The following is a 52,588-nucleotide window of genomic DNA, read 5'->3' on the forward strand; positions in this document are numbered from 1 at the left end:
CCCCCCCCCCCCCCCCCCCCCCCCCCCCCCCCCCCCCCCCCCCCCCCCCCCCCCCCCCCCCCCGGCTACAGACGCGGCGTACGCGGTGAGCCCCCTCCGTCTCCTCGCAAGCGCTCGGAGCCACCTCCCCCATCGGGGGAGGATTTTTCAGGAAAGATCAGGCCGCGTTGGCGGCGCCGCCCTTGCCCTTCTGCTTTTCTTCGTGGGCGCGCATGCCCTCGGCGATCAGGGCGGCGGCTTCGCCGGCGTCGCCCCAGCCCTTCACGGTCACCGACTTGTTCTTCTCCAGATCCTTGTAGCGGGTGAAGAAGTGCTCGATCTGCTCGACCAGGATCATCGGCAGCTGACGATAGCTGGCGATGTCGGTGTAATAGGGGTTCAGCTTGTCGACGGGCACGGCCAGGATCTTGTCGTCGCCGCCGGCCTCGTCGACCATGCGCAGCACGCCGATCGGACGGCAGCGGATCACGCAGCCCGGCACCACCGGCGAGGGGTTCAGCACCATGACGTCGCAGGGGTCGCCGTCGTCGGCCAGGGTGTGCGGCACGAAGCCGTAGTTGCCCGGATAGTACATGGCGGTGTGCAGGAAGCGGTCGACGAACAGGGCGCCCGATTCCTTGTCCATTTCGTACTTCACCGGCAGGCCGCCCTGCGGGATTTCGATGATGACGTTCAGGTCCCAGGGCGGGTTCGGGCCGACGGGAATGGCGTCGATGTTCATGATGTGCTCGGATTGTGCATCTGCGAAGTGGCAGGCGTCATAGTCTCACAGGCCGTTTCGGGCAAGTCGGCATCCCTGACAGAACGTCCCTCATGCGGTACGGTTCGTCTCTGCACGAGAGCTGACGAGACCTGAATGACCACCCCCGACTGGGCTGCGCTTGCGCTCTTCATCCTGTGCTGGCTGGGCTATGACCCTCTGCTCAAACTTCTGGCCCGGCGCAGCGGCGCCCTGAACGAGGACATGCTGACCATCCGGCGGGCCTGGATGACGGCCATGACCCACCGGGACCTGCGGCTGCTGGACAGCCAGCTCCTCGGTCATTCGATCAACTCCGGCTCCTTCTTCGCGTCCTCGAACCTTCTGCTGATCGCGGCCGTGGGCGGGGTCCTGTTCGGAGGCGAGAACGCGCTGCGCGCCTTCGCCTCGGTCGGCGCCGAGGCCGTGCCGGTTCGGCTGCTGGAGGCCAAGCTGGCCCTGATCCTCGCCTGTCTGGCGCGCGGCCTGCTCGATTTCATCTGGTCCCTGCGTCAGATGAACTATGCCCTCGCCCTGATCGGCGCGGCGCCCGAGATCCATCAGCCCGGCGACAAGGTCGCCTTCGGCGAGGCCACGGCCCGGGTGCTCAATCCGGCCTTGGCCTCCTTCAGCCAGGGCGTGCGCGGCTATTACTTCGCCCTCGCCGCCGGGGCCTGGCTGTTCGGCCCGATCTGGCTGGCGGCGGCGGTGGTCTCGGCCTTCAGCCTCTTGGCCTGGCGTCAGGCGGCCTCTCCCGCGGCCCGGGCGATTCGTGAGGCGCGGCGCATGCTTGAGGCCGAGGAAGCGCGGGCGGGCGGCTTCCCCGGCGCCCTTTCCAGCCGCCCGGATGCAAACGATCCGCGTTGAACGGCACAGCTATTTTGCGTTGCAGCATCACGCGTTGCGTGATCTGGCCCGTTTCGGGGCCGATCCGTGCTTGGACACCGGTTACCTGACGTAAGGTGAGGCAAATTGCGGTAACAACCCGTGATCCGATGCGCCAATTGCATGGTTGACGCATTGTGCATCGCAACCTAGATTGACCTTCGACGCCTCCGGGCGTCTTGCCCTTCCTGGGCGTTTCCTCCCTATAGACTTTCATGGCCGCGCCGGTATGGCGCGGCCTTTTTTTCGTTTCGGGGTCCCGTCTGCGCACCGCCCAAGGGGCGACGGGGGCCGCGTTTTAACGTCTAATTGACCACGCCGCTTCATGGCGCATTGGACATCGGATGCGTAACCTGAGGTTCTGTTTTCAGGATCCTCTCGCGTGTTGACGCCGTCTCTCCTCACCCCCAACCGGCTCCTCGGAATTCTGCGTCCGGCCGCCGCTGTCTGCGGACTCGCTCTCGCGGTTCTGATGCTGGGGCCGTTCCACGGGGCGGAGCGGCTGTTCGGCCTGACGGACGCCCCGGCCCACGCCATCGCCTTCTTCTGGATCGCCACCGGCCTGTTCGCGATCGCGCCCGGTTGGCGGCGGGGCGACATCGCGCTGGTCGCCCTTCTGATCGCCGTCATGTCCGAGACGCTTCAGGCCCTGACCGGCCGCAGCCTGTCCCTGCTGGAACTGGCCTCGGACGCCGTCGGGATCGTCGTCGCCCTCATCCCCGGCTGGGTCGAGCGGCTGCGCCATCTGGCCCGCACCAATCCCGATGCGACCTTCGCCGAGATCCGCGCCGCCGACCGCCGCGGCCGGCCGGACGAGGACCTCGCGCTCGACGTCACCGCCCTGGTTCGCTCGCCCGCCACGCGCCATCGTCGGCGGCGCAAAGAGCGGCGATGACCCCGTCCAGCACGGCCTTGCAGCGCCCATAGCCGGGCCCCGGCTCCAGCGTCGTCTCGTCCAGATAGAGCGCGCGGTTCAGCTCGATCTGGATCGCCTGGAACCCGTCGTCCGGTCGCCCCCAAGTCTGGGTCGTATAGCCGCCGGCATAGGGCTGGTTCAGCCCCACCCGCCAGCCCGCTGCCTCGAACAGGGTCCGCAGTTTACGCGTCAGGGCGCTGGCGCAGGCCACGCCATGCCGGTCGCCCAGGATGACGTCGGGCCCCGCCGAGCCCCTTGCCCCGCCTCGCACTGCTCGCGACGGCATCGAATGCCAGTCGATCAGCACCGCCAGCCCGTGTCTGGCATGCGCCGCCCGCATCAGTTCGCCGAGCGCCGCGTGATAGGGCTCATGCGCCAGCGCCAGCCGCGCCTTCGCCTCCGCCGCCGTCAGCCGCCGGTCGTACAGGCTGACCCCGTCGCCGGCCTTGCGCGGGATCACCCCGAACCCCGCCGCCGTCTTGGCCGACACCTCCATCGCCGCCAGCCCGTCGATCAGGGCCGGATCAAGCTCCTCCGGATGCCGGTTGAGGTCCACATACGACCGGCTGAACCGCCCGGCGATCAGGGGCGCGCCCCGGCCGGGCCCCGAGGCGACCAGCCGGTCCACCCCCACGTCCTCGGCGCTGCGCAGCGAAGCCTCCGACAGCCCCGCCGCCGCCCCCATGTCCCCCGACAGGTCCGCGCCCGAATGGGGCGAGGCGAACACCAGCGGTCCCGCTTCCCCTTCGGGCAGGCTCAGGGTGAAGGGCGGGGCGTCCGGCGTCATCCGTCCGGCATAGCCGATTTCCACCCCTCGTCCACAGACCCGTCCCCCGGCATCGTTCGCCCCAACGGTGATTTTCATGGGCGGTTTACGCTTGGCGGCATAAGGTTCCCGCTCTGGAACGTGGGGAAGGCAACGATGGCGCGCATACTTCTGGCGGAAGACGACGCCTCCCTGCGCGGCTTCCTGACCCGGGCGCTGGAGCGCGCCGGCCACACGGTGGTCGATTGCGAGAACGGCGACGACGCCATCGACGCCCTCGAGCACGGCCCCTACGACCTGCTGCTGACCGACATCGTCATGCCCGGCGCCGACGGCATCGAAGTGGCCCGCGTCGCCGCCGCCCGCATGCCCGGCCTGCGCATCATGTTCATCACCGGCTTCGCCGCCGTCGCCCTCTCGGCCGCCCAGGCCAGCCCGCAGGCGAAGGTCCTGTCCAAGCCCGTCCACCTGCGCGATCTGGTGAACGAGGTCGACCGCATGGTGGCGGCTTAACCTCTCCACGCAGTGGGGAGGGGGACCGCCCGCGGCTTCGCGGGTGGTGGAGGGGTCAACCCCACGCCGGTCCTGCTGGCCACGCTTGCGGCGCTGAAAGTCCGCCCGGCCTATACCCGAAATCCAGCGACCGTATCCTCGGCCCCTCACCGCGCGCGCCGAGCAGCAGGGCCGTCACGCCCCAGACCAGGGCGTCCGCCCGGTCGAGGTCATACCGCCCCTCGTCCTCCGAGCCGAAGGCCATCAGCTCCTCCTCCAGGGCTGAGAACGCCCCCGCGTGCCGCACCCGCCCCTGTTCGTACAGCGCCGCCACCGGCTCGGCCCGCGCCCGCTTGCCCGAGGTCGCCCGCACCGGCCGGAAGCGCAGGCCGGACCCTCTCAGCCCCGCCGCCTCCAGCACCGCCCGCACCATCTCGCCGCCCTGATTGACCTCGGCGACGATCTCCGAGGCCCCGAACTCGGCCGCCGCCGCCAGAGCCCGCCGCGCCCAGCCCTCGGGCGACAGGCCCCTTGCCGACCGGTCCGCCAGCACCACGGCCCGCTCGCCTTGTCTGGCCACCACCACGATCCCGCAGGCGTTCCCCGACATCGTTGCCGTCGGATCGACGGCAACGACGATCTTTTCGTAGGGGCTACCGCCCTTCGGGCTACTTGAGCCCCGGGTGGTCGTCTCCTCCCTCGCCCCCGCCAGCATCTCCGCCGTAAAGAGCCCGCCCTCCGGCTCGACCACCAAGCCCTCCAACTCCTGCGCCGCCCGCCGCGTCCCGCCATAGAGCGCCTGCAGCCCCTCCAGAAACGCCGGCGCGAGGTTCTCCGCATTGTCCGCCGTCGGGGCGTGGCTCTCCTCGCACGACGCCTCCGCCCGCAGCGCCTTCAACGCCGCCGTCGGCCGGGGCGTCGTGGTGACGCATAAGCGAGGGGCGCGATCCTCCCCCCCTCGGGGGAGGTGGCGCGGCGCGCTTGCGCCGTGACGGAGGGGGCTCACCGCACACGCCGTCTTTGCTTCGAGCCCCCTCCACCCCTTTGGGGTCCCCCTCCCCCGCAGGGGGAGGATCAAGCGGCAACCGCAACCCCATCCGCACCATCGCCAGCACCTCGCCCCCGTCCCGCCAGGCGCAGAACTCATCCGCCCAGGCCGCCGCGAACTGCGGGCCTCTCAGCGAATCCGGGTCCTCGGCCGAGAACACGAACGCCTCCGCCCCGTTCGGAAACACCAGCCGCCGCCGCGACGCCTGATACCTCGGCCAGTCCCCCAGCGCCCGCCACCTCGGCAGGTTCAGGATCCCCGACGGTCCCCCGATCATCACCTCGCGCGCGTCATGCAGCGTCGCCCCGATCAGGGCCAGCCGCCCGCACCTGTCCGCCATGTCCGAGATCCAAGACGCCCCCGCCAGCGTCTTGCCCGCCCCGCGCCCGCCTAGAAACAACCACGTCGACCACGCCCCCTCCGGCGGCCGCTGCTGGGGCCGCAAAACCAGCGGCTCCGTCTCCTCCCCGCGCAGTGGGGAGGGGGACCGCATATCCTCCCCATCTCTGATGGGGAGGGGGACCCCGAAGGGGTGGAGGGGCCGGTCGCGCAGCGACCGGTGGGGGGTGGAGGGGCTCTGCACACCCGAGGCCCCCACCCCCATCACCCGCCCCGTCCGCAACGCCGACCGCGCCGCCTCATTGAGCCTCAGGTGATCCTCGATCCGCCCCTCCTGCGCGGCCCGGGCCGACTGCGCCAGCGCCCGCGCCGCCGACCCTTCCGGGTCCGCCGGGTCATAGTCGAACGCCAGGTCCTCGACCCGCCGCTCATGCGCCGCGATCGGCGGCGGGTTCTGCCAGCGATAGACGGCGTCCGGCCGGTCCATCTTGCGATAGCCCCGGTTCCGCGCCTGCCAGTACAGGGCCTCGACGCTGACCCCGTGCTCCCGCGCCAACGCCCGGGCCGTCTCACCGCGCACATAGCGCTCCAGCAAGGCGATCCAGATCGCATCCTCCAGCAGCGGCTTCCCCGGGCGTCGTTCGGTCATGCGCGCATTATGGGGGCGCCGGCGACCAAGGCGGGCTCAGCGGCGCGAGAAAAGCGCAAACCCAGGCGAGCCTTGGGATTGGGAGGCTCAGTTATGATGGCTGGCGGATGCGGGCGAGGGCATCGGCGACTTCGAAGGCTATCCGGCTCCGGAGTATTGGCTTTCGGGTGAGGGCCTTCCCGGTACTAGTCCGTTGTTTCTTGTGGATAGCCAAGGTGCAGGGCTTCTCGTAGAGATTGCGTTGCCTAATTCCAGAACTATGAGCGGAATTAACCAACATTATATCCCTCGCTTTCTCCAGCGCGGCTTCGGCGTTCGCCGCAGGGGAAAGCCCAAGGAGATTTGGGAATATCGGCCCGGGGCATCCGCTGAGCTGCGGGAGATCAAGCATGTGGGCGCGGAGGAACATTTCTACTCAACCCCAACTGATGAACAGATCGCCACGCTCGATGACAAGATCACGGCATTCGAAACCCCGCTAGCGCGCCAATTCAACGCGCTGCGCGTGCTGGGGATCGGCAGCGCGGTCGATCCGCAGATCGCGCGTGACGTCATTTTTCATCTCGTTCCAAGAACGAAGCACACTCGATCCACTTTTTCAGACGCCTTCGCTTCGATCATGCAGAGCGCCGTTACGCTGTTCAGCGACCCCGGCACGATTATGCGCTACGCCGGTCTCGATCAGTCGGCTCTCAACGATCAGTTCCGCACTGAGCTCATGGGACGCATGTTGGAGGACGTCCGTTTCAAAGAATTGGGACTGCCCGCGCCACTGTTTGAAAAGATCGTATTTCAGATGGCGAAGGAGGGCTTTGCTGCCGGCCAGTTTCCACAGCTGTATCCGTTTCTTGATGAACTGGCTCTCATGGCTGGCCAAGTCGACGGTCTTATGCGTGAGGGGCACAACAAGTTAGTCGGCGATATTATCGATACCGGCATTAAGCGCCCCGATATCGAAAGCTGGAATTGGGCGATTGAGGCCGCCCCGCCCGGTGGAACGATCCTGCCTGACTCTATCGCCATCGCCTACGACGCAGATGGATGTGCCCAGCCCATGCTTTTGGCTGGTAAAGGGCGCTCCCATGCGATTGTCATGCCCATTTCGTCGGACCGTCTTCTGATAGGACGAGGGGATGCCTCTTGGGTGGTTCCTATTGATCGGATTAATGCCGATCTGGCCGCCTGCGGGAGCCTGTTCCTAGCAGCGTGTGGCACCCGTTTCGACAATCTGACATCTGTAATTGGCACGCGCGTCAGTGCCGTGGTGACTGATCTAATCGAGACTGCGATCGCTCCGTTTTCGGCCAAGATTGCTGCCGATGACGCGGCGTCGGATCGACCGAGCGAACCAGTCTCATCGGCTGACAGCCTGCCACAAAATTTGCGCTATGTTGTCTCGTTCAAAGACTGCGCAGATCAGGAAACGGCCGAACGGATTGCGGCTCAGCTCAATTACCTGACCATGCAATTCAGTCGGATCATGCCTCTGGAGCGGCTGGACGGTGTGACCGTAGCCCACGACTATCCCAAGGCTCTCGCAGAGCTCGACCGTGGACGGCCTGATGCGCCGCCGGTTACGACGGTCTCTGCCGAGGTCGGTGTGGGCATCGCCAGGTGCGTGACGGTTGTGCGCGATGATGTCATCAAAACGCACCTCGTACTGGCCTCTAACCTTGCCTTTGGCTTGATCAGTGAGGATGGGGCGACCCAGCTTTGGGCTGTCCACGCCATTGCATATCAACTCGCACAGATCGCCTATCAGGACATCTTGGATAGTACGTTACCGGGAGTACTTCTTCAGCCTGTCGAAGGTTTTGGAGGGTCGTTGTTCTCGGCTGTGGATGGTGCCTTAGACGCCTACTTTGCCAGTCGAGAAGTAAACTTCATCGGTGACGTTGAGCAGACGGAAGCGGACTATGGCGTTCTTCTAACCGAAGCGATCGTGCGCATGGTCGAAAAATTCCCCGCCAAGCGTGTCGCCTATCGTTACCATGGTGACTTGGACAGTCTGTTGAGTGATGCGCTCGCCTATGCGTCCTATGTTCTCCAGTTCGCCGCGAAGCTTATCGGACACGCGGCGGGGCGCGACACACAGCCTTGGACTCAAGGGGATCTGGCGAAAGCGCTAGCTTCCGCCGGCCTTACACATTGGGTTGAAACATTCGCGATCGACCTCAATCGGTTTTACGGGCGTGTCGGGCAGTGGGAGTCGTTTGATGAGTTTCTCGCCTTCAACCGACATGCTGAGCGACTTCTGTGGCTGATGGGACTGTTCCCTTGGGACAATGGTGAAGAAACACGCATTGAGGTGCCTTTGGAAATAGATGGAGCGGCGCTTGTTCGTGATGTCCTTGACGGCACGGCGGAAGACGTTGCGATCGACGACGATCAAAGAGCCCTGTTGGAGGTTGCTATGCGTGAGGCTGAGATAAACCCACCACAGCCTTTCGGAGTTGGAAATCTTTGGGGAACTTCCCCCACGAGTGCGTCTGCTGAAAGCTCCAAAAGCGAAGTCTAGGCAGCGACACTGTCTGCCTGCTCGAAAGCTGCTTGAGGTGGGCCCCGAGCGCCCGCCCCAACCTCCGGTCATCCCCCAGCGGCGGGCCCGCCGCCTAGTGCGCCTCGTCCCAGTTCTTCGCGGCCCGCGCATCCACCACCAGCGGCACGCTCAGTTTCACGGCCGGTTCGTCCGCCGTCTCCATGACGCGCCGGATCACCACCATGGCCTGTTCGGCCAGACCTTCCGGGGCCTCGAAGACCAGTTCGTCGTGGACCTGAAGCAGCATCTTCACGTCGGATAGTCCCGCCTCGGCCAGGGCCGCGTGCATCCGCATCATGGCGCGGCGGATGATGTCGGCGGCGGCGCCCTGGATGGGAGCGTTGATGGCGGCGCGTTCGCCGAACTGGCGCTCGGCGCCGGACTTGGAGTGGATGGCCGGGATGTGGATCTTGCGGCCGAAGATGGTGGAGACGAAGCCGCGTTCGCGGACCTCGGCCTTCGTCCGGTCCATGTAGTCGCGGATGCCGGGGAAGCGCTCGAAATAGGTCTTGATATAGGCGCCGGCCTCGCCCTGATCGATGCCCAGCTGGGCGGCCAGGCCGAAGGCCGAGATGCCGTAGACGATGCCGAAATTGATCGCCTTGGCGCGGCGGCGGGTCTCGGCGGGCATGCCCTCGACGGGGACGCCGAACATCTCGGACGCCGTGGCCGCGTGGATGTCGAGGCCGGCCTTGAAGGCGCGTTTCAGCTCGGGGATGTCGCCGATATGGGCCAGCAGACGCAGCTCGATCTGGCTGTAGTCCGCTGAGATCAGGACATTGCCGGGGGCGGCGATGAAGGCCTGACGGATCTGGCGGCCGATCTCGTTGCGGACCGGGATGTTCTGCAGATTGGGGTCGGAGGAGGCGAGGCGGCCGGTGGTGGCGGCGGCCAGTTGATAACTGGTGTGGACGCGGTCGGTGGCCTCGTCCATGGCCGCGACCAGGGCGTCGGTATAGGTGCCCTTGAGCTTGGACAGCTGGCGCCAGTCGAGGATGGCGCGGGGCAGGGGGTGGGTCTCGGCCAGGGCCTCCAGCGTCGCGGCGCCGGTCTCCCACTGGCCCGAGGCGGTCTTCTTGCCGCCGGTCAGGTTCATCTCGCCGAACAGAAGCTCGCCGATCTGTTTGGGGCTGCCGATCGAGAAGGGGCGGCCGGCGATCTCGTGGGCCTCGCTTTCCAGCTCGGCCATGCGGATGCCGAACTCCGAGGACAGGCGACGCAGGCGTTCCGGATCGACGCGGATGCCTTCCAGCTCCATCTTCGACAGGGTGGTGGGCATGCCCCGCTCGAGGGTCTCATAGACGGTGGTCAGGCCTTCCTTCGCCAGACGCGGCTTGAGGATGCGCCACAGACGCAGGGTGACGTCGGCGTCCTCGGCGGCATAGGCGGTGGCCGGTTTCAGCTCGACATGTTTGAAGGATTTCTGGGCCTTGCCCGTGCCGGCGACCTGTTTGAACGGGATGGGGTCGTGGGCGAGATGCAGGCGGGCCAGCTCGTCCATGCCGTGGCCGTGCAGGCCGCCTTCGAGGACGTAGGAGATCAGCATGGTGTCGTCGGTGGGGCTGACGGCGACGCCGCGCCGGGCCATGACGGCGATGTCGTATTTGCCGTTCTGGGTCACCTTGAGGACGGCGGGGTTCTCCAGCAGGACCTTGAGGCGGGCGAGGACGGTGGGCTTGTCCAGCTGCTGCAGGGGCTCGCGCGTGTCGGGCGTATCGCCGAAGTCGAGCCCGCCGGCGCCGGCCATCGGCTCATGCTCGTGCGTCAGCGGCACATAGCAGGCGTCGTTCGGCCCGATGGCCAGGGAGACCCCGCACAGGCCGGCGTGGGTGGCGCTGAGCGAGTCCGTCTCGGTGTCGAAGCCGACGACGCCCGCCTCGGTCGCCCGGGCGATGAAGGCGTCCAGCGCCTCAAGGTCCTGAATACAGTGGTAGGCGTCGTGGTCGAAGACGTGGGCCTCGACGTCGGCGTTGATGGCTTTCGGGGCGTAGCGGGGGGTGATGACGGGGGCGCCGAGCTGGGGGATTTTGGGCGCGGCGCGGTTCTGGGGGGCGGTGAAGGCCTGGCCATCGTGGTCGGAGGTCTTGCCGTCGCCGACGCGGCGGGCCAGCGAGCGGAACTCCATCTGGTCGAGGAAGGCCGACAGGGTCGCGGGGTCGGGGTCGCGGACGGCGAAGGCCTCGATGGGCTCGGGCGCCGGGGCGTCGCAGGTCAGGCGGACCAGCTCGCGGGAGAGGAGGATCTGGTCCTTGAAGTTGATCAGGGTCTCGCGGCGCTTGGGCTGTTTGATCTCCTCCGCGCGCGCCAGCAGGGTGTCGAGGTCGCCGTATTCGTCCAGCAGCTGGGCCGCCGTCTTGGGTCCGATGCCGGGGGCGCCGGGGACGTTGTCGACGCTGTCGCCGATCAGGGCCTGAAGGTCGACCATTTTGTCCGGCGTGACCCCGAACTTCTCCATGACCGCGTCTTCGGCCAGCCGCCGGTCCTTCATCGGATCGAACATCACGACGCCATCGCCGATCAGCTGCATCAGATCCTTGTCGGAGGAGACGATGACGGCCTCACCCCCTGCCGCCCTCGCCTTGCAGGCATAGGTCGCGATCAGATCGTCCGCCTCATACCCCGCCAGCTCGACGCAATGCACGCCAAACGCCGCCGTCGCCTCCCTGACCAGCGGAAACTGCGGCACCAGGTCCTCCGGCGGCGGCGGCCGATGCGCCTTGTACTGGTCGTACAGCGCGTTCCGGAACGTCTTCTCCGAATGATCGAAAATCGCCGCCAGGTGCGTCGGCCCGTCCGACCCCTTCATGTCCTGCAGCAGCTTCCAAAGCATGTTGCAGTACCCTTGAACCGCCCCGACCGGCAGGCCGTCGGACTTGCGCGTCAGGGGCGGCAGGGCGTGATAGGCGCGGAAGATGTAGGCTGAGGCGTCGATCAGATAGAGGCGCAGGGGCGGGCCATCCTGCGTGAGCGGGCGCTCTGCGGAGGGGGCGGCATCGGTCGGATCGGCGGCGGTGTCGGACATGGCGCTCAACATAGGGGGCGTCGGCGGCGGCGTCAGCCTCGATGTGGCGGCAGGCTTGCATCCGGTCGGATTAGGGCCAACACCTCAGGGACGTTCCGGGGATAGTCATGCTCAGACAATGGTGGTGGATCGCGCTGGCGATCGTTCTGGCGTCGGTGGCGGCGGGCGTGATTCTGGGGGCTGAGTTCGCCGCGACCCTGATCCTGCCGGATGCCGAGCCCCTGGCCCCCTCATCGGCGGTCACCTGGAAACTGATCTTCCTGTTGATGGTCGTCGCCAGCCTGGCGTGGGCCCTCGGTCTGGCGCTGCTCGGCATTCCGACCGGGATGGCGCTGAGGCGGATCGGTCGCGACGGCTATGTCACCGCCATGCTGGCCGGGGCCACCGGCGGCTTTGTGGCGCTGTTGATCGTGCTCGTGGTGTTCCTCGGCTTCCCGAGGCCATCGGACCTTTTCGCCTATCCGGCCCTGATGGTCATCCCCGGCGGCGCCGCGGGCCTGATCGTGCGTCGGATCGCCTACAGGCCGAAGTGACCTAGAACTCGCGCCAGCTGTCGCCGGGGTCCCGCTCGCCGGGGGAGAGGGATTGCTGGCCCCAGGCGATGACCATCATCACCTTGTGGCTGCGGATGCGGAAGGTGCCGATCATCGGGGTCACGGCGCCGAGCGGGGCGCCGGTCTGGGCGTCGTAGAGGAAGCCCGAGAACTCGGCGACGCCGACCCGGTCGCGCCGGCTGTAGAGCGACAGCTCAGGCAAGGAGACGACGTTGAAGGTCTCGTTGATCGGCACGGCGAGCGGCGGCAGGCCGACGACGCGACGCATCTGCTCCAGCGACAGGGCGCCGGCGCGCAGCTCGAACACGGCGTCGGCCTTGTCGCGGCTGTCGGCCAGGGCGTAGCCGGCCTCGGAGATGGCGGCGCGGATCGAGCTGATCGCGTAGCTGGGATTGTCGACATTGAAGAATGCGCCGTCGACGAAGATGCGGCTGCCGACCGGCAGGGGCAGGGTCAGATGCTCGACCGCCCGGTCGGCGGCGCGGGCCAGCAGCAGCTGTTCGGTCGCGGTGCGACCGGTGTTGCTCTCGGTCGTGGAGGCGCAGGCGGCGGCGAGGGCGCAGGCCCCGGCGACGGCGGCCAGACGCAGGGCCAGGCGCAGGCCGCGGATCGTCACCATGCGCCGACGTTGGGCATGGAGACCCAGGGCTCGGCCGGGGCGAGGGGTTCGCCCTCCTGCAGCAGTTCGATGGAGATGCCGTCCGGCGAGCGTACGAAGGCCATGTTCCCGTCCCGGGGCGGGCGATTGATGGTCACGCCCGCGTCCATCAGCCTCTGGCAGGCGGCGTAGACGTTGTCGAACTTGTACGCCAGATGGCCGAAATTCCGGCCGCCGGTATAGACCTCCGGGTCCCAGTTGTAGGTCAGCTCGACCTCGGGCGACCGTTCGGCGGCGGACCGGTCCTTGTCCTTCGGGGCGGCGAGGAAGACCAGGGTGAAGCGGCCCTTCTCGCTCTCGGTGCGGCGCACCTCTTCCAGACCGAGCGCGTCGCACCAGAAACGCAGGGAGGCGTCGAGGTCGGCGACCCGGACCATGGTGTGGAGATAGCGCATGTTCGGAACCTTCGGGGGAAGAGGCGGGGCCTTGTCAGCCCCAATCCGGACCGTCTTGAGGCGCTCAGTGCGCCTCGGGCGGACGAGCCGCCGGATCGAGGTATTCGCTTTCGCTGTGCGGATGGGCCGACAGGACGAAACGGCGGTCGCAATAGCCGCACTCGATGAAGTCGTCCTCGCCCATGTCCAGATAGACCAGCGGATGGCCCAGGGTCGCGCCGTGAACGCCGTTGCCGCCGTCGCAGGCGACCCGCTTGGACGAGACCACGATCTCTTCGGGCGGCGGAACGGGGGTATCGAGAGAGCGCGAGGGCATGGGAACAAGCCTGAAAGGGAGGTGTCCGTTTCCTAGGCGGGGAGGCCCGCGTCGTCAAACCCTCCCCGCCCCGCCGCATGGTGTTCCAGGTGGGGCTCAGCCCCGGCCGGCGACCAGCTCGCGGCGCCGGAAGACCCGGTTGAACAGCGCCTGCCGCTTCTTGAAGATCGTGAGGCCGAGACAGCCCGCCGCGACCCAAAGCCCGCATTCGCCGATCAGGGCCGCGACGGCGCCCAGCAGGAGCGCCTGGGTGGTCTCCAGATCGCCCGTCTTCGTCAGCACCGCCACGAGGGCGCAAGCCGAATAGCCCAGGGCGCAGACCGCCATGGCCGTCCAACCGATCATCCGCGTCTTGCTCATCATCGTCTCCGTCAAGGGTGTTTGTCTCAATGACAAGGAAACTGGACATTTGATCACAATAAGTCAAGCGTCATTGACATAAAGTCCGCAAGCCTTGTCTTGAGAAGCTTTCTGCATTGTCTTTCGGGCGGCGCCTTGGCGAACCGGGGCGGGGGGCATACCTATGCGGCGCGCCGTTCCGCGCGTTCTCCGACCAAAGCCGACGCATGACCGAGACCGAAGCCCTGCCCGTCAACGCCATCGAGGTGCGCGGGCTGGAGAAGACCTACGCCGGGACCAAGAAGGCGCCGCCCAAGACCGCCCTGCGCGGCGTGGATCTGGTGATTCCGCGCGGTTCGATGTTCGGCCTGCTGGGCCCGAACGGGGCGGGCAAGTCGACCCTGATCAACATCCTGGCCGGGATCGTCAACAAGACCGGAGGGACGGCCGCCATCTGGGGCCGCGACATCGACAAACAGCCGCGCGACGCTCGCGCCGCGCTCGGCGTCGTGCCGCAGGAGATCGTCGCCGACGTCTTCTTCACTCCGCGCGAGGCGCTGGAGGTGCAGGCGGGCTTCTATGGCGTGCCGGCCAATGAGCGGCGCTCGGACGAGCTGCTGGCCGCGCTGGGTCTCTCGGACAAGGCCAACGCCTATGTCCGCGCCCTGTCGGGCGGGATGAAGCGCCGGCTGATGGTGGCCAAGGCCCTGGTGCACAATCCGCCGATCCTGATCCTGGACGAGCCGACCGCGGGCGTCGACGTCGAGCTGCGTCGCCAGCTGTGGGAATATGTCCGGCGCATCAACGCCGAGGGCGTGACCATCCTCCTGACCACCCACTATCTGGAAGAGGCGCAGGAGCTCTGCGACACCATCGCCATCATGAACCGGGGCGAGGTCGTGGCCTGCGAGCCGACGCCGCAGCTGCTGCGCCGTCTGGATACGCGCAATGTCGTGGTGACACCCGAGCATGCGCTGGACGGTCTGCCGACGGTCGCCGGGTTCGACGTGGTCGCCCGGGCCAACGGCGCCTTCGCCATCAGCTACAAGAAGGGCCAGTCGTCGGTCGAGCACGTCCTGGCCGCCGTCCGCGCCGCCGGTGTGACCATCGCCGACATCACCACCGAGGATCCGGATCTGGAAGACGTCTTCCTGGCCCTGACCTATGGGGACGCCAACGCGGTCAGTCCGACGAAGGACTAGGGACCAGTGACCAGGGATTAGGGAAGCGGGCAGAGGAGGCAGGACGCCTTCTTCCAGTCCCTAGTCCCTAGTCCCTAGTCCCTCTCCGCTTCCTAAAGCACCATCACCGTGCCCAGCAGGACGACGGCGCCGCGCTTCTTCAGGATCTTGAAGGTCGCGACCTGAAGGTCGTGGGCCAGTTGGGTCAGGTCGGGAACCTGTCCGGGCAGCAGGGTTCCGGCGGTGGTCTGGATCACCGAATTATGGGCGTCGGCCAGGCGCGGAATGGCTTGGGTCGCCTTGGCGTGAAGTTCGGCGTCGGGCACATCGAGGCCGATCTCGACCGTCATCACGCCGCGCTGACCGTCGGGCCGGACCACCGTCGCGGTGAGGGTGCTCAACCGCATGAAGCTTTCCTTGGGCGCCTCGCCTTCACCGCCTTCGCCCCCGCCGGAGGCATGGGCGGGCAGGGCGGCCGCGACGAGGGCGACGCCGGCGAGCGGGGCGAGGGTGAAGAGGGCGCGACGGTTCATGCCCCGACCTTAACCAACAGCGTTTAAGGGCGGGTTACGGGCGCTGATGGGCCCGGGCGACGGCCAGGTTGGCGATGGTGCGGAGGTCCGCGGCGCTGACGTCGAGGGGCTCGCCAAAGGTCTCCAGCGCCGCCTCGATGTCCGCCTCGGTGATGGGGGGCGGCGGCGCGACCGGGGCTGGCACGGCCTTGTGCGGATAGGCGTGGCCGGTGAAGCGGTGGAACAGCCAGCCCGAGGCGACGACCAGAACGGCGTTGAGGCCGATCGGCACGAAGGCGAACAGCCAGCCGTGGCTGGCGAAGGCGGGGCCCCCGAGGGCCGCGACCAGGGCCGAGCCGCCCCCGGCCGGGTGCAGGCTGCGCGTCGCCGACATGGCGGCGATCGACAGGGCGACGGCGGCGCCGGCCGCGATCATCGGCTCCGGGATCAGATGGGCGGCGACGACCCCGGCCAGAGCCGAAACGACATTGCCGCCGATCACCGGCCAAGGTTGGCCCATGGGGCTGGCCGGAACCGCGAACACCAGCACCGCCGAGGCGCCCAGCGGTGCGGCCAGCAGCATGGCCAGGTCGAGATCGCCGAGGATCGCACGACTGATCAGCCCGGTCGCGGCGATGCCGAACAGGGCGCCCAGACAGGCGATGGCGCGGTCGCGCAGGGTGGCCCCCGCCAGGATGGGCGTGAAGACCTTCATGCGTCGGATCAGGCGTGCGCCGGCTGCATCGGCTTCAGGTCCAGAAGGGCGAACAGTTTCGCGTCCTCGTCCTGCTCCGGGTTCGGCGTGGTCAGCAGCTTGCCGCCGACGAAGATGGAGTTGGCGCCGGCGAGGAAGCAGAGGGCCTGCATCTCCGGGCTCATGGTCTCGCGCCCGGCCGACAGCCGGACCATGGCCTTTGGGCAGACCAGACGGGCGACGGCGACGGTGCGCACGAACTCGATCGGATCGATCTCGCCGGTCTTGAGAACGCGTTCGCCCAGCGGAGTGCCGGTGACTGGCACCAGCGCATTGACCGGCAGGCTGTCGGGATGCTCCGGCAGGGTGGCCAGGGCGTGCAGCAGGCCCGCGCGGTCGCGGCGGCTCTCGCCCATACCGACGATGCCGCCGCAGCAGGTCGACATCCCGGCGTCACGCACATGCTGGAGCGTGTCCAGGCGGTCCTGATAGGTCCGCGTCGTGACGACCTCGGCGTAGTACTCGGGGCCGGTGTCGAGGTTGTGATTGTAGTAGTCCAGCCCGGCGTCCTTGAGCTGCTGCGCCTGGTCGGCGGTCAGCATGCCGAGCGTCGCGCAGGTCTCCAGACCGAGCGCCTTCACCCCCGCGATCATGGTGGCGAGTTTAGGGGTGTCGCGGTCCTTCAGTTCGCGCCAGGCCGCGCCCATGCAGAAGCGCGAGGCGCCGCCGGCCTTGGCCGCCATGGCCTCGGCGATGACGGCGGTGGCGTCCATCAGCTTTTGAGCCTTGAGGCCCGTGTCGAAGCTGGCCGACTGGCTGCAATAGCCGCAGTTTTCAGCGCAGCCGCCGGTCTTGATCGACAGCAGCTGGGACTTCTGCACCTCGGAGGGATCGAACCAGCGCCGGTGCACGGTCGCCGCCTCGAACACCAGCTCCATAAAGGGTCGGGCGAACAGGGCCTCGACCTCGTCCAGCGTCCAGTCGTGGCGCGGCAGGCTCAGATCGAAAGAAGCGGTGCGGATCGGGGATGCGTCGTCGGCCATGCGGATTCCGTAGACCTGTCGCTGCGTCACGCCAAGGCATGCTGCTCACATAAGGATATCCTTATATGTTTATTGCCCCTTTAACCCGGGCGGGCTATACGGCGCTCAACCGCCAATTCGCGACCGGCCCCGGCCGTGCGCTCCAGGAGCCCCCTGCATGACCGACTACATCGTCCGCGACATCTCGCTCGCCCCGTTCGGCAACAAGGAAATCGCCATCGCCGAAACCGAAATGCCGGGCCTGATGGCTCTGCGCGAAGAGTTCGGCAAGCAGCAGATCCTGAAGGGCGCGCGCATCGCCGGCTCGCTGCACATGACCATCCAGACCGCCGTCCTGATCCAGACGCTGGAAGCCCTGGGCGCCGACGTCCGCTGGGCCTCGTGCAACATCTTCTCGACCCAGGACCACGCCGCGGCCGCCATCGCCGCCAACGGCACCCCGGTGTTCGCGACCAAGGGCGAGACCCTGGAAGAATACTGGGACTACGCCCACAAGATCTTCGAATGGGCTGACGGCGGCTATCCGAACCTGATCCTCGACGACGGCGGCGACGCCACCCTGCTGTGCGTGCTCGGCCCGAAGGCCGAGAAGGACCTGAGCCTCATCTCGAACCCGCAGAACGAAGAAGAGGAAGCCCTCTTCAAGGTCATGAAGCGCTACATCGCCGAGAAGCCCGGCTTCTACACCGCGATCCGCGAGGCCATCGGCGGCGTGTCGGAAGAGACCACCACCGGCGTCCACCGCCTGTACGAAATGGCCAAGAAGGGCGACCTGCCGTTCCCCGCCATCAACGTCAACGACAGCGTCACCAAGTCGAAGTTCGACAACCTGTACGGCTGCCGTGAATCGCTGGTCGACGCCATCCGTCGCGGCACCGACGTGATGCTGTCGGGCAAGGTCGCGGTGGTCTGCGGCTACGGCGACGTGGGCAAGGGCTCGGCCGCCTCGCTGCGTCAGGGCGGCGCCCGCGTGATCGTCACCGAAATCGACCCGATCTGCGCCCTGCAGGCCGCCATGGAAGGCTATGACGTCCAGACCCTGGAAGACGTCGCCGACAAGGCCGACATCTTCGTCACCGCCACGGGCAACAAGGACGTCATCCGCGTCGAGCACATGCGCGCGATGAAGAACAACGCCATCGTCTGCAACATCGGTCACTTCGACTCGGAGATTCAGGTCGCCGGGCTGAAGAACTTCAAGTGGGACGAGATCAAGCCGCAGGTGCACCACATCGAGTTCCCGGACGGCAAGAAGATCATCCTGCTGTCGGAAGGCCGTCTGGTGAACCTGGGCAATGCGACGGGTCACCCCTCGTTCGTGATGTCGGCGTCCTTCACCAACCAGACCCTGGCCCAGATCGAACTGTGGACGAACATCGCGTCGTACAAGAACGACGTCTACACCCTGCCCAAGCACCTGGACGAGAAGGTCGCCTCGCTGCACCTCGGCAAGCTGGGCGCCAAGCTGACGGTGCTGGACAAGGAACAGGCTGACTACATCGGCGTGCCGACCGAAGGCCCGTTCAAGCCCGACCACTATCGCTACTGAGTGAGGGCGAAAGCCCGAACGAAAGAGCCCCGCGACGATGTCGCGGGGCTTTTCTTTTACGGATCAGGCGGCCAGTGAAATGCCGCCGGGGTCGTCGTCGCGGCCGGTCAGGCTGATCTCGAAATCGGCCAGCAGGTCGAGCAGTTCCTCGGGCGACGGGGCCGGCTTGCCCGGGGCCATCCGGTATTTCCAGAAGCTGACGATGTGCTGGACCGCGCCCAGCCGTTCGCCGAGCTTGGCGAACAGGTGCGGGGCGTCGCGCAGGAAGTCGCGGAAGCCAGCGGGATCGCCGTGCTGGGTCATGCCGGCGAAGGCGTCGTCATAGACGCGCAACATGCCCGCAGTGCTGTCGCAGGTCGCCTGGATGCGGCGGCGAACCGTCTCGCGGCTGCGGTCCAGGGCGACGTATTGCTGGTCGGTGGGCCGGCCGCGCGGCTTGACGGTGCGCACCGCCTCCACGACCGCGCCGACGTCGCCGATGACGCCGCGCAGGACCCATTTGTAGTAGAGGAAGCCCTTCCAGCAGAAGATGCCCTCCTCATACTCCTCGGGCCGCAGCCTGAGGGTCTGACCGAGCGCGCTGAGGTCGTCGCCGGCCGAGTTGGACAGGATCTTGTCGGTCAGGCGGGCGACCGGGTTGTCCGCCGACAGGTCGGCGTCCGGGCCCATCGACAGGTCCACCAGGGGCGTGATCTCGTCGCCGACGAAGGCGATCATGGCGCCGAGGTCGGCTTCGGACAGATTGAAATAACAGGTGGCGGGGGTGACGCCGTTGCGGCGCAGCGCCTCGCGCAGCAGGAAGGGGTCGAGGCCGGGCAGGGCGTCCATGACCTTGAGGGTGGCGAGGTCGGGGTGGTCCGGGCCGATGCCGAACACCTGCTGCATGGTGGCCTCATAGCCCATCTCGCCGACGAAGATGTAGCGGCCGCCGACGCGCAGGTCGCCGGCGTCGATGGGCAGGACGATCTTGGTGGCCACGTGGCGGCGCAGGCGGAAGCGGTCCAGCTCGTCGCGGCGCAGCCGATGCTTGATGATCATGGCCCGGTTGAGCAGCGGGTTCCTGAACAGGGGCGCGTCGGCCCAGTCCTCGGTGTGACCATGCTCGCGGTGCACGGCCGAGAGGTTGAGCACACGGGCGGTCGACGCCGAATCGCGCAGGTTGGCCAGGTTTCGGATCGAGCGGTCGGTCATCAAGGGTCCCGGGGAGGAAGCGCCACCGTACGCGCGAAAGGTTGACCAAGCCGCCAGTGAACAGGGTGACCGGAGCATTAACTTGCCTGATCGACGCCAATTGCATATGCAGTTATATATCGAGTTATATAACCGGGTGTCTGATGGTCTCCGACGTCATTCGAGAACGGCCTTATCTTTTCCTCGGCAGCCGGCTGAAGCGGATCGGCGAGAGCATGCAGGCGGATGTACTCAAGGTGGTCGAGCAGGCCGGTCTGCCGGTGCAACCGGCCCAGTATCCGGTGCTGGCGGCACTGGACCGGCATGGGCCGCTGGGCGTCGGCGATCTGGTCGAGGCGACCGGGGTCAGCCAGCCCGGTGTCACCCGCACGGTGGCGAAGCTGACGGAGATGGGGCTGATCGAGGCTGCGGCGCCGTCGTCGGATCGGCGGCGGCGGACCGTGCGGCTGAGCCCCGAGGGTCTGGAGTTGATGGCTCGGTCCCGCATCGCGGTCTGGCCGGCGGTGGAGGCGGCGGTGGTCGCCCTGTGCGCGGAGTTGAAGGGAAATCTGTTGGAACAGCTGGACGCCATCGAGGCGAAATTGACCGAAAAACCGCTCAATCAGTGGGGCGGAGCCGCTGTCAGACCGACGGTCGAGATCCTGCCTTTTGACGACGCCTTGGCCGGCGACTTCCACGACATCAACGCCGAATGGATCTCGTCCATGTTCGTGCTTGAGCCCACCGACCGGGAGGTGCTGGAGAACCCGCGCGCCCGCATCGTCGATCCCGGCGGCGACATCCTGTTCGCAAAGGCGGGGGCGCTGGGCGTGGTCGGAACCTGCGCCCTGCAGACGACCGGCGAGAACCAGTTCGAACTGACCAAGATGGGGGTGCGCGAGACCGCGCGGGGCCTGAAGGTCGGGGAGGTCCTGCTGGAGGCCGTCATCGCCCGGGCGGGCGAGCTGGGGGCGGATACCCTGTACCTCCTGACCAACTCCAAATGCGCCCCGGCCATCCACCTGTATGAGAAGCTGGGCTTCGTCCACGATGCGGACATCATGGCCCGGTTCGGGGCCCGCTACGCCCGCTGCGACGTGGCGATGCGGTATCGGGGACGCCCGAGAACCTGAGGTGGCGGCTGAGATGCGAAATCCGCTCCCGTCGCCGTCGGCGATGGGTTAGGGTCGTGGCATGGGAACCCTGTTCAACATCCTGATCCCGCTGTCGATCCTGGCGGTCGCGATCACCCTGGGCTTCGGTCTGTATTCGCTCTACCGGGGCGGGGACTATGCGCGGTCCAACTCCAACAGGCTGATGCGGCTGCGCGTCGCGCTGCAGGCCACGGCGGTGGTGATTCTGGTCGCCGGCCTGTGGTGGAAATCGACGCACGGGGCCTGACGCCTTGGTCGTCCTGAACAAGATCTACACCCGCACCGGGGACGCCGGGACGACCGGTCTGGCCTCGGGTGCGCGGGTGTCCAAGACCGATGTCCGGGTCGAGGCCTATGGCACGGTGGACGAGCTGAACGCCGTCATCGGCGTGGCGCGGCTTCACTCAGGCCAGAACGACCGCATCGACGCCATGCTGGGGCGCATCCAGAACGAGCTGTTCGACCTGGGCGCCGACCTCGCCACCCCGCTGGACCCGCCGCCCAAATGGGAGGCGCTGCGCATCGTGGCCTCCCAGATCGACCGGCTGGAGGCCGAGATCGACTGGATGAACGAGAGCCTCAAGGCGCTGGACAGCTTCATCCTGCCGGGCGGCTCGCCGCTGGCGACCTATCTGCATCTGGCCCGCACCGTGGCGCGCCGGGCCGAGCGCGACGCCATCCGCCTGGCCGAGACCGGAACCCCGGTGACGCCCGAGGCCCTGCGCTATCTGAACCGCCTGTCCGACCACCTGTTCGTCGCCGCCCGCCGAGCCAATGCGAACGGGGCGGACGATGTGAAATGGGTTCCGGGCGGGACGCGGTAGGGCGTCAGCGCGCGACGGCTTCGTAGCGGATGTGCACGCCGGACGCTTCGGCGTGATGCTGGAAGACGCGGGCCTTCGCATCGTAGCGGATGAGCAGCCGGTCCCCGTCCTGCCAGACGGCCTCGACCCAGGGAGCGTCGCCCGGACCCGTCGTAGCGGCGCCGTGGTCATCGTCCGCAACGAAGGCATTGCCGACGCCGGACGGTTGACCGCCGCGCGCCAGAACCGAAACCTGCGCCGAGAAGCCGGTGGTGGCGCCGCAGTCCCGCCGGAAAACGACGACGCTGTGACGGCCGTCGGGCGCATCGGACCGGGTCAGGACTGTATTTTCGCAGGCGCCGGAGCAGCCAACCAGCAGGGGCGCCGCCAGAAACCAGGCCGCAAGCTTCACTTCGACATCCAGGGCCTGGACTTGCCGGTGGCGACGCGGGCGGACTGTTCGCGCTGGAAGCGGCCGCCGCGCGGCGGCTTGGGCTTGGCGTCCTGAACCGCCTTCTTCAGGCGCAGGGCCTTCTGGATCGGGGTCTCGCCGGGGATGTCGCCCGAAGTTTCGTCAGTGGGATCGCTCATGTCGATGATCCTAGCACGTTCGAAGCCTAGTGCCCCTCGGCCTTCATCTTGTCCCGCTCCTTCTGAACGGCGGCGTCGATGGCGGCCTGCTGGATGACGGCCTGGTTTTCCAGCTTCACCAGTTCGGCGTTCTTCTCGGCCGAGGCCTGGGCGCGGGTCATGCCGGCCGGGCGATGGGTGATGTTGGGGATGTAGACCGGCGTGGCGCAGATGCGCGTCTCGACGTCGTACCAGTTGCCGTCCCGCTCGCAGCGCTTGCCGGGATCGAGCCACAGGGCCTGATAGGTCAGAACGCCTCCGACCAGAACGGCGAAGAGGCCAACGAACATGAAGCTCAGTCGTTTGAAGCTCAGGAAGCGTTTCATCGGGTCTCTCTAAGGCTCTCTCTGCAAACTTTCCGAGCGGATTGGCCCATTTAGTTCACGCTACGTTACGTTGACAGGGGCTCCGGCCCGTACCATTCCCTGCCCCAACAATTCGACGAAGATATGGATAGGCTTCCCATGAAGGTACTCGTCCCCGTCAAACGGGTGATCGACTATAACGTCAAGGCCCGCGTCAAGGCCGACCAGACGGGTGTCGATCTCGCCAACGTCAAGATGAGCATGAACCCGTTCGACGAAATCGCCGTCGAAGAGGCCGTGCGCCTGAAGGAAGGCAAGGAACACCACGCCGCCGGCACCGCCGCCGAGATCGTGGTCGTCTCCATCGGCGTCACCCAGGCCCAGGAAACCATCCGCACCGCCCTGGCCATGGGCGCCGACCGCGGCATCCTGATCCAGTCGGACGCCGACCTGGAGCCGCTGGCGATCGCCAAGCTGCTCAAGGCTGTGGTCGAGGAAGAGAAACCCGACCTGGTCCTGATGGGCAAGCAGTCGATCGATGGCGACAACAACGCCGTCGGCCAGATGCTGGCGGCTCTGCTGGACTGGCCGCAAGCCACCTTCGCCTCCAAGGTCGTCATCGGCGACGGCAAGGCGACCGTGACGCGTGAAGTCGACGGCGGCCTGCAGACCATCGCGGCGACCCTGCCGGCCGTGGTCACGGTGGACCTGCGCCTCAACACCCCGCGCTACGCCTCCCTGCCCAACATCATGAAGGCCAAGAAGAAGGAGATCGCGGTCAAGGCGGTCGCCGACTATGGCGTGGACGTCGCCGACCGGCTGAAGGTCCTGAAGGTCACGGCCCCGGCGACCCGCTCGGCCGGCATCAAGGTGGCCGACGCCGCCGAACTCGTCTCCAAACTCAAGACCGCGGGAGCCCTGTAAATGGCCGTCCTCGTCATCGCCGATCACGACGGCTCGACCGTTCGCGACACCACCAACAAGACCGTCACCGCCGCCACCGCCATTGGCGGCGACGTTGATATTCTGGTCGTCGGGCAAGGCGCCAAGGCCGCCGCTGACGCCGCCGCCAAGATCGCCGGGGTCCGCAAGGTCCTGCTGGCCGAAAGCGCCGGTCTGGGCCACACCCTGGCCGAGGCCGTCGAGGCGACCGTGATCGCCCTGGCGCCGGGCTATGATGCGATCCTGTCGCCCGCCACCATGGACGGCAAGAACTTCATGCCGCGCATCGCCGCCAAGCTGGACGTCGCTCCGATCTCGGACATCGTCGAGGTCGTCTCGGCCGACACCTTCGTGCGCCCGATCTATGCCGGCAACGCGCTGGAGACCGTCCAGTCGTCGGACGCCAAGAAGATCATCACCGTGCGTCCGACCGGCTTCACCGCCGCGGCCGAAGGCGGTTCGGCTTCGGTCGAGACCGTCGCCGGTGCGGAAGCGCCGAAGACGACCTTCGTCGGCGAGGAACTGGTCAAGTCGGACCGTCCGGAACTGGGCGCCGCCAAGATCATCGTCTCGGGCGGCCGCGCCCTGGGCTCGTCGGAAGAGTTCCATGCCGTGATGGAGCCCCTGGCCGACAAGCTGGGCGCCGCCATCGGCGCCTCGCGCGCCGCCGTCGACGCGGGCTATGCCCCGAACGACTATCAGGTCGGCCAGACCGGCAAGGTCGTCGCGCCGGCCCTGTACATCGCCATCGGCATCTCGGGCGCCATCCAGCACCTGGCCGGGATGAAGGACTCCAAGACCATCGTCGCCATCAACAAGGATCCCGACGCCCCGATCTTCCAGGTCGCGGACTACGGCATCGTCGGTGACTACAAGACCGTCGTGCCGGAACTGATGGCCGCGCTCGGTTAAGATGACTGACCTGATCGCGAGGCGGGCATGACCGCTCGCCTCGCCGTCAGACTGACACCCGGAGCCTCCGCCGATCAGGTGGATGGATGGGAGGTCGATGCGGAGGAACGGCCCGTGCTCAAGGTCCGCGTCCGCGCCCGCCCGGTGGAAGGCGAGGCGAATGAAGCCCTTGTGAAATTGCTGGCCAAGACCCTCGGCGTTCCGCGATCCTCGGTCGCCCTGACCCATGGCGCCCAGTCGCGGTTGAAGCGGGTCAGGATCGACAACCTCGACGACGAGGGCGTGCGGGCAAGATTGTCCGCTTCCTGATTTTCGACCTTTACAGGCCGGGGAACGCACCGTTTCTATGTCGCCGTTCGGAAAGCCCGGCGGTGGTCGGGGACACGGGGAATATCCATGAAGATGTCTCGCCTGCGGGGAGCCAGCCTCGGCGTGCTTGCCTGCGCCATGGTCGGCGCATTCGGTCTGTCGGCCTGCGCCACGACCGGAACCTCCTCCTCGTCCAGCGCGAGCGCGGAGAGCAAGGCGCCCGAGCCTCTGGCCCCCGGCCTCGACTATGCGGCCAACCGCGATCCCTATCCCTCGACCTACCAGCCCCTGCCGCGCCAGAACTCGGCGATCGTGGGCGCGACGGTCTTCACCGGCACGGGCCAGAAGATCGAGAACGGCGTCGTCCTGATGGCCGACGGCAAGGTCCAGGCGGTCGGCGGCGCCGATCTGGCTGTCCCGGCCGGCTACACCGTCATCGACGCGCGAGGCCGCTGGGTGACCCCGGGCGTGATCGACGTTCACAGCCACCTCGGCGTCTATCCCTCGCCGGGCGTGCAGGGGATGTCGGACGGCAACGAAGCGACCAACCCCAACACCGCCCAGGTCTGGGCCGAGCATTCGGTCTGGCCGCAGGATCCGGGCTTCAACACCGCCCGCGCCGGCGGGGTGACCACGCTCCACATCCTGCCGGGATCGGCCAATCTGTTCGGCGGTCGCGGCGTGACCCTGCGCAACATTCCGGCGATGAGCGTCCAGGGCATGAAGCTGCCCGACGCCCCCTATTCGCTGAAGATGGCCTGCGGCGAGAACCCCAGCCGCGTCTATGGCTCGCGCAACCAGAGCCCGGCGACGGGCATGGGCAATGTCGCCGGCTACCGCGCCGCCTTCATCGCCGCGCGCGACTACAAGGCCAAGTGGGACAAGTGGCGCGACACGGGCAAGGGCGATCCGCCGACCCGCAACCTGCAGCTCGAGACCCTGGCCGACGTGCTGGACGGCAAGATTCTGGTCGAGAACCACTGCTACCGGGCCGACGAGATGATCGTCATGCTCGATATCGCCAAGGAATTTGGCTACAAGATCACCACCTTCCACCACGCCATCGAGGCCTACAAGATCGCGCCGCTTCTGGCCCGCGAGCACGTCTGCGCGGCCATGTGGTCCGGCTGGTGGGGCTTCAAGATGGAGGGGCTGGACGCGGTGGAATCCAACGCCGCCCTGGTCGACGCGCCAGAAGGCTCCTGCGCCGTCATCCACTCCGACGACCCGCAACTGACCCAGCGCCTCAATCAGGAGGCCGCGGCGACGCTCGCCGCCGGTCGCGCCGCCGGGCTGAACATTCCGGAGGAGCGGGCCGTGGCCTGGTTCACCCTGAACGCCGCCCGGGCCATCGGCATCGCCGATCAGACGGGTTCGCTGGAAGCCGGCAAGCGCGCCGATGTGGTGATCTGGTCCGCCGATCCCTTCTCGGTCTATGCCCGCGCCGATCAGGTCTTCGTCGACGGCGGCAAGGCCTTCGACCGGTTCGACCCGGCCTATCAGCCGACCTCCGATTTCGAACTGGGCCAGCCCGGCTATGGCCTGCAGGCCGCCACCGTGAACGAGGGAGCCCGCTGATGCGCCGCCTCATGACGAAAAGCGCCGCCCTCGGCGCGGTAGCCGCCGCCGCCCTCGGTGGCGCGGCCTTCGCCCAGTCCACCCCGGTCGCCATCACCGGCGGCAAGGTGCTGACCGGAACCTCGGTGATCGAGAACGGCACGGTAGTGCTCCAGAACGGCCGGATCGTTTCGGTCGGGACCGGTCCCGCCCCGGCCGGCGCCCGCGTCATCGACGCCACGGGCAAGACGGTCGCCCCGGGCTTCATCGCGGTGGATAGCGGCCTCGGCGGGTCGGAGGTGTCCTCGGTCCAGGGCTCCAACGACCTGGCCAGCGGCGCCAATACGATATCGGCCTCTTTCGATGTCTCCTACGGTCTGGACCCCTGGTCCTTCACCCTGCCGGTGGCGCGTCTGGGCGGCATCACCCGCGCCATCGTCGTGCCGAACCATCCGGGCGGCGGCGGCGGAAACCACAAGGACGACGGCGAGGACGACTTCGCCGGTCTGGGCGGCGGCGGTCTGCAGTCGCCGGGCCTGTTCGCGGGTCAGGCGGCCATCATCACCCTGGCGCAGGGCAACGACATCCTGATCAAGCCGCGCGTGGCCATGATCGCCCCGTTCGGCGAGGCGGGCGCCCGTGTCGCCGGCGGCGCGCGTGGGGCCGAGTTCATCCAGTTCAAGGAAACCCTGGCCGAGGTCCGCCTCTACGCCCGCAACAAGGCCGCCTATGACCGGGCGGCCCTGCGCGACCTCAGCCTGTCGCGCGCCGATCTGGAGGCCCTGATCCCGGTCGCCAACGGCTCGATGCCGCTGATCGTCACGGTGCACCGCGCCTCGGACATCCAGCAGGTGCTGCGTCTGGCCAAGGAAGAGGGCGTCAAGGTCATCCTGGACGGCGCCGAGGAAGGCTGGCTGGTCGCCGCCGACATCGCCGCCGCAGGCGTGCCCGCGCTCATCAACCCGATCGACAACCTGCCCGGCGATTTCGAGACACGCGCGGCGCGGATGGAGAATGCGGCGGCCCTCAATGCGGCCGGGGTGACCATCGCCATCAAGGGCAATGAGGGCTCGATCCACCGGGCCCGCGAGATGCGCTACAATGCCGGCAACGCCGTGTCCCACGGCCTGCCCTATGCGGCGGCCATCGCGGCCATGACGGTCAATCCGGCGAAGATTTTCGGTGAAGCCGGTCAGGCGGGCGAACTGACGCCCGGCGCCGCCGCCGACGTCGTGGTCTGGACCGGCGACCCGCTGGAGCCCCTGACGACGGCGACCAATGTCTTCATCGCCGGTCAGGAACAGCCGATCTCGAGCCGTCAGCTCCTGCTGCGCGACCGCTATCGCAACGGCGGGACCCAGGCGAGCGGGATGCCGGCGGCGTATAATCCGCAGTGATCACTGTCCTTCTCCCCTTGCGGGAGAAGGTGGCCGAGCGCAGCGAGGTCGGATGAGGGGTTGTGCAGGCGGTGAACGTCTGGGCGACACCCTCACCGGCCTCGACAGCGTGACCCCTCATCCGTCAGGCTCCGCCTGCCACCTTCTCCCGCAAGGGGAGAAGGGATAAACGGCCTCCCATGACCGCGCTTCCCCGCCTCTTCATCGACGCCGACGCCTGTCCGGTGAAGGACGAGGTGTATCGCGTGGGGGCGCGGTACGGCCTGCATGTGTTTGTGGTGTCCAACAGCTGGATCAACACCCCGCGCGAAAAGTGGATCGAACAGGTGGTGGTCGATGCGGGGCCGGACGTCGCCGACGACTGGATCGCCGAGCGCGCCGCGACCGGCGACGTGGTCATCACCGCCGATATTCCTCTGGCCGACCGCTGCCTGAAGGCGGGGGCGCAGGCGATCAAATCCAATGGCCAGTTCTTCACGCCCGACATGATCGGTTCGGCCCTGGCCGGGCGGATGGTCGGCGAGCATCTGCGCTCGATCGGGGTGGCGACCTCGGGTCCGCCGCCGTTCGGGCCGAAGGACCGGTCGAACTTCCTGCAGGCGCTGGATCAGGCCGTGGTCAAGGCCAAGCGGGCGCTGGCGCTGCAGGCGGCCGGGGCGCCCCGACCGTGACCGTCATTCCCGAAGACGAACTGGAGTTCCGTTTCTATCGCGCCGGCGGACCGGGCGGGCAGAACGTCAACAAGGTCGCGACCGCCGTCCAGATGCGGTTCGACGCGAAGAACTCGCCGTCCCTGCGCGATCCCGTGCGCGAGCGGCTGATGAAGCTGGCGGGCAGCCGGCTGACGCTGGACGGGGTGATCGTGATCACCGCCGTGCGTTTCCGCACCCAGGAACGCAACCGCGCCGACGCCATCGAGCGACTGCAGGAGCTGGTCGACAAGGCCTCGGTGGCCCCGACCTATCGCGTGCCGACCAAGCCGACCCGGGCCTCGAAGGAACGGCGGCTGGTCGCCAAGTCGCACCGCTCCGGCATCAAGAGCGGGCGCGGCAGGCCGATCTCCACCGACTAGCGGCCTGTCAGCGCGGCGGGCCGCCGCGACCGCCGCGCCCCATGCCCCGCCCTTGGCCTCTTCCCTGCTGGAGCTGGGTCTGGGGCAGTTCGGGCAGGGTCAGGACGCCGTCCTTGTCCGTATCGAGAAGGTCGAACCAGCGGTCGCCGGCGCGGGACCATTCCTCGGGTGTGATGCGCTGGTTGATGTCGACGTCGGCGGCCTTGACCGGCTCGGGTACGTTGAGCAGCCCGGCCATGGCGAGGATGGAGGTCGCCACCATGCCGCCGCGCGGGCCGCTGTGTGCGCCTTCGCCCATGCCGCCCCCGCCCCGACGACCGCCGCCGCCGCCGGGGCCGCCCATGCCGCCGCCGGGCATGCCCATGCCGCCATCTTGATCGTTGTCGGCGAGGGAGGCTCCGCCGCCGGGACGCCCGCCCCAGCCGCCGCCGCCCGGACCACCGGGACCGCCGGGGGCGCCGACCGGGCCCCTCATGCCGCCGCCCAGCTGACCGGCCATGGCCTCATAGGCGACGATCTCGGCCTGACCGATGATGCCGTCCCTGTTGGCGTCCAGCTTGTCGAACCAGCGCACGCCGTCGGCCATGAACTCGGCGCGGGTCAGCTTGCCGTCGTGATCCGCGTCGGCGCCCGCGAACCAGGCGGCGACGGGGTAGGGCTCGCCGGGAGCGGAGCGGAAGGGCTCGCCGAAGGGGCTGACAAACAGGCCCGGCGCCATGGGCGGTCCCCCTTCAGGGCCGCCGGGCCCGCCCGGCCCGTGCTCGGGGCCGGAGGCGCAGGCGGCGCAGGTCAGCGCAAGGCAGCCGACCGCAATCGGGCCGAAGGCGGCCAGAGACTTTCGCATGGGGGTATCCGGAGTGGAGAGAGAAGAGGAAGGCGTATCAGGTAGCAGGCGCGGCCGGAGCCGGGCGGAACAGCAGGGCGTTGATCTTGCCCTCGGGCGTCAGGTTGATGATCCACTGGGTCGGGGCGTTGGCGAACATGACCAGGAACAGCTCCGCGCCGTTCTGGGTCCCGACGTGGCTCATGCCGTTCAGGGCCCCGAAGCCCTGGATCAGGGGCGTGACCGTGGTGGCCTGTTCGCGGACCTTGGCGGCGAGGTCCGGAGTCATGGCGTCATAGTTGGGCGCGCCCGACTGCATGGCGGCGATGGTCGCCTTGAGCGCCGTCTCGGCGGCGGCGACCTTGGCGGGATCCGAGGGGGCGGCCGGTGCGGCCTGGGGTGCGGCGACGGGCGGCGCGCTCTGGGTCGGACGGTCGAAGGTGTTGGGCAGGGTGCCAGCCGCGCCCAGCGACTGGGCGGAGGCGGCGGCTGGAGCGACCAGGGCGGCGGCGAGGGCGGCGAGAGCCGTCAGTGTGGTCTTGGTCATGGGTGATCCGCGAAACCGGTCGTCACCGATGGATGATCGACCAAATGGACAGAAGAAGGGCGCCGATCGAGGCGCTTGTTGCAACGCTGATACAAACCACCAGCCAGGCGGGCGTTCCAGACTTCTGGATCACGACCGTCTCGGGACGCGGCGGATCCTGCACCAGACGCGACAGGGCGCGGGCGCCGGAGATCAGTTCGCGCACGCCGTCGCGGATCTGGGCCCGGGGGCCGAGTTCGCGCAGGATCCAGCGCTCGACCACCGGCCGGGCGGCGGCCCAGAGGTCGTGATCGGGATTCAGGCGGCGCGCTACTCCCTCGACCGAGACCATGGTCTTCTGCAGCAGGATCAGTTCGGGCCGCAGATGCATGTCGAACAGGGCGGTGATCTCGAACAGCTGGCCCAGAAGCCGGCCCATGGAGACCTGTGACGCCTGTTTGCCGATGACCGGCTCTCCGACCGCGCGCAGGGCCTGGGCAAAGGCCTCGACCGAATGGTTGGGCGGGACATAGCCGGCCTCGAAATGCACCCGGGCGATGCGCGGATAGTCCCGCTGCAGGAAGCCCCAGAGGATTTCCGCGAGGTAGCGCCGCTCGCCGGGGCCGAGGCGGCCGACGATGCCGAAGTCGACGGCGGTCAGTTCGGCCGGGGCCGAGGCGAAGAGGTTACCCTCGTGCAGGTCGGCGTGGAAGGCGCCGTAGTCGAGCGCCTGGCTCAGGAAGGCGCGCACGACATTGTCGGCCAGGGCGTCCTTGTCGAGGCCGGGCTGTTCGACGCACAGGGGATCGGTCATGGGCATGCCGTTGGCCCATTCCAGCGTCAGCACCCGCTTGCCGACCCCGTCCCAGACCACGCCCGGCGCGGTCATATGGGCCCCGTCCTCGGACGCAGCCTTGTCCATGATGTCCTTCATCTCGGAGGCGGCGGCCGCCTCCAGACGCATGTCCAGCTCCAGCTCCATCGAGCGGGCGATGGTCTCGACGAAGGCGTCGGGCTCAAGCCGGCGGGCGACAGGGACGAAGCGATGCACCAGCCGGGCGGCCAGACGCATGGAGTCCAGCCCGCGCGCCACGCGGCGCTCGACGCCGGGGCGCAGGATCTTGACCGCCACCTTGCGGCCGTCCGCCAGCCAGGCCGGATGGGCCTGGGCCAGGGAGGCCGCGCCGATGGGATCGCCGAAGTCGAGGAACAGGCTGTCGACCGGTCGGCCCAGCGACCGCTCGATCTCGCGCCGCGCCTGGTCGGTCGGGAAGGGGGCCAGCTTGTCCTTGAGGCGGCCGAGGTCGGTGGCGAACTCTCCGCCGAAGATGTCGGCGCGGGTGGCCAGGACCTGACCCAGTTTGATGGCCACGGGGCCCAGATGTTCGAAGGCCTTGCCCAGACGCTGGCCGGGGCGGCCCTCGCGGCCCTCGCGGCCGGCGAACAGATGGACGAAGGCGGCGAGCGGCCGGACCCAGGCAGGCAGAAGCGGGGTGATCTCGCGCGGGATCAGGGCGTCGTGGCGGGCGAGGACCGAGCCCCAGCCCATCAGCCGCCAGGCGGCGCCGACGGGATCGCGCACGGGCACGGCCTTCGGCGCGGCCGGAGCGACCCTGAAGGTCCCGGGATCAGGAGGCGGCGGCGTGGTCAGATCGCCCACCCGAAGTGGATGGCCGCGACCCCGCCCGACAGATTGGTCACCGAGACGTTGCGGAAGCCCGCCGTCTCGATCATCGCCTTGAAGGTCGACTGGTCCGGGAAGCGGCGGATGCTCTCGACCAGATACTGGTAGCTGTCACGGTCGTGGGCGACCCATTGGCCGATGGCCGGAATGGCGTGGAAGGACCAGGCGTCATAGGCCTGACGGATGACCTCGGTCGTGGGTCGCGAGAACTCCAGGCACAGGAACCGGCCGCCCGGCTTGAGCACCCGGCGCGCCTCGGACAGGGCCACGGCGATGTCGGCGACGTTCCTGATGCCGAAGCTGATCGAATAGGCGTCGACCGAGGCCTCGGGCAGGGGCAGGGACATGGCGTCGCCGACCGTCCACTGCATCTCGGGCTCGCCGCCCTTCTGGACGCCTGCCATGATCATCTCGGCATTGTAGTCCAGCACGATGACCGAGGCGTCGTCGCCGCCGCGCCGCTCCTGGGCCCGGCGCGCCATCTTCGAATAGCGCCGCGCCATGTCGCCCGTGCCGCCCGCGACGTCGAGGATGGTCTCGCCCGGGCGCGGGTTCAGCTTGGCCGCCGCCGCATCCTTCCAGAGCCGGTGGACGCCGCCGCTCATCAGGTCGTTCATCAGGTCGTAGTTGGAGGCGACGCTGTCGAACACGCCGCGCACCATCTTCACCTTCTCCTTCGCGTCGACGTCGCGGAAGCCGAAGGAGGAGGTGTCGCCCGAAGAATGCGGGCCGAAATCGTGAGAGCCGGGGGAGGAGGCGCTGGTCATGACAGGGGTCTAGCTCTTCGCAGGCGCGGCGTCACCGGGCCTGTTTGTCCCGCCCTTCGATTGGGCACCGACCGCCATCGGGGGGGCGTCGTCCAGCTCGGCCAGGGCCTGGTCATAGAGGGCGATCAACCGTTCCTCCTGGGCGACCATGTCCTCCAGCATCAGGAGGGTGCGCATCAGCCGCACCTTGGCGTCCTTGCCCGTCGCCAGCAGTTCGACAAGGCCGGTCGCGGCCTCATAGCCGGCCAGGTTCACGTCATCCAGATTGCCCTGGTCCCGGTAGAGGGCGGCCAGCATGAAGACCTCCCGCGGGTTCATATGCTCCATCAGCTCGCCGCCCGAGACGCTGGTCCAGACGGCATCGCTGACGTGGGTGGGGTGCAGGCCGGTCGCGAACAGCTGGCGGGCGGCGCCCACGGCGGCCTCGCGTGACACCGGCGCTTCCAGCGACCCCATGCTCTCGCCGAAGACCTGCTTCAGCCGCTGGTGGTGGGGCAGGGCGTCGGGATGGGTGATCAGGTCGCGGTTGGCCTGGATCTCGGCGCGCAGGAAGCCGCGCATCTCCTTCACCCGCGCCGCCGTCTTCTGGTCGTCCGCCCATTGGGAGACGGCCATGGCAACGACGACCGACAGGATGATCAGGGCGCTTTCAAAGGCGCCCTTGACGAGCCAGGGCCGCCAGTTGGGGACGGGCTTCGGCGCCGTCTTGCCCGTGGTCTGGGCGGGATGGGCCGGATTGTTACTGGGCGCTTCGGACATGCCGCCACCCTTACCGCGATCCGGCCGGTTGCAAAGGTCTGGCTTACACCCGCCTAGCTGACTCTGGGGCGGGGCAGGCCGAGATCGCGCATGACGCCGCGCATGATGCCGTAACAGCCGCACGACGCCTGTTCGAGCGCCTCGCGGTCGGTCACCTCGACCCAGCCGCGACCGCGCTTGATCAAATGCTTGCCCTCCAGAACGGCCCCGACCTCGCTGACCGTGGCGCGGCGCACGCCCAGCATGCCGGCGATGTCGGACTGGGTCAGTTCGAAGCGGTCGCCCTCGGAGCGGTCGTGGATGGTCAGCAGCCAGCGGGCCAGACGCTCGTCCAGACGGTGCTGGGCGTTGCAGGCGGCCGTCTGCTGGACCTGGGCGAACAGGCCTTCGGTGAACCGGGACAGCGACTTGCGCATGGCCTCGCTGCGACCGAGGGCGTCGGAGAAGATGTCGTTGGGCAGGCAGGCGGCGAGGCCGTCCGACTGGGAGATGGCGCGGCTGAAGGCGCGGGCGTTCATCGGGCCGCAGGTGACGCCAACCAGCCCCTCGCGGCCGATGGCGGCGGTCTCGATCATCTTGTCGTCGGGCAGCATGGTCATCAGCGAGACCACGCCCTTGAGCGGGAACCAGACCTCGTCGACGGCCTCGCCGGCGTCGTACAGCATCTGGCCCTGGTCGAAGGCCCGTTCCGTCAGGTGCGGCTCGATCCGCTTGCGATTGGCGGGCTCGAGCGAAGCGATCCAGAGATTGTCCATGGGGTCACTCCCTTGCTTAGCCGTATCAACGGCGACGCTCGGTAACGCCCAAGCTTCGAACTGCGTTCCTTTGACGCGATGCGCGCTTGTGAGGGACCGTCGAGAAGGCTAGGGCGGAGAGAGGCGAGGAACACAAAATGGCGCAAATGCCTGTTGACGTTGCGGAAACCCTGGCCGCGCTGCCGCTGTGGAGCCGCGCGGACGATCCGCGTCCGGCCATCGCCCGCACCCTGATCTTCAAGGATTTCAACGCGGCGTTCGGCTTCATGACCCGCGTCGCCCTGATGGCCGACAAGATGGATCACCATCCGGAATGGTCGAACGTCTACAACCGGGTCAGCGTGGTCCTGACCACCCATGACGCCGGCGGCGTCACCGAGCTCGATATCAAGATGGCCCGTTTCATCGACGAGGCCGCGCAAATGCTGGGAGCGAAAGAATGACCGGACGCGTCGAAGGCAAGAAGGCCCTGATCACGGGCGCCGCCGGGGGGCTGGGCGAGGCCTTCGCCTGGATGTTGGCGCGCGAGGGGGCGAAGGTCGCCCTCAGCGACATCGACGGCGGTCGCGCCGAGGCCCTGGCGGCGGCCATCAATGCGGAAATCCCGGGGGTGGCCTTCGCCTATGCCCATGATGTGGCGTCCGAAGAGCAGTGGGCCTCGGTCGTCGCCGCGGCCGCCGCCGATCTGGGCGGGCTGTCGGTGCTGATCAACAACGCCGGCGTCGGCGGCCCCCTCGTCTTCGTCGAGGAGGACACGGCCGAGAACTGGCAGCGCCAGTACGAAATCAACCTGCGCTCGGTGATGTTCGGCTGCAAACACGCCATGCCGCACCTGCGCGCCGCGGCTCCCGCCTCCATCATCAACATCTCGTCCATGGCCGGCCTCGCCGCCGCGCCGGGCATGGGCGCCTATAACGCCACCAAGGCCGGGGTCTGGAACTACAGCCGCACGATCGCACTCGAGGCCGCCAAGATGGAGTGGAACGTCCGCTCGAACTCGGTCCACCCGGTCTTCATCAAGACCCCGATCCTGGATCCTTTCGTCGCCATGGCCCACGGCGACGAGGCCAAGGCCCACGAACGTCTGGCGCGCGGCATTCCGCTGAAGCGCATCGGCGAGCCGAACGACGTGGCCTATTGCGTGCTCTATCTGGCTTCGGACGAATCGAAGTTCGTGACGGGGTCGGAGTTCCGCATCGACGGCGGGATGCTGGCTCAGTAACGCACTAGCGTTCCATCACCAGACAGGTCGAGGTGGCGGTGGCGTAGAGCTTCCCGTCCAGGCCGCGCAGCTCGGCCTCGGAGAAGGCGGCGCGGCGACCCATCTGGACGATCTTGCCGACGGCGCGGACCGGGACATCCGCCTTCAGCGCCTTGTGGAAGACGGTCTTGAGCTCCAGCGTCGTATAGGTCTGGCCGGGCCTAAGCATGGAATGGACCACGCAGCCGCAGGCCGAATCGAGCACCGTGGCCATCCAGCCGCCGTGGACCGTGCCCAGCGGATTATAGACGGCGCGGGTCGGAACGGCCTCGAAGACGACGCGACCTTCCTCGACCTCGACCAGGTCGAAGCCGACGGTCCTGGCGATCGGCGCGATCGGCGCCTTGCCTTCCATGCCGAGGCGCAGCTGCTCGATACCGGACAGGTCGGCCAGTGATGCGGTGATGGATTCGGACATGCGACGCTCCGGGGAGGTTGCGACAAGGTCCGTTTACAATAAGGACGCACAAGCCGGTGGCAAGCGCGTCCTTATCTCATGTTCGTGTAGTCCAAGCCTGGGCTTAAAGGCCCGGCAGCTTGAAGCCGTTCGAGCGGCGCGGCTGGATGCTGATGCCGGCGGTGTTGCCGGTCAGGGCTTCCAGGCGGGCATGTTCGCTGGCGGCGTCGATGGTCACTGCGCCCTGGGCCGTCTGGCTGACGGTCGGGGCCTGGCTTTCGGCGCTGTCCTTGCGCCAGAACATGACGCGGTTGGCGAAGCTTTCTTCCTTGTGCGTCAGGTCGCCGAACTCGTCGTCGACGACATAGCGGGCCAGCGGGTCGGCGCGCTCGGCGCCGGCGGCGGTGACCAGGGCCGTCTCGCCCGGCGTGCGGGTGATCGACTGACGCTGACCCAGAAGGATCTGGCGGGCGGCGCTTTCGGGCGCCAGTTCCTGCGGACGCGGCTGGCCGGGCGCCGGCGGGCGCAGGCCGTACTCGGGCGGCACGCTCAGCGGAGCGGTGGAGACGGTGACGAACTCGTCAGGCACGACCTTGGTCAGGCCGATGCTCTGCTTCAGGCCGCCACAGGCGCCGAGCGCCACGGTGGATACGGCCAGCAGGCTGACGACGGCGAGGCTGCGAATGCGCATGTGTGGGCTCAACTCCGGCGGCGCTTGGTGAGGCGCGCCCTGCACTCAGGAATGGGAAACACTCAAGAGCGGCTGATTACGACTTTTCGTGGACAACGCCAACCTGAGCGGCTTTTCGATCCGACAAAACGCTGTCGAGGATCAGCAGAACCACGCCGATGGTGATGGCGCTGTCGGCGATGTTGAACACCCAGGGGAAGATGCCCGTGCCCGAAAAGTCCAGAAAATCGACAACATAGCCGAAGCGGATGCGGTCGATGGCATTGCCGAGCGCCCCGCCGATGACGAAACCGATGGCGGTGATCAGAAGGCGCCGATCCGCCTGGGTGGCCCACCAGGCCAGGCCGCCGGCGACGACGACCGAGAAGAGCGACAGCACCCAACGGGCCGAACCGCCTCCGAATAGGCCGAAGCTGACGCCGGTGTTCTCGACATAGCTGATGTTGAAAACCGGCGGGAAGACGAAGACCCGGCCGACGTCGCGCAGCTCCAGCCCGCCCAGAATATAGGCCTTGCTCCACTGGTCCAGGACGATGATGGCCAGGGCGAAGCCGTAGGCGGCCCAGGCGATGCGGGGGATGCGGTCGGGGAATTTCATGCGGCCCGCTCGTTAGCAGGGAGAGGGACGAGGGTCGAGCAAAAGCACGCGCCCCTATTTCAGCAGATCCACCGGCAGAATCTGGCTGGCCAGCAGGGTCTCCATGCCGCGCCAGTGATCCGGACCCTGACCTTCGACCCAGGCCTGGACGGTGTCGCGGCCCAGGCCGTAGTTGATGATGTAGCTGCGATAGGTGTCGATGAAGCGCAGCCTTTGGGCCGCCTTGTCCGGCTGCATCAGCAGGTATTTCGACAGGCGGGCGATGCTCTCCTCGCGCCCGACCCGGCCCGACAGATAGTCGTCGGCGATGGTGTATTCGGCGCGCGCAAGCTGGCGGGTCAGCCGGCCCAGCTCGGCGTCGGCGGCGATGTCGGCGGGCGCCAGGCCGGCCAGGGGCATCAGGACGTCTCGCACGAACGTCTGGGCCTCGTTGCCCGGGAAGGCCAGGTCGATGCCGTAGTTGGCGCTGCCCTCGGCGACGAACGACATCGGCGAGAACAGCGGATAGACGCTCATCTCCACCCAGCCCTTCTCCTTGACGAAGGTCCGCTCCAGCAGGGCGTTATAGACATGGTGGCCGGGGTAGCCCTCGTGGCAGCCCAGATCGATGGCCCGGTCGACGTCGATGGGGAAGTCGGCGTTGATCTCGATCTTCGAGGCCGCGTCGCCGAGATAATAATTATAGCCCGACCAGGGCTTGTCGCCGACGAAGGCCAGGGTGAAGCGCTCGTTGGCGGGCAGGGCGATGTGTTCGGCGGTGCGCCGACGGCATTCGGCGATGGCGGCCGAGATGACGGGCTCAAGCCGGTCCTTCGGGATGACGAAACCGGCCTTGAAGGCGGCGATGCGCGGCGTCAGCGGGACCGCTTCCGGGCACGATGGCGTCGATGCGCGCGAGTATGGGATCGTAGTCGGCCAGCGGTTTCAGTTCAGGGCGGATGCCGAACAGGGCGTATGCCTCGTCGGCGAAGCTCATCTTCTCGCCCGACAGCATCCGCAGGCGCGCCGAGGCCGCCGAGACATGGGCCTTGAGGTATTTGCGGCGCTGCACGCTGGCGGCGTTCAGACCGCGGTCCGAGACGGCGTCCAGCCGCTGGGTCAGGACGGCGGCGCCCTGAATCAGTTGCGGGACAGTGCGCGGGTTCGCCTTGGCGGCGGCCTGCCATTCGGCCGGGCCGTAGTAGGCGTCGACATAGCCGGGCTCGCGTTCGCCGATCTCCAGCGTCAGGGCGACATAGTCCCTGGCGATCAGGTCCAGACTGTCGCCGGTGGCGTCCGGCTTCGGAGCGGTCGCGCAGGCGCCAAGGAGGAACAGCAGCATCAGGACGGCGGCGCGCATGGCGGGGCTCCAGGATCGATCAGGCGGCGGACGCTAGGCTCGCCGGCCGGGTTCGCCAAGTGCGGTGAAGCCGTTTGCTGTCGGACTTCATCGCTTTGGGATTGAGGCGGCCCGCGTCCTGCTGTAAGGCCCGTCGTCCGTCGCGTCGTCGCCGGAATGCACCCGTAGCTCAGCTGGATAGAGCGTTGCCCTCCGAAGGCAAAGGTCACACGTTCGAATCGTGTCGGGTGCGCCATCTCTCCCGAGAATATACCTAGGGTTGAAAAACCGACCCGCTATTACCCCTGCGGTGCAATTTTTTCGCGCTGGTGGCTGGACGTCGCCCGACGAAGCGGCATGATCCTCCTGCGGATCGGGATAGTTCGCGGCGTTGGGGCAGAAGACAGATGGACCGGCCGTTGTCGCCGATGCAGCTCGAGTGCCTTCGCCGTGCCGCGAGCACGGACAAGGAGATCGCCCGCGCTCTGAACATCTCGCCCGATACGGTCAGCAACCACATCCGCGAGGCCATGCGGCGGCTGGGCGCCTCCGACCGGCGCGACGCCATGGGGCGACTAGCGGTTCATCCGCTATACGGCGCGATCGACATACCCGGCGTGGTGATTCTGACGCCTCCTCAAGTGGCGACAGCCGCTCCGTCGCCGCCGGAAACGATCCTCCCGCGTCCCCAGCTCTTCGGCCGTGACCTCCCGGTTCTACCGGGAACCGCAGGCCGGTTGCGATGGGTGATCCTGACCTTTCTGGGCCTCACCGGCCTGGCCTTGCTCGGGATCGCCCTGGTCAATGCGCTGGCGGATCTGGGCAATCGACTGGCGCCGCCTGGAGCGATCTGACGCGATTTGAAGATCGCACCCGTGGGGGACCAGAACATGACCAACAAGCACGAAGCCGGCGTCAAGATCGCACGCCAGCTGCGCACCACCGAACATGCCGTCGATACGGCTCTCGCCGAGATGTTCCGCCTCGGCGCCCAGATGGTTGACGGGCGCAAGGCCGCGAACCTCGCCGCCGCCGTCGGCCAGGACAGTCTGACCGAGATCGTCACCGGACTGTCCGCCCTGAATACGGCGCGGATGGCGACGGTTTCGGCGCACGGGGGACTGCTGGAAGTCGCCCAGGATCATGGCGTCGTCTGGCGCATGGACGGCGCCACCGAAAGCAAGCCCGTCCCGACCGGGGTCACGACCGGCCACCTTTCGGTCGTCGCCTGAGGACCATCACGTGCCGGGTCTCGTCCTTACGCCTTTTGTCGTCTTTTCCTTCACCGCCCTTTTCATCCTGGCGGGGCTGGGAGGATGGCCCGAGAGGCGGGGGGCGATGCTGCTCATCGCCGTCCTGCTGCTGACGCCCGTCATCGAGACCTACACGGTCGGCGGGTTTCGCTGGGCGGTGGCGCTGTCCTCCCTGGTCCTGTTCGTCCTCCTGCTCTGGATGGCCCTGACCCGGGATCGCTGGTGGCTGGTCTTTGCGGCCGGCTGCCAACTGATGGCGCTGTCGACCCATCTGGTGGCGCTGCTCAGGCTGGACACCCTCGCATGGACCATGGTCTCGATCCGCTGGTTCTCCTGGTTCTTCATGATGGGCATCGCCCTGTTCGGCGCCTGGGAGGGGCGGGCCCTTACCCGCATCGCCCAGGGACGCCAGCCGGCGGTCTGAGCCTTTCAATCACGCGGCGCGCGCCGCATTCCATCACCTGTATCGGAGTAACAACCATGGCGGTGTTTGATCACCCGGCCTTCATGAGCCACGCCTTGCTTTGGGCTGAAAATGCCGAGGAACAACTGCCCGAAAACCTCGAATGCGAGGATGAGAACGGCCTCAACCGCATCGAGCTCGCGGAAGCCAGCATCCTGGCGCATCCGCCCGAAAACCCCGCCCAGATGATCGTTCAGATCGAGATCATCTGCCAGGATCTGGGCGGCGGGGTCCGCTATGACGGCCTGGACCTGCGCGCCCTGCGCAATATCCAGCGCGCCCTGCTGGCGCCGCATCTCGCCGGAGACGGTGACTTCGGCCGCTTCGCCGCGATCCGGTCGAGGTCGGTGACCCAGGCCGAGGGTCCGTTCGACGGACGGAGCCTGCCGCTCAGCAACTAGGGCGGGCTTCCCGGCGGCGGCGCCGGGGTCGATCTCGCGGTCGGACAGGGAGGCGATACGACCTTCTATATCCAGTTCGGCCATGCCTGGTCGTTCGGGATGGACTGACAGTCAGGGGGCGGGCTTCAGAAGCTGAAGCTGGCGACCACGGCGATCTGGGTGTCGTGCTTGTCCCTGCGCAACGAAGGCGTGAACGAGGAAACGACCCTCATCCAGTCCCGGACCGTGACCGGCCGGCTGTTCGACAGCTGGAGCGTGCTGAGCGACGATCCCGATCTGGTGGAGGATATCCTGTTCAGGGACGTCGGCATGAGCGGCCCGTTCCATCCCCGGGCGCTTTCGCCGGCGGCGGTCCTGGGGCTGTTCATCCTGCTGCTGGTCTCGCAGGCGCCTCACCGACGGTAACGACGGTCTTTCTTCTCCGCGGTCAGCGTCCGGATCGTCGAAAGAATCGACCTTGGTGGTAAAATCCGGCTAGGTGTCACGGCCGCGCGCGGGTATTCCATGCGCGCCCAAGCTCCTCTGCTGCGAGAGACCGCCTCATGACCGCCGCCTTCACCCGCGTTCCCCACCCCTCGCTGGTCACCGCCGCCGACCGCGCCGTGCTGATGGAAGATCCGGGCTTCGGCCGCGTGTTCACCGACCATATGGTGACCATCCGCTACACGGCGGGTCAGGGCTGGCATTCGCACAAGGTCGAGCCGCGCGGCCCGATCCCGCTCGATCCGGCCGCCTCGGTCCTGCACTACGCCCAGGAAATCTTCGAGGGGATGAAGGCCTACAAGACCGACGACGGTCGCGTGGCGCTGTTCCGCCCCGAACAGAACGCCCGCCGTTTCGCCGCCTCGGCCGAGCGTCTGGCCATGCCGGTCCTGCCGGAAGAGCTGTTCCTCGAGGCCGTCGCCGAACTGGTCAAGACCGACGCCGACTGGATCCCGGAAGGCGAGGGCAGCCTCTATCTGCGCCCCTTCATGATCGCCACCGAGGCCTTCCTCGGCGTGCGCGCGGCCAATGAATATCTGTTCGTCGTCCTGGCCTCGCCCGTCGGCGGCTATTTCAAGGGCGGCAAGAACAGCGTCACCATCCGCGTGTCGGAGCACTACACCCGCGCCGCGCGTGGTGGCACCGGCGCGGCCAAGTGCGGCGGCAACTACGCCGCCAGCCTGATCGCCCAGGCCGAGGCCGTGGCCAACGGCTGCGACCAGGTCGTTTTCCTCGACGCCGCCGAGGGCAAGTGGATCGAGGAACTGGGCGGGATGAACGTCTTCTTCGTTTTCAAGGACGGCTCGCTGCAGACCCCGCCGCTGGGCGGCACCATCCTGCCAGGCGTAACACGCGCCTCGATCATCCAGCTGGCGAAGGACGCCGGCGTCACCGTGCGCGAGGCCCCCTACGCTTTCGAACAGTGGCGCGCCGACGTGGCTTCGGGCGAGGTGGTCGAGGCCTTCGCCTGCGGCACCGCCGCGGTCCTGACCGCGATCTCCAAGGTGGTTTCGCCCGGCGGCGATTTCACCATCGGCGACGGCAAGCCGGGCCCGGTGACCACCGACATGCTGGGCAAGCTGGTCGGTATCCAGCGCGGCCGCGTTGCCGACCCGCACAACTGGGTTCAGACGATCATCGAAGCCTAAGCCGTTTCTCTGAGCGCTTCCGAAAGGGCGGCCGAAAGGTCGCCCTTTTCCATGACCTCGACCCGCTCCAGCCCCAGCCAGCCGGCCATGGCGCGCAGCTGTTCGGCGAGGATGCGCGGCGTCTCCGCATTGGCGCCCGGCTCACGCCAGGCGGCCTGAACCAGCAGGGCCGAACCCTTGCGATCGCTCTTCAGATCGACGCGGGCGGTGATGGCCTCGTCCTGCAGCAAGGGCAGGACGTAGTAGCCGTGCTCGCGCTTGTGGGCGGGGGTGTAGATCTCCAGCCGGACCCGGACCCCGAACAGCCGCTCGGTTCGTTCCCGGAACCAGATCAGATTGTCGAACGGCGACAGTAGCGCAGCCCCCTCGATGCGACGGGGCTTTCGCGCGGCGGGGTCGAGGAAGGCCGGCCTGTTCCAGCCCTTGACGGTCACCGGGATCAGCTCGCCCGCCTCGACCAGCTCGTGGATCCGCGCCCGGCTGTCGGCGAGCGGCAGGCGGAAATAGTCGCGCAGGTCGGCGGCGGTGGCGATCCCCATGGCCCGGGCGGAGATCCGCACCAGTTCGCGCTGGGCGTCCTCCCGGCTCGGCGTCGGCGCCTCGACCACGGCGCGGGGGAGGGCGCGTTCGGGCAGGTCATAGACCCGTTCGAACCCGCGCCGGGTCAGGGTGGTGATCTGGCCTGTCCAGAACAGCCATTCCAGCGCCCGTTTGCCGTCCGACCACTCCCACCAACCGGGGGCGCCGCGTGGCCCCTCGGCGAAGTCACCGCCGGTGACGCCGCGCCGCTTGCCGATTTCGGTCAGGATGCCGTCGACATAGTCGCTCTTCTCATGACCGAAGCGGGCGATGGATCCCCAGATGCCTTCCCCGGCCTCGGCCGCCGCCATGCGCCAGCGGAACAGGGGTTGGGTCTCGACCGGCAGCAGCGAGGCCTCATGCCCCCAGTATTCGAACAGGCTGCGCTTCTTCCCCCAGGCCTCGCTCTCCAGCAGGTCGCGCGGATAGGCGCCCAGACGCGAAAAGGCAGGCAGGTAATGGGTGCGGGTGACGACATTGACGCTGTCGATCTGGATCACGCCCAGCTTGCGCGCCGTGCGGCGAAAGGCGGCCGCGGTCAGGGCGCCCTGCGGCCCACCGAACCCTTGTGCGGCCAGGGCGATGCGGCGCGCCTGGGCGGCGGACAGGGTCTCGGTCATTCAGGCGGCGCTCCCGTTCGGCGAGCCGCGACGATAGACCGGGATTCGCACAAATGGGAACGCAATGGGAACAGCGACGCTTGTACCTGCAGGGATCATCCCCAGATAGGGGTGGAGCGCTTCGGCGTTCCACCCTCCTTCCAGGGTGTTTCCTCCCAAGAAAACTTCGGCCGTGTCGTCTGACGCGGCCTTTTTTCTGTGTGCGGTCCTAGACCCCGCCGCCTTCCGAGAACTCCGGATCGGGGCGCAGATAGCCGCCGGTGCGCAGGCGTTCGACGATCATCTCCGCCGCCTGTTCCGGCGTCATCGAGGCCGTATCGACCACGATCTCTGGACTTTCCGGGGCCTCATAGGGGCTGTCCACACCAGTGAAGTTCTTGAGCGCGCCCGAGCGGGCCTTGGCGTAGAGGCCCTTGACGTCGCGGGCCTCGGCGACGGCCAGAGGCGTGTTGACGTGGACCTCGAAGAACTCGCCCGGCCCCAGCAGTTCGCGCGCCAGCCGCCGCTCTGACCGGAACGGCGAGATGAAGGCGGTCAGGACGATCAGGCCGGCGTCGACCATCAGCTTCGCCACCTCGCCCACGCGGCGGATGTTCTCGACCCGATCCGCGTCGGTGAAGCCCAGGTCGCGGTTCAGCCCGTGGCGGACGTTGTCGCCGTCCAGCAGATAGGTGTGCTTGCCCTCGAACCGCAGCTTCTTCTCGACCAGATTGGCGATGGTCGACTTGCCCGCGCCCGACAGGCCGGTGAACCAGATCACCGCCGGCTTCTGGCCGAGATCACTGGCGCGCGAGGCCTTGGTGACGTCCAGCGCCTGCCAGTGGATGTTCTGGGACCGCCTGAGGGCGAAGCGGATCATCCCGGCCCCGACCGTCGCATTGCTCATCCGGTCGATCAGGATGAAGCCGCCGGTGTCGGGAACCTCCGAATACGGATCAAAGCCGATTGGCCGGTCGAGCGACAGGTTGCAGACGGCGATGCCGTTCAGCGGCAGGGACTTCGCCGCCCGCTCTTCCAGCGTGTTGACGTTGATCTCGTGCCTGATCTCGGTGATCTGGGCCGAGACCGTCCGGGCGCCGATCTTGAGCAGATAGGGGCGGCCGGGCAGCAGGGGCTCGTCGGCCATCCAGACGATGGTGGTTTCAAACTGGTCGGCGACCTCGGGGGCGGAGGCGGCTGTCGCCAGGATGTCGCCGCGCGAGCAGTCGACCTCGTCGGTCAGGGTCAGGGTCACCGACTGTCCGGCCAGGGCCTGATCCAGATCGCCATCCTTTGTCACGATCCGGGCGACGGTCGAGATCCGGCCCGAGGGCTCGACCCGCACCGCATCGCCGGGCCGCACCACACCCGAGGCGATCAGGCCGGAGAAGCCGCGGAAGTCGAGATTGGGCCGATTGACCCACTGCACCGGCATGCGGAACGGTTTGGACTGCAGCCGGTCGGCGTCCAGCTCGACCGTCTCCAGATGCTCCATCAGGGCGGGGCCGGAGTACCAGGGGGTGTTGTCGCTCTTCGTCGCGATATTGTCCCCGGCCAGTCCCGACAGAGGGATGGCCAGCACGTTCTTGAGCCCGACCTGTTCGGCGAAGGCCGCATAGTCGGCGACGATGGCGTCGAAGACGGACTGATCATAGCCGACCAGATCCATCTTGTTCACCGCCAGCACCACATGGCGGATGCCCATCAGCGACACGAGGAAGCTGTGCCGCCGCGTCTGGGTCAGCACGCCCTTCCTCGCATCGATCAGGATGACGGCCAGATCGGCGGTCGAGGCGCCGGTGACCATGTTGCGCGTATACTGCTCATGCCCCGGGGTGTCCGCGACGATGAATTTGCGGCGGTCGGTGGCGAAGAAACGGTAGGCCACGTCGATGGTGATGCCCTGTTCCCGCTCGGCGGTCAGTCCGTCGACCAGAAGGGCGAAGTCGATGTTCTGGCCTTGCGTGCCGACCCGCTTCGAATCCGCCTCCAACTGGGCCAACTGGTCCTCGAAGATCTGGCGTGAATCATAGAGCAGCCGCCCGATCAGGGTCGACTTGCCGTCGTCCACCGAGCCGCAGGTGATGAAGCGCAGCAGGGACTTGGTCTGGTGGGCCGTCAGATAGGCGTCGATGTCCTGTTCGATCAGGTCCGACGGCTTGTAGGCGTTCGAGGGCAGATCCATCAGAAATAGCCCTCCTGCTTCTTCTTCTCCATCGACCCGGCCTGATCGTGGTCGATGGCCCGGCCCTGACGCTCGGAGGTCGTGGTCAGCAGCATTTCCTGGATGATGGCCGGCAGGGTGTCGGCGGTGCTCTCCACCGCCCCGGTCAGGGGGTAGCAGCCCAGCGTCCGGAACCGCACCGACTTCATCTGCGGCGTCTCGCCCGGCTTCAGCGGCATCCGGTCGTCATCGACCATGATGATCTGGCCGTCTCGCTCCACCACGGGCCGCTCGGCGGCGTAGTAGAGGGGCACGATCGGGATGTTCTCCAGATGGATGTATTGCCAGATGTCCAGCTCGGTCCAGTTGGAGATGGGGAAGACGCGGATGCTCTCGCCCGGGCTCTTGCGGGCATTATAGAGCCGCCACAGCTCGGGCCGCTGCGCCTTGGGGTCCCAGCGGTGGCCGGCCGAGCGGAAGGAGAAGATGCGCTCCTTGGCCCGCGACTTCTCCTCGTCGCGTCGCGCCCCGCCGAAGGCCACGTCGAAACCGTAGAGGTCCAGCGCCTGCTTCAGTCCCTCGGTCTTCCAGAGGTCGGTGTGCAGGGCCGAGCCGTGGTCAAACGGATTGATGCCCTTGGCCAGGGCTTCGGGGTTCCGGTGCACCAGCAACTCGAACCCGAGCTCCCTGGCCATCCGCTCGCGCATTTCGTACATGGCGCGGAACTTCCACGTCGTGTCGACGTGCAGCAGGGGGAAGGGCGGAGGCGAGGGCCAGAAGGCCTTGGCCGCCAGATGCAGCATCACCGCCGAATCCTTGCCCACGGAATAGAGCATGACCGGGCGCTCGGCCTCGGCGACGACCTCGCGCAGGATGTGGATGCTCTCGGCCTCCAGTCGCTGGAGGTGGGTCAGGGTCGGCAAGGCATAGTCCTCGATGCTCGGGCGGGGGTCATAGCCGGGCAGGGTCCCCGTCCCCTCACGAAATAAGCTTAAGCCAGACCCTAGCGCTGCTTACGTCCTTTCTCGGGCCGGATGTTTCGCCGGGGCTTCAAGCCCCAACATGCCCGGCCAGCCGCCGCTGGTCAGCAGGGCCACATCCAGCAGGGCCAGAGGCAGGGGCGTCGACACCGGGGCGGCGATGAAGCGGGCGCGCCAGTCGGGGGCGAATTTGGACTTGTAACTGCGCAGACCCTGGAAGCCGTAAAGCGCGCCGCCCTCCTCGAACACCAGCGCCCCGACGCGGGCGAAGACGGGCGCCAGTCGACGATCTTCCAGCCCCGCCAACGGCGCCATGCCGAGATCGAAGGCCTCGAAGCTCTCCGTCGCCGCCCACTGGATGGCGCGGATGAACAGATAGTCCATCACACCGGGAGGGGCGTCGGGCAGGTGACGCATCAGGTCGATGGCGACCTCGCGGTCGTCCCCCTCGCCGGGCAGGAGGTTGGCGAAGGCCACGATGCGTCCCTCCGGCGCCGCTTCGGTGGTCTGCCGCACCACGGCCAGTGGCGTCAGGTCCAGATAGGCGAGGTCGAACCGGCCCAGAGAAAACGCCTTCTCCGCCCCGTTGTGATCCTCAAGCCAGGCGTCCGACACGGCCTTCAGCGCGTCGGCCTGTCCGCTCGCCGAGCCCGGCGGCAGGACCTCGAAGCTCGCCCCCTCGCGCTCGGCGCGATTGATCGCGGTGCGCAGGTTCTGCTTGGACTTGCCCTCCAGAGAGAAGGCCGCGACCGGCACCACGGCGGTCTCGCCGACCTTGCGCATGGCCAGACCCATGGTCGCCAGATCGGCCAGCACTCCTTCGCCGACCGAATAGAAGACGGCCGAGCCGCCATAGCTGTCGGCCAGTTCGGCAAAGGCCCACAGCAGGTCCTGCCGCTCGCTCCTCAGCCCGGCCGGTTCGCCCATGGCGATCCAGCGCCGGCCGCGCACGCGATAGGCCAGGAAGCTGCGGCCCGAGGGGCTGAACAGCAGGGTCTTGTCGCCCAGCATCGCCAGCCAGGCCTCCGGCGTGGCGTGATCCGCCTCCGACAGGGCCGCCAGCGCCTTTGCCCGATCCTGCGGATTGGCCAGTCGCCGCCGACCCGATCCCGGCGAGGACAGCAGGGACACCGCGGCGATGGCCAAGGTCAGGATGGCGAGGATGGCCGCGGCCCTCAGGAAGCCCGAGGCCTCGCGGTCGGTCAGAAAGCTCCACCACAGCTGGTCGGTGTAGTCGACGTCCCGATAGGCGAAGAAGCCGAGCCAGATCGCCGCGATCACCGCCGTGGTCAGCAGGATCAGCCAGCCGGGCCGCAACGGCTCGACCAGCCGCGACCGCCGGTTGAAGGCCGTCCGGCAGGGGATCAGCAGGGCGGCGATGATCGCCAGGGCCAGGGCCTCTTCCCAGTCCAGCCCCTTGAGGAGGGAGAAGACGACGCCCGCCCCCATGGCCGCCAGGGCCGTCCAGTAGGCGCCGCGCCGGCGCCGCCACAGGCCCGCCGAGAGCAGCAGCAGCAGGAAGCCGACCACGCTGGCCGCGAAATGGGACAGTTCGATCAGGACCGGCGACACCGATCCGCTGAGCGCGCGCAGGCGGTCGGAGAAGGCCGGGGTCACCGCCGAAATGATCATCAGGGCCCCGACCGCGAAGACGGCCACGGCGAAGATCTGGGGCGTCGCCTCCTTGGCCAGGCCCGCAAGGCGGCGGGCGACGCCGCGTCGCGGTTCGGCTTCGTTCGTCATCCGACCCTGATGCCACGATCCCGTGAATCGTCCAATCGTGACCGCTCCGGGGTCATTTCTGGGCAGCGGAAACAATCCGAAACATTGCGGGTTTGTAACCCTGCGGCGCCCCGGCCGCGCAGATATTCGGAGAACGGACATGATCCGCAAGACCGCCCTTCTGACCGGCATCGCCGGCCTGATGCTGACCGCAGCCCCGGCCGCCTTCGCCCAGGACGCGCAGCCCGCGCCCGCCCCGACCCCGACCCCGACCCCGACCGCGGCCCCCGCGGCCGCTCCGGCCGCCGCGCCGGCCCAATCGTCCGGCACCCTGACCCTGCAGCCCGGCTCGGACGTCAAGGGTTCGGACGGCGCCGTCCTCGGCAAGCTGGAAGGCGTGCGCAACAACGCCGGCGCCCAGGAGCTGACCGTGCGCGGCACGGACGGCCAGCTGAAAGGTGTGCCGCTCGCCGGCCTGAAGCCCGAAGGTACGGGCGTGACCGTCGGCTGGACCACGGCCGAGTTCACCGCCGCCCCCGCCATTCCGGGCAGCACGCCTGACGCCGCTTCGTCGGCCGCTCCGGCCTCGACCGAAGCCCCGGCGCAGCCCGCCCCGGATTCGGCCTCGCCTGAAGCCGCTCCCACCACCACGGAGACCCCGACCGAAACTCCGGCGACCGAACCGACCCCGACCGAGACTCCGGCTCCGGAAGAACCGGCGGCCCCGCCGGTCCAGCCGCAAGCCTGATCGTCCTCTGATCCGGCTTCGGATCGTTAATCCCATGAAACGCGTCGGCTTGCCGGCGCGTTTCTTCGTTCATTGGCGTCCCCTCGGCGCCCAACAATGAGGAAACCAGGATGCGTACCCTTCTTTTGACCACTGCGGCGGCCGCCCTCGCGATCGCCCTTCCGGCCTCGGCCCAGGTGCTCGGCGGGACTGTCGGCTCCCAGGTCGGCGCCAATGTCGGCGTCGGTCTGCCCCAGACCGCTCCCATCACCGGCCAGGTCGGCTCGACCGTACGAGGCGCGGCCGACATGACCCGCAGCACCGTGCACGACACCACGCGCGAGGCCCGATCGGCCGCGAGCAGCGCCGCCAACACCTCCGCCTCGGCCTCGGTCCAGTCGGACACCCGGGTCGCCGCCGACCGCAACGGCGCGGACGCCAGCCTGAACATCTCGACGGGCGCCATGGTCCATGGCTCGGACGGCAATATGCTGGGCTCGGTCGTTCGTCTGACCCGCAACTCGGCCGGCCGGGTCGAGAGCTTCGTCGTTCGCTCGGCCGACGGGACCTTGCGTTCGGTGCCGGCCTCCGGCGCCAGTGTTCAGGGCGACGCCGTGGTCACCGCCTGGAGCTCCGGCGAGTTCAACCGGGCGCCGCCGGTTCAGTAAGCGCACTGTCTTTCAGGCATGAAGAAAGGGGCGGCCCTTGAGGACCGCCCCTTTTTTTGTCCGGCGTTCCGGGTCAGGCGCGACGCTTGACCAGGCCCAGCAGGAACAGCAGCAGACAGGCGCCGAGCGTCGCCACGATCGTCGAACCGATCCAGCCGCCCCATGCGAAGCCGAGCGCGCCCGCGATCCAGCCGCCCAGAATGGCGCCCAGGATGCCGACGACCAGATTGGTCAGCAGACCGTGATTCCGGCCCATGATCTTTTCGGCCAGAAAGCCGGCGATGATGCCGACGATGATCCAGAAGATAATGTTCATTGAAACCTCCTCCAAAGCTTGACTGCTCTGGCGACGAGAACTCCCGTGGCCCGAGGAGGTTGCGTCTCGGGATTGGGACAGGCATCGGCGCCGTCCGCCCGTAACCTGCGCCTATAAAACGTTCGTCGAACGCGGCTACTCCCTCCCTTGGGGAAAGCGGCACATCGTTTGCGGCGATCAAGGCGAGCCGTTCCATTTCGGGACAGCCCGCCAAACGGGGAATATGGGGCCATGGCCACCGACATCGATCTTCACCTGGGCCGCCGCCTGCGTCGCCGCCGTCGCCTGCTGGGCCTGACGCAGCAACAGCTGGCGCTGCAAGTCGGCATCCGCTTCCAGCAGATCCAGAAGTATGAGTGCGGCGCCAACCGCATCTCGGCCGCCCGCCTGTGGCAGCTGGCCGAGGCGCTGGAATCGCCGGTGAACTATTTCTACGACGGCCTGACCGAAGCCATGGAACGCAAGGAAGCGGCCGGGGCCAACGGCGGTGAGATGTTTTCCCGCAAGGAAACCCTCGATCTGATCCAGGCCTATTACCAGCTCGGCGAGCGTCCGCGCCGCCGCCTGCTGGATCTGGCCAAGTCTCTCCACGCTGAAGAACCGGCGGCCTGAGGCCGTTGGGCGTTCTCCGGGTTCGGGGGGCGAGAGGCGAGGGCTGAGATTGCAGACCCGGCGGCGGTCCTTGGGGGAGGACACCGGCGACCGGGCGGGGTAGAGGTCATCGCGACCCTGACCCCACAATGCTCGGCCCTCGCCCCTCATGACCGAATTCGAAGCCTTCGCCGTCGAACTGGCCCGTGAAGCGGCCGGGGTGACCCTGCCGTTCTTCCGGGGCGACTATGCCGAGGAGAACAAGGCCGGGCCCGGTTCCTTCGATCCGGTCACCCAGGCCGACAAGGACGCCGAGGCCGCTATTCGCCGCCTGATCGCCGCCCGCTATCCCCATCACGGGGTCATTGGCGAGGAGTATGGCGAGGATCGTCCGGATGCGGAGCATGTCTGGATTCTGGATCCCATCGACGGCACTCGCGCCTTCATTTCCGGACTGCCGCTATGGACGACCCTGATCGGCCTGCGGGTCGCGGGGACGCCGTCCGTCGGCGCGATTTCCCAGCCCTATCTCGGCGAGCTCTTCCTCGGTGGCCCTTCCGGCGCCGTGCTGATGAGCCGGGGCCAGACGAGGCCGATCAAGACCCGCGCCTGCGAGCGTCTGACCGACGCGGTCATTTCCACAACCGATCCTGAAATCTTCACCGGATCGGAACTGGGGGCCTGGACCCAGGTGCGGGCCGCCGCGCGTCTCGCCCGCTACGGCTGCGACGCCTATGCCTATGCCATGGTGGCGGCCGGTCGCATGGATCTGGTCGCCGAGACCAGCCTGAAGCTGTGGGACTGGTCGGCTCTGATCCCGGTGGTCGAGGCCGCCGGCGGCGAGGTCAGCAACTGGCGCGGCGAACCGGTCGACGGCACGGGCCAGATCCTGGCCGTCGGCGACGTCCGCATCCGCGAACAGGCGCTGGTCACACTGAAACGCGCGGCGCTCTGAAAACAAATACCCGCGCTCAAGCAGCGCGCGACCGCGTCGCGCGCGTTAGCGCCCTAAATCAAGCCGCGCCGACTTCGACGTCGTCGGGCTGGGGCAGGGGGCGCAGGTCCTGGGTCGGGGCCACGTAGTCGGCCATGGCGTCGAACTCGCTGAGGAAATGCGCCCTCAGGTCGTCCGTCTCCATGATGATCTCGTGCTTGGCGCCCGGGACCTCGACGTAGCGGCCGCGGCCCAGACGTTTGGCCGCCCATTTGTTGGTCTGTTTCCAGACGCGGTCGTCCTCGCCGGCCTGGACGAAGGTGCAAGGAATCTTGACGTTCTTCAGCGCCTTGGGCTTGAGCGCCCGCTCGCCGGCGTCGAGGCCGAAGGCCAGCCAGCCCCAGGTCGGGCCGCCGACCGCCAGGTGCGGGCAGGCGTACAGCTGCTGCCGCCACAGTTCGTAGCGGGTCTCGTCCGTGGTCAGGGCGTCCTTCTCGAAGGTGTGGTCGAAGGGATCGTCCGGATCGTCCAGAACGAAGTCTCCGGCCTTGCCGTGACGCAGGTTCCAGCGCACGGCCAGCTTGACCGACCACATCGAGCGCTTGCCCGTCTTGATGCGGAGCATCGGGCCGGAGAGCACGGCGCCGGAGAACCGCTCCTCGCCGTTTTCCAGCGTCAGCAGGTTCAGGGCCGCGCCCATCGAATGGCCGACCACGATCCACGGCTTGGGCGCGCGGGCCTCGAAGGCGTCGAGCAGGCGGTGATAGTCGTCGAGGAACTCCTCGACCGCCCGGGCGTGGCCCTTCAGGCGGTCGGGAAGCAGGCGGGCCGACAGGCCCTGACCACGCCAGTCATGGGCCAGGACGCAGAATCCGCGCGCCAAAAAATTCCCGATCACTTCGAAATATTTCTCGATCGGCTCGGTGCGGCCGGGCGACAGGATGACGGTGCCGCGCGGCTTGGCGGCGACCAGGGTCGAGGGCGTCCAGAAGGCGGCGCGCAGACGCAGGCCGCCGGCTCCACGGAACCAGTCGCCCTGGCCTCCGGGCGGCGACGAGGCGCCGGGCACGCCCATCAGCGGGGCGTTGGCGGCG

The 52,588-nt window shown here is 67.8% G+C and carries 61 protein-coding genes, 1 tRNA gene and 1 pseudogene (1 of these 63 cut by a window edge); 30 read left to right on the top strand and 33 right to left on the bottom strand.

Annotation, left to right across the window (positions count from 1 at the left end; all coding sequences use genetic code 11):
• Window positions 1-157: 157 nt before the first annotated feature.
• The gene (gene ppa / locus AC1ROD_RS02755) at window positions 158-721 is read right to left on the bottom strand and encodes an inorganic diphosphatase (protein ID WP_492946725.1); all 564 of its coding nucleotides are present in this window, start codon (window positions 719-721) and stop codon (window positions 158-160) included.
• 135 nt (window positions 722-856) lie between these two features.
• Here ppa and AC1ROD_RS02760 point away from each other — a divergent pair, with 135 nt between their 5' ends.
• Both AC1ROD_RS02760 and AC1ROD_RS02765 read left to right on the top strand, forming a co-directional pair.
• Entirely contained in the window at window positions 857-1,606 is a 750-nt protein-coding gene (locus tag AC1ROD_RS02760) for a DUF599 domain-containing protein (protein ID WP_492946726.1), read from the top strand.
• Window positions 1,607-2,006: 400 nt separating this feature from the next.
• Window positions 2,007-2,519 carry a hypothetical protein gene (locus AC1ROD_RS02765; protein WP_492946727.1) on the top strand — a complete coding sequence of 171 codons (513 nt, stop codon included), beginning with the start codon at window positions 2,007-2,009 and terminating at the stop codon, window positions 2,517-2,519.
• Here AC1ROD_RS02765 and AC1ROD_RS02770 read toward each other — a convergent pair.
• Window positions 2,458-3,405, bottom strand: coding sequence for an N-formylglutamate amidohydrolase (locus AC1ROD_RS02770; RefSeq protein ID WP_492946728.1), 948 nt, complete (start codon window positions 3,403-3,405; stop codon window positions 2,458-2,460). The two genes, AC1ROD_RS02765 and AC1ROD_RS02770, sit on opposite strands and share 62 nt — an antisense overlap.
• A 57-nt stretch (window positions 3,406-3,462) precedes the next feature.
• On the opposite strand from AC1ROD_RS02770, the gene cpdR reads away from it, so the two are divergent.
• Entirely contained in the window at window positions 3,463-3,819 is a 357-nt protein-coding gene (gene cpdR, locus AC1ROD_RS02775) for a cell cycle two-component system response regulator CpdR (protein WP_492946729.1), read from the top strand.
• A gap of 55 nt (window positions 3,820-3,874) precedes the next feature.
• On the opposite strand, the gene AC1ROD_RS02780 is transcribed toward cpdR, so the two are convergent.
• Window positions 3,875-4,945 carry a phage terminase large subunit family protein gene (locus AC1ROD_RS02780; RefSeq protein WP_492946730.1) on the bottom strand — a complete coding sequence of 357 codons (1,071 nt, stop codon included), beginning with the start codon at window positions 4,943-4,945 and terminating at the stop codon, window positions 3,875-3,877.
• Window positions 4,908-5,834: pseudogene (locus AC1ROD_RS02785) on the bottom strand (terminase large subunit domain-containing protein); the annotation flags it as partial. The pseudogene AC1ROD_RS02785 and the gene AC1ROD_RS02780, both read right to left, overlap by 38 nt.
• Before the next feature lie 259 nt (window positions 5,835-6,093).
• Between AC1ROD_RS02785 and AC1ROD_RS02790 the strand changes: the two are divergent.
• Window positions 6,094-8,352 carry a DUF4238 domain-containing protein gene (locus AC1ROD_RS02790; protein ID WP_492946731.1) on the top strand — a complete coding sequence of 753 codons (2,259 nt, stop codon included), beginning with the start codon at window positions 6,094-6,096 and terminating at the stop codon, window positions 8,350-8,352.
• 94 nt (window positions 8,353-8,446) lie between these two features.
• On the opposite strand, the gene polA is transcribed toward AC1ROD_RS02790, so the two are convergent.
• Window positions 8,447-11,395, bottom strand: coding sequence for a DNA polymerase I (polA, locus tag AC1ROD_RS02795; RefSeq protein WP_492946732.1), 2,949 nt, complete (start codon window positions 11,393-11,395; stop codon window positions 8,447-8,449).
• Window positions 11,396-11,502: 107 nt separating this feature from the next.
• On the opposite strand from polA, the gene AC1ROD_RS02800 reads away from it, so the two are divergent.
• Window positions 11,503-11,928 carry a hypothetical protein gene (locus AC1ROD_RS02800; RefSeq protein WP_492946733.1) on the top strand — a complete coding sequence of 142 codons (426 nt, stop codon included), beginning with the start codon at window positions 11,503-11,505 and terminating at the stop codon, window positions 11,926-11,928.
• A gap of 1 nt (window position 11,929) precedes the next feature.
• Here AC1ROD_RS02800 and AC1ROD_RS02805 read toward each other — a convergent pair whose 3' ends face one another.
• The 4 genes from AC1ROD_RS02805 to AC1ROD_RS02820 form a co-directional block, all read right to left on the bottom strand.
• Window positions 11,930-12,568, bottom strand: a complete 639-nt coding sequence (locus AC1ROD_RS02805; RefSeq protein WP_492946734.1) for a DUF6655 family protein — start codon at window positions 12,566-12,568, stop codon at window positions 11,930-11,932.
• Window positions 12,562-13,002, bottom strand: coding sequence for a VOC family protein (locus AC1ROD_RS02810; protein WP_492946735.1), 441 nt, complete (start codon window positions 13,000-13,002; stop codon window positions 12,562-12,564). The genes AC1ROD_RS02805 and AC1ROD_RS02810 overlap by 7 nt, the downstream gene beginning before the upstream one ends.
• Window positions 13,003-13,066: 64 nt before the next feature.
• Entirely contained in the window at window positions 13,067-13,318 is a 252-nt protein-coding gene (locus tag AC1ROD_RS02815; protein ID WP_492946736.1) for a zinc-finger domain-containing protein, read from the bottom strand.
• 96 nt (window positions 13,319-13,414) lie between these two features.
• Window positions 13,415-13,678: a hypothetical protein gene (locus tag AC1ROD_RS02820; protein ID WP_492946737.1), complete on the bottom strand. Its 264-nt coding sequence runs from the start codon at window positions 13,676-13,678 to the stop codon at window positions 13,415-13,417.
• A gap of 206 nt (window positions 13,679-13,884) precedes the next feature.
• On the opposite strand from AC1ROD_RS02820, the gene AC1ROD_RS02825 reads away from it, so the two are divergent.
• A complete protein-coding gene (locus tag AC1ROD_RS02825) occupies window positions 13,885-14,859 on the top strand; it encodes an ABC transporter ATP-binding protein (RefSeq protein ID WP_492946738.1) in 975 nt (324 codons plus the stop codon).
• Window positions 14,860-14,951: 92 nt separating this feature from the next.
• Here the strand turns inward: AC1ROD_RS02825 and AC1ROD_RS02830 are convergent, their stop codons facing one another.
• From AC1ROD_RS02830 to bioB, 3 genes are read right to left on the bottom strand one after another with little or no spacing between them, the layout of a single operon-like run.
• The gene (locus AC1ROD_RS02830) at window positions 14,952-15,371 is read right to left on the bottom strand and encodes a Tat pathway signal protein (RefSeq protein WP_492946739.1); all 420 of its coding nucleotides are present in this window, start codon (window positions 15,369-15,371) and stop codon (window positions 14,952-14,954) included.
• A 34-nt stretch (window positions 15,372-15,405) separates the two neighbouring features.
• Window positions 15,406-16,065, bottom strand: coding sequence for an HPP family protein (locus tag AC1ROD_RS02835; RefSeq protein WP_492946740.1), 660 nt, complete (start codon window positions 16,063-16,065; stop codon window positions 15,406-15,408).
• A gap of 8 nt (window positions 16,066-16,073) precedes the next feature.
• Complete coding sequence (gene bioB / locus AC1ROD_RS02840; RefSeq protein ID WP_492946741.1) at window positions 16,074-17,087, bottom strand: biotin synthase BioB; 1,014 nt, start codon at window positions 17,085-17,087, stop codon at window positions 16,074-16,076.
• A gap of 157 nt (window positions 17,088-17,244) precedes the next feature.
• Here bioB and ahcY point away from each other — a divergent pair, with 157 nt between their 5' ends.
• Window positions 17,245-18,636: an adenosylhomocysteinase gene (gene ahcY / locus AC1ROD_RS02845; RefSeq protein WP_492946742.1), complete on the top strand. Its 1,392-nt coding sequence runs from the start codon at window positions 17,245-17,247 to the stop codon at window positions 18,634-18,636.
• A 63-nt stretch (window positions 18,637-18,699) separates the two neighbouring features.
• Here ahcY and AC1ROD_RS02850 read toward each other — a convergent pair whose 3' ends face one another.
• Window positions 18,700-19,827, bottom strand: coding sequence for a hypothetical protein (locus AC1ROD_RS02850; protein ID WP_492946743.1), 1,128 nt, complete (start codon window positions 19,825-19,827; stop codon window positions 18,700-18,702).
• A gap of 143 nt (window positions 19,828-19,970) precedes the next feature.
• Here AC1ROD_RS02850 and AC1ROD_RS02855 point away from each other — a divergent pair, with 143 nt between their 5' ends.
• From AC1ROD_RS02855 to AC1ROD_RS02865, 3 genes are all read left to right on the top strand, one after another.
• Window positions 19,971-20,939 carry a bifunctional helix-turn-helix transcriptional regulator/GNAT family N-acetyltransferase gene (locus AC1ROD_RS02855; RefSeq protein ID WP_492946744.1) on the top strand — a complete coding sequence of 323 codons (969 nt, stop codon included), beginning with the start codon at window positions 19,971-19,973 and terminating at the stop codon, window positions 20,937-20,939.
• A 61-nt stretch (window positions 20,940-21,000) separates the two neighbouring features.
• Window positions 21,001-21,207 (top strand): twin transmembrane helix small protein, encoded by a 207-nt coding sequence (locus AC1ROD_RS02860; RefSeq protein WP_492946745.1) that lies wholly within the window; start codon window positions 21,001-21,003, stop codon window positions 21,205-21,207.
• A 4-nt stretch (window positions 21,208-21,211) separates the two neighbouring features.
• The gene (locus AC1ROD_RS02865; RefSeq protein WP_492946746.1) at window positions 21,212-21,784 is read left to right on the top strand and encodes a cob(I)yrinic acid a,c-diamide adenosyltransferase; all 573 of its coding nucleotides are present in this window, start codon (window positions 21,212-21,214) and stop codon (window positions 21,782-21,784) included.
• Between the two features lie 4 nt (window positions 21,785-21,788).
• Here the strand turns inward: AC1ROD_RS02865 and AC1ROD_RS02870 are convergent, their stop codons facing one another.
• From AC1ROD_RS02870 to AC1ROD_RS02880, 3 genes are read right to left on the bottom strand one after another with little or no spacing between them, the layout of a single operon-like run.
• Window positions 21,789-22,175: a hypothetical protein gene (locus AC1ROD_RS02870; protein ID WP_492946747.1), complete on the bottom strand. Its 387-nt coding sequence runs from the start codon at window positions 22,173-22,175 to the stop codon at window positions 21,789-21,791.
• Window positions 22,172-22,354, bottom strand: coding sequence for a hypothetical protein (locus AC1ROD_RS02875; protein WP_492946748.1), 183 nt, complete (start codon window positions 22,352-22,354; stop codon window positions 22,172-22,174). The genes AC1ROD_RS02870 and AC1ROD_RS02875 overlap by 4 nt, the downstream gene beginning before the upstream one ends.
• A 26-nt stretch (window positions 22,355-22,380) precedes the next feature.
• Entirely contained in the window at window positions 22,381-22,719 is a 339-nt protein-coding gene (locus AC1ROD_RS02880; protein WP_492946749.1) for a hypothetical protein, read from the bottom strand.
• A gap of 138 nt (window positions 22,720-22,857) precedes the next feature.
• Between AC1ROD_RS02880 and AC1ROD_RS02885 the strand changes: the two genes are divergently transcribed.
• The 7 genes from AC1ROD_RS02885 to arfB all read left to right on the top strand — a co-directional run bounded on the left by AC1ROD_RS02885 (window position 22,858) and on the right by arfB (window position 28,887).
• Window positions 22,858-23,622: an electron transfer flavoprotein subunit beta/FixA family protein gene (locus tag AC1ROD_RS02885; RefSeq protein WP_492946750.1), complete on the top strand. Its 765-nt coding sequence runs from the start codon at window positions 22,858-22,860 to the stop codon at window positions 23,620-23,622.
• Entirely contained in the window at window positions 23,623-24,552 is a 930-nt protein-coding gene (locus AC1ROD_RS02890) for an electron transfer flavoprotein subunit alpha/FixB family protein (RefSeq protein ID WP_492946751.1), read from the top strand.
• A gap of 27 nt (window positions 24,553-24,579) precedes the next feature.
• Window positions 24,580-24,861, top strand: coding sequence for a DUF167 domain-containing protein (locus AC1ROD_RS02895; RefSeq protein ID WP_492946752.1), 282 nt, complete (start codon window positions 24,580-24,582; stop codon window positions 24,859-24,861).
• A gap of 87 nt (window positions 24,862-24,948) precedes the next feature.
• Entirely contained in the window at window positions 24,949-26,439 is a 1,491-nt protein-coding gene (locus tag AC1ROD_RS02900; protein WP_492946753.1) for an amidohydrolase, read from the top strand.
• A complete protein-coding gene (locus AC1ROD_RS02905; protein WP_492946754.1) occupies window positions 26,439-27,815 on the top strand; it encodes an amidohydrolase family protein in 1,377 nt (458 codons plus the stop codon). Before AC1ROD_RS02900 ends, AC1ROD_RS02905 begins: the two co-directional genes overlap by 1 nt.
• Window positions 27,816-27,994: 179 nt before the next feature.
• Window positions 27,995-28,486 (top strand): YaiI/YqxD family protein, encoded by a 492-nt coding sequence (locus tag AC1ROD_RS02910; RefSeq protein ID WP_492946755.1) that lies wholly within the window; start codon window positions 27,995-27,997, stop codon window positions 28,484-28,486.
• Window positions 28,483-28,887: an alternative ribosome rescue aminoacyl-tRNA hydrolase ArfB gene (gene arfB, locus AC1ROD_RS02915; protein ID WP_492946756.1), complete on the top strand. Its 405-nt coding sequence runs from the start codon at window positions 28,483-28,485 to the stop codon at window positions 28,885-28,887. The genes AC1ROD_RS02910 and arfB overlap by 4 nt, the downstream gene beginning before the upstream one ends.
• Before the next feature lie 7 nt (window positions 28,888-28,894).
• On the opposite strand, the gene AC1ROD_RS02920 is transcribed toward arfB, so the two are convergent.
• From AC1ROD_RS02920 to AC1ROD_RS02945, 6 genes are all read right to left on the bottom strand, one after another.
• Window positions 28,895-29,731, bottom strand: a complete 837-nt coding sequence (locus AC1ROD_RS02920; RefSeq protein ID WP_492946757.1) for an EF-hand domain-containing protein — start codon at window positions 29,729-29,731, stop codon at window positions 28,895-28,897.
• A gap of 37 nt (window positions 29,732-29,768) precedes the next feature.
• Window positions 29,769-30,257 carry a hypothetical protein gene (locus AC1ROD_RS02925; protein ID WP_492946758.1) on the bottom strand — a complete coding sequence of 163 codons (489 nt, stop codon included), beginning with the start codon at window positions 30,255-30,257 and terminating at the stop codon, window positions 29,769-29,771.
• A 22-nt stretch (window positions 30,258-30,279) separates the two neighbouring features.
• Window positions 30,280-31,785 carry a 2-polyprenylphenol 6-hydroxylase gene (ubiB, locus tag AC1ROD_RS02930; protein ID WP_492947725.1) on the bottom strand — a complete coding sequence of 502 codons (1,506 nt, stop codon included), beginning with the start codon at window positions 31,783-31,785 and terminating at the stop codon, window positions 30,280-30,282.
• 98 nt (window positions 31,786-31,883) lie between these two features.
• Complete coding sequence (locus tag AC1ROD_RS02935) at window positions 31,884-32,687, bottom strand: class I SAM-dependent methyltransferase (RefSeq protein WP_492946759.1); 804 nt, start codon at window positions 32,685-32,687, stop codon at window positions 31,884-31,886.
• Between the two features lie 9 nt (window positions 32,688-32,696).
• Window positions 32,697-33,446 carry a hypothetical protein gene (locus AC1ROD_RS02940; RefSeq protein WP_492946760.1) on the bottom strand — a complete coding sequence of 250 codons (750 nt, stop codon included), beginning with the start codon at window positions 33,444-33,446 and terminating at the stop codon, window positions 32,697-32,699.
• Window positions 33,447-33,499: 53 nt separating this feature from the next.
• Entirely contained in the window at window positions 33,500-34,201 is a 702-nt protein-coding gene (locus tag AC1ROD_RS02945; protein WP_492946761.1) for a Crp/Fnr family transcriptional regulator, read from the bottom strand.
• Between the two features lie 137 nt (window positions 34,202-34,338).
• Here AC1ROD_RS02945 and AC1ROD_RS02950 point away from each other — a divergent pair, with 137 nt between their 5' ends.
• Window positions 34,339-34,644 carry a 4a-hydroxytetrahydrobiopterin dehydratase gene (locus AC1ROD_RS02950; RefSeq protein WP_492946762.1) on the top strand — a complete coding sequence of 102 codons (306 nt, stop codon included), beginning with the start codon at window positions 34,339-34,341 and terminating at the stop codon, window positions 34,642-34,644.
• Window positions 34,641-35,423, top strand: coding sequence for an SDR family oxidoreductase (locus AC1ROD_RS02955; protein WP_492946763.1), 783 nt, complete (start codon window positions 34,641-34,643; stop codon window positions 35,421-35,423). The genes AC1ROD_RS02950 and AC1ROD_RS02955 overlap by 4 nt, the downstream gene beginning before the upstream one ends.
• Window positions 35,424-35,427: 4 nt before the next feature.
• On the opposite strand, the gene AC1ROD_RS02960 is transcribed toward AC1ROD_RS02955, so the two are convergent.
• From AC1ROD_RS02960 to AC1ROD_RS02980, 5 genes are all read right to left on the bottom strand, one after another.
• A complete protein-coding gene (locus AC1ROD_RS02960; protein WP_492946764.1) occupies window positions 35,428-35,880 on the bottom strand; it encodes a PaaI family thioesterase in 453 nt (150 codons plus the stop codon).
• 103 nt (window positions 35,881-35,983) lie between these two features.
• Window positions 35,984-36,550 (bottom strand): DUF3035 domain-containing protein, encoded by a 567-nt coding sequence (locus tag AC1ROD_RS02965; protein ID WP_492946765.1) that lies wholly within the window; start codon window positions 36,548-36,550, stop codon window positions 35,984-35,986.
• Between the two features lie 76 nt (window positions 36,551-36,626).
• Window positions 36,627-37,148, bottom strand: coding sequence for a signal peptidase II (gene lspA / locus AC1ROD_RS02970; protein WP_492946766.1), 522 nt, complete (start codon window positions 37,146-37,148; stop codon window positions 36,627-36,629).
• Between the two features lie 54 nt (window positions 37,149-37,202).
• The gene (locus AC1ROD_RS02975; RefSeq protein WP_492946767.1) at window positions 37,203-37,664 is read right to left on the bottom strand and encodes a hypothetical protein; all 462 of its coding nucleotides are present in this window, start codon (window positions 37,662-37,664) and stop codon (window positions 37,203-37,205) included.
• Window positions 37,665-37,947: 283 nt separating this feature from the next.
• Window positions 37,948-38,487 carry a hypothetical protein gene (locus tag AC1ROD_RS02980; RefSeq protein ID WP_492946768.1) on the bottom strand — a complete coding sequence of 180 codons (540 nt, stop codon included), beginning with the start codon at window positions 38,485-38,487 and terminating at the stop codon, window positions 37,948-37,950.
• A 158-nt stretch (window positions 38,488-38,645) separates the two neighbouring features.
• Here AC1ROD_RS02980 and AC1ROD_RS02985 point away from each other — a divergent pair.
• The 7 genes from AC1ROD_RS02985 to AC1ROD_RS03015 all read left to right on the top strand — a co-directional run bounded on the left by AC1ROD_RS02985 (window position 38,646) and on the right by AC1ROD_RS03015 (window position 42,214).
• Window positions 38,646-38,722 (top strand) — tRNA-Arg (locus AC1ROD_RS02985).
• 151 nt (window positions 38,723-38,873) lie between these two features.
• Window positions 38,874-39,320 carry a helix-turn-helix domain-containing protein gene (locus AC1ROD_RS02990; RefSeq protein WP_492946769.1) on the top strand — a complete coding sequence of 149 codons (447 nt, stop codon included), beginning with the start codon at window positions 38,874-38,876 and terminating at the stop codon, window positions 39,318-39,320.
• 36 nt (window positions 39,321-39,356) lie between these two features.
• Window positions 39,357-39,698, top strand: a complete 342-nt coding sequence (locus tag AC1ROD_RS02995; RefSeq protein WP_492946770.1) for a hypothetical protein — start codon at window positions 39,357-39,359, stop codon at window positions 39,696-39,698.
• A 106-nt stretch (window positions 39,699-39,804) separates the two neighbouring features.
• On the top strand, window positions 39,805-40,143 hold the full coding sequence (locus tag AC1ROD_RS03000) for a hypothetical protein (RefSeq protein WP_492946771.1): 339 nt from the start codon (window positions 39,805-39,807) through the stop codon (window positions 40,141-40,143).
• Window positions 40,144-40,199: 56 nt separating this feature from the next.
• A complete protein-coding gene (locus tag AC1ROD_RS03005; protein WP_492946772.1) occupies window positions 40,200-40,583 on the top strand; it encodes a hypothetical protein in 384 nt (127 codons plus the stop codon).
• Window positions 40,584-40,751: 168 nt separating this feature from the next.
• Complete coding sequence (locus AC1ROD_RS03010) at window positions 40,752-40,988, top strand: hypothetical protein (protein WP_492946773.1); 237 nt, start codon at window positions 40,752-40,754, stop codon at window positions 40,986-40,988.
• Between the two features lie 137 nt (window positions 40,989-41,125).
• Window positions 41,126-42,214 carry a branched-chain amino acid aminotransferase gene (locus AC1ROD_RS03015; RefSeq protein ID WP_492033977.1) on the top strand — a complete coding sequence of 363 codons (1,089 nt, stop codon included), beginning with the start codon at window positions 41,126-41,128 and terminating at the stop codon, window positions 42,212-42,214.
• Here the strand turns inward: AC1ROD_RS03015 and AC1ROD_RS03020 are convergent.
• The 4 genes from AC1ROD_RS03020 to AC1ROD_RS03035 form a co-directional block, all read right to left on the bottom strand.
• The gene (locus tag AC1ROD_RS03020; protein ID WP_492946774.1) at window positions 42,211-43,413 is read right to left on the bottom strand and encodes a winged helix-turn-helix domain-containing protein; all 1,203 of its coding nucleotides are present in this window, start codon (window positions 43,411-43,413) and stop codon (window positions 42,211-42,213) included. The genes AC1ROD_RS03015 and AC1ROD_RS03020 overlap by 4 nt on opposite strands.
• Before the next feature lie 208 nt (window positions 43,414-43,621).
• Entirely contained in the window at window positions 43,622-45,577 is a 1,956-nt protein-coding gene (cysN, locus tag AC1ROD_RS03025) for a sulfate adenylyltransferase subunit CysN (RefSeq protein WP_492946775.1), read from the bottom strand.
• Window positions 45,577-46,479 carry a sulfate adenylyltransferase subunit CysD gene (gene cysD / locus AC1ROD_RS03030; RefSeq protein WP_492946776.1) on the bottom strand — a complete coding sequence of 301 codons (903 nt, stop codon included), beginning with the start codon at window positions 46,477-46,479 and terminating at the stop codon, window positions 45,577-45,579. The genes cysN and cysD overlap by 1 nt, the downstream gene beginning before the upstream one ends.
• A gap of 90 nt (window positions 46,480-46,569) precedes the next feature.
• The gene (locus AC1ROD_RS03035; protein WP_492946777.1) at window positions 46,570-48,279 is read right to left on the bottom strand and encodes a phosphatidylglycerol lysyltransferase domain-containing protein; all 1,710 of its coding nucleotides are present in this window, start codon (window positions 48,277-48,279) and stop codon (window positions 46,570-46,572) included.
• 139 nt (window positions 48,280-48,418) lie between these two features.
• Here AC1ROD_RS03035 and AC1ROD_RS03040 point away from each other — a divergent pair, with 139 nt between their 5' ends.
• A complete protein-coding gene (locus AC1ROD_RS03040) occupies window positions 48,419-49,006 on the top strand; it encodes a superoxide dismutase (protein WP_492946778.1) in 588 nt (195 codons plus the stop codon).
• A gap of 110 nt (window positions 49,007-49,116) precedes the next feature.
• Window positions 49,117-49,653, top strand: a complete 537-nt coding sequence (locus AC1ROD_RS03045) for a hypothetical protein (protein WP_492946779.1) — start codon at window positions 49,117-49,119, stop codon at window positions 49,651-49,653.
• Between the two features lie 73 nt (window positions 49,654-49,726).
• Here AC1ROD_RS03045 and AC1ROD_RS03050 read toward each other — a convergent pair whose 3' ends face one another.
• A complete protein-coding gene (locus AC1ROD_RS03050; protein WP_492946780.1) occupies window positions 49,727-49,969 on the bottom strand; it encodes a GlsB/YeaQ/YmgE family stress response membrane protein in 243 nt (80 codons plus the stop codon).
• A 231-nt stretch (window positions 49,970-50,200) separates the two neighbouring features.
• Between AC1ROD_RS03050 and AC1ROD_RS03055 the strand changes: the two genes are divergently transcribed.
• Both AC1ROD_RS03055 and hisN read left to right on the top strand, forming a co-directional pair.
• Window positions 50,201-50,581 (top strand): helix-turn-helix domain-containing protein, encoded by a 381-nt coding sequence (locus AC1ROD_RS03055; protein ID WP_207868832.1) that lies wholly within the window; start codon window positions 50,201-50,203, stop codon window positions 50,579-50,581.
• A 148-nt stretch (window positions 50,582-50,729) separates the two neighbouring features.
• Window positions 50,730-51,515, top strand: a complete 786-nt coding sequence (gene hisN / locus AC1ROD_RS03060; RefSeq protein WP_492946781.1) for a histidinol-phosphatase — start codon at window positions 50,730-50,732, stop codon at window positions 51,513-51,515.
• A gap of 58 nt (window positions 51,516-51,573) precedes the next feature.
• Here hisN and AC1ROD_RS03065 read toward each other — a convergent pair whose 3' ends face one another.
• A protein-coding gene (locus AC1ROD_RS03065; RefSeq protein ID WP_492946782.1) for an alpha/beta fold hydrolase crosses the window boundary here: on the bottom strand, window positions 51,574-52,588 show its 3' portion. 20 nt of this gene lie beyond the right edge of the window; 1,015 of the gene's 1,035 nt are visible here — the last part of the coding sequence; the start codon falls outside the window, past its right edge; the stop codon is at window positions 51,574-51,576.

The organism is Brevundimonas sp. GW821-FHT12E07 (assembly GCF_058807035.1).

Excerpts from the sequence above, each read along its gene's own strand:
- AC1ROD_RS02855 (WP_492946744.1), top strand. The coding sequence starts at position 19,971 with ATGGTCTCCGACGTCATTCGAGAACGGCCTTATCTTTTCCTCGGCAGC.
- AC1ROD_RS02835 (WP_492946740.1), bottom strand. The coding sequence starts at position 16,065 with ATGAAGGTCTTCACGCCCATCCTGGCGGGGGCCACCCTGCGCGACCGC.
- ubiB (WP_492947725.1), bottom strand. The coding sequence starts at position 31,785 with ATGGGCTGGGGCTCGGTCCTCGCCCGCCACGACGCCCTGATCCCGCGC.
- hisN (WP_492946781.1), top strand. The coding sequence starts at position 50,730 with ATGACCGAATTCGAAGCCTTCGCCGTCGAACTGGCCCGTGAAGCGGCC.
- AC1ROD_RS02900 (WP_492946753.1), top strand. The coding sequence starts at position 24,949 with ATGAAGATGTCTCGCCTGCGGGGAGCCAGCCTCGGCGTGCTTGCCTGC.
- AC1ROD_RS02935 (WP_492946759.1), bottom strand. The coding sequence starts at position 32,687 with ATGACCAGCGCCTCCTCCCCCGGCTCTCACGATTTCGGCCCGCATTCT.
- AC1ROD_RS03000 (WP_492946771.1), top strand. The coding sequence starts at position 39,805 with ATGCTGCTCATCGCCGTCCTGCTGCTGACGCCCGTCATCGAGACCTAC.
- AC1ROD_RS02850 (WP_492946743.1), bottom strand. The coding sequence starts at position 19,827 with ATGACCGACCGCTCGATCCGAAACCTGGCCAACCTGCGCGATTCGGCG.
- AC1ROD_RS02975 (WP_492946767.1), bottom strand. The coding sequence starts at position 37,664 with ATGAGCGTCTATCCGCTGTTCTCGCCGATGTCGTTCGTCGCCGAGGGC.
- AC1ROD_RS02995 (WP_492946770.1), top strand. The coding sequence starts at position 39,357 with ATGACCAACAAGCACGAAGCCGGCGTCAAGATCGCACGCCAGCTGCGC.
- AC1ROD_RS02965 (WP_492946765.1), bottom strand. The coding sequence starts at position 36,550 with ATGCGCATTCGCAGCCTCGCCGTCGTCAGCCTGCTGGCCGTATCCACC.
- lspA (WP_492946766.1), bottom strand. The coding sequence starts at position 37,148 with ATGAAATTCCCCGACCGCATCCCCCGCATCGCCTGGGCCGCCTACGGC.
- AC1ROD_RS03020 (WP_492946774.1), bottom strand. The coding sequence starts at position 43,413 with ATGACCGAGACCCTGTCCGCCGCCCAGGCGCGCCGCATCGCCCTGGCC.
- AC1ROD_RS02790 (WP_492946731.1), top strand. The coding sequence starts at position 6,094 with ATGAGCGGAATTAACCAACATTATATCCCTCGCTTTCTCCAGCGCGGC.
- AC1ROD_RS02910 (WP_492946755.1), top strand. The coding sequence starts at position 27,995 with ATGACCGCGCTTCCCCGCCTCTTCATCGACGCCGACGCCTGTCCGGTG.
- AC1ROD_RS02990 (WP_492946769.1), top strand. The coding sequence starts at position 38,874 with ATGGACCGGCCGTTGTCGCCGATGCAGCTCGAGTGCCTTCGCCGTGCC.
- cpdR (WP_492946729.1), top strand. The coding sequence starts at position 3,463 with ATGGCGCGCATACTTCTGGCGGAAGACGACGCCTCCCTGCGCGGCTTC.
- AC1ROD_RS02960 (WP_492946764.1), bottom strand. The coding sequence starts at position 35,880 with ATGTCCGAATCCATCACCGCATCACTGGCCGACCTGTCCGGTATCGAG.
- AC1ROD_RS02945 (WP_492946761.1), bottom strand. The coding sequence starts at position 34,201 with ATGGACAATCTCTGGATCGCTTCGCTCGAGCCCGCCAATCGCAAGCGG.
- AC1ROD_RS02860 (WP_492946745.1), top strand. The coding sequence starts at position 21,001 with ATGGGAACCCTGTTCAACATCCTGATCCCGCTGTCGATCCTGGCGGTC.
- AC1ROD_RS02780 (WP_492946730.1), bottom strand. The coding sequence starts at position 4,945 with ATGAGTTCTGCGCCTGGCGGGACGGGGGCGAGGTGCTGGCGATGGTGC.
- AC1ROD_RS02925 (WP_492946758.1), bottom strand. The coding sequence starts at position 30,257 with ATGACCAAGACCACACTGACGGCTCTCGCCGCCCTCGCCGCCGCCCTG.
- AC1ROD_RS02770 (WP_492946728.1), bottom strand. The coding sequence starts at position 3,405 with ATGAAAATCACCGTTGGGGCGAACGATGCCGGGGGACGGGTCTGTGGA.
- AC1ROD_RS02940 (WP_492946760.1), bottom strand. The coding sequence starts at position 33,446 with ATGTCCGAAGCGCCCAGTAACAATCCGGCCCATCCCGCCCAGACCACG.
- AC1ROD_RS03050 (WP_492946780.1), bottom strand. The coding sequence starts at position 49,969 with ATGAACATTATCTTCTGGATCATCGTCGGCATCATCGCCGGCTTTCTG.
- AC1ROD_RS02820 (WP_492946737.1), bottom strand. The coding sequence starts at position 13,678 with ATGAGCAAGACGCGGATGATCGGTTGGACGGCCATGGCGGTCTGCGCC.
- AC1ROD_RS02880 (WP_492946749.1), bottom strand. The coding sequence starts at position 22,719 with ATGAAACGCTTCCTGAGCTTCAAACGACTGAGCTTCATGTTCGTTGGC.
- AC1ROD_RS02875 (WP_492946748.1), bottom strand. The coding sequence starts at position 22,354 with ATGAGCGATCCCACTGACGAAACTTCGGGCGACATCCCCGGCGAGACC.
- polA (WP_492946732.1), bottom strand. The coding sequence starts at position 11,395 with ATGTCCGACACCGCCGCCGATCCGACCGATGCCGCCCCCTCCGCAGAG.
- AC1ROD_RS02815 (WP_492946736.1), bottom strand. The coding sequence starts at position 13,318 with ATGCCCTCGCGCTCTCTCGATACCCCCGTTCCGCCGCCCGAAGAGATC.
- AC1ROD_RS02980 (WP_492946768.1), bottom strand. The coding sequence starts at position 38,487 with ATGCGCGCCGCCGTCCTGATGCTGCTGTTCCTCCTTGGCGCCTGCGCG.
- AC1ROD_RS03045 (WP_492946779.1), top strand. The coding sequence starts at position 49,117 with ATGCGTACCCTTCTTTTGACCACTGCGGCGGCCGCCCTCGCGATCGCC.
- AC1ROD_RS02810 (WP_492946735.1), bottom strand. The coding sequence starts at position 13,002 with ATGCGCTATCTCCACACCATGGTCCGGGTCGCCGACCTCGACGCCTCC.
- AC1ROD_RS02920 (WP_492946757.1), bottom strand. The coding sequence starts at position 29,731 with ATGCGAAAGTCTCTGGCCGCCTTCGGCCCGATTGCGGTCGGCTGCCTT.
- cysN (WP_492946775.1), bottom strand. The coding sequence starts at position 45,577 with ATGGATCTGCCCTCGAACGCCTACAAGCCGTCGGACCTGATCGAACAG.
- AC1ROD_RS02825 (WP_492946738.1), top strand. The coding sequence starts at position 13,885 with ATGACCGAGACCGAAGCCCTGCCCGTCAACGCCATCGAGGTGCGCGGG.
- ahcY (WP_492946742.1), top strand. The coding sequence starts at position 17,245 with ATGACCGACTACATCGTCCGCGACATCTCGCTCGCCCCGTTCGGCAAC.
- AC1ROD_RS02895 (WP_492946752.1), top strand. The coding sequence starts at position 24,580 with ATGACCGCTCGCCTCGCCGTCAGACTGACACCCGGAGCCTCCGCCGAT.
- ppa (WP_492946725.1), bottom strand. The coding sequence starts at position 721 with ATGAACATCGACGCCATTCCCGTCGGCCCGAACCCGCCCTGGGACCTG.
- AC1ROD_RS02830 (WP_492946739.1), bottom strand. The coding sequence starts at position 15,371 with ATGAACCGTCGCGCCCTCTTCACCCTCGCCCCGCTCGCCGGCGTCGCC.
- AC1ROD_RS02800 (WP_492946733.1), top strand. The coding sequence starts at position 11,503 with ATGCTCAGACAATGGTGGTGGATCGCGCTGGCGATCGTTCTGGCGTCG.
- bioB (WP_492946741.1), bottom strand. The coding sequence starts at position 17,087 with ATGGCCGACGACGCATCCCCGATCCGCACCGCTTCTTTCGATCTGAGC.
- AC1ROD_RS02905 (WP_492946754.1), top strand. The coding sequence starts at position 26,439 with ATGCGCCGCCTCATGACGAAAAGCGCCGCCCTCGGCGCGGTAGCCGCC.
- AC1ROD_RS02805 (WP_492946734.1), bottom strand. The coding sequence starts at position 12,568 with ATGGTGACGATCCGCGGCCTGCGCCTGGCCCTGCGTCTGGCCGCCGTC.
- AC1ROD_RS03005 (WP_492946772.1), top strand. The coding sequence starts at position 40,200 with ATGGCGGTGTTTGATCACCCGGCCTTCATGAGCCACGCCTTGCTTTGG.
- AC1ROD_RS02890 (WP_492946751.1), top strand. The coding sequence starts at position 23,623 with ATGGCCGTCCTCGTCATCGCCGATCACGACGGCTCGACCGTTCGCGAC.
- AC1ROD_RS03055 (WP_207868832.1), top strand. The coding sequence starts at position 50,201 with ATGGCCACCGACATCGATCTTCACCTGGGCCGCCGCCTGCGTCGCCGC.
- AC1ROD_RS03015 (WP_492033977.1), top strand. The coding sequence starts at position 41,126 with ATGACCGCCGCCTTCACCCGCGTTCCCCACCCCTCGCTGGTCACCGCC.
- AC1ROD_RS03040 (WP_492946778.1), top strand. The coding sequence starts at position 48,419 with ATGATCCGCAAGACCGCCCTTCTGACCGGCATCGCCGGCCTGATGCTG.
- AC1ROD_RS02950 (WP_492946762.1), top strand. The coding sequence starts at position 34,339 with ATGGCGCAAATGCCTGTTGACGTTGCGGAAACCCTGGCCGCGCTGCCG.
- AC1ROD_RS02885 (WP_492946750.1), top strand. The coding sequence starts at position 22,858 with ATGAAGGTACTCGTCCCCGTCAAACGGGTGATCGACTATAACGTCAAG.
- AC1ROD_RS02760 (WP_492946726.1), top strand. The coding sequence starts at position 857 with ATGACCACCCCCGACTGGGCTGCGCTTGCGCTCTTCATCCTGTGCTGG.
- AC1ROD_RS03035 (WP_492946777.1), bottom strand. The coding sequence starts at position 48,279 with ATGACGAACGAAGCCGAACCGCGACGCGGCGTCGCCCGCCGCCTTGCG.
- AC1ROD_RS02955 (WP_492946763.1), top strand. The coding sequence starts at position 34,641 with ATGACCGGACGCGTCGAAGGCAAGAAGGCCCTGATCACGGGCGCCGCC.